46 protein-coding genes and 2 tRNA genes (2 of these 48 cut by a window edge) are annotated in these 57,671 nt (G+C 70.4%); 24 read left to right on the top strand and 24 right to left on the bottom strand.

Features of this window, described 5'->3' with window-relative positions:
- A protein-coding gene (locus BM342_RS02515; protein ID WP_092963945.1) for a DNA topoisomerase IB crosses the window boundary here: on the top strand, positions 1-542 show its 3' portion. It extends 424 nt beyond the left edge of the window; the window shows 542 of its 966 coding nt (coding positions 425-966); the start codon falls outside the window, past its left edge; it ends in the stop codon at positions 540-542.
- A gap of 5 nt (positions 543-547) precedes the next feature.
- Here BM342_RS02515 and BM342_RS02510 read toward each other — a convergent pair whose 3' ends face one another.
- Complete coding sequence (locus BM342_RS02510) at positions 548-3,064, bottom strand: ATP-dependent DNA ligase (RefSeq protein WP_092963944.1); 2,517 nt, start codon at positions 3,062-3,064, stop codon at positions 548-550.
- Between the two features lie 58 nt (positions 3,065-3,122).
- On the opposite strand from BM342_RS02510, the gene BM342_RS02505 reads away from it, so the two are divergent.
- The 4 genes from BM342_RS02505 (at position 3,123) to BM342_RS02495 (ending at position 8,679) form a co-directional block, all read left to right on the top strand.
- Positions 3,123-4,037, top strand: coding sequence for a non-homologous end joining protein Ku (locus BM342_RS02505; protein WP_092963943.1), 915 nt, complete (start codon positions 3,123-3,125; stop codon positions 4,035-4,037).
- Between the two features lie 13 nt (positions 4,038-4,050).
- A complete protein-coding gene (locus BM342_RS19750) occupies positions 4,051-4,212 on the top strand; it encodes a hypothetical protein (protein WP_177232024.1) in 162 nt (53 codons plus the stop codon).
- 112 nt (positions 4,213-4,324) lie between these two features.
- Positions 4,325-7,843 (top strand): carboxypeptidase regulatory-like domain-containing protein, encoded by a 3,519-nt coding sequence (locus BM342_RS02500; RefSeq protein WP_143109733.1) that lies wholly within the window; start codon positions 4,325-4,327, stop codon positions 7,841-7,843.
- Positions 7,844-7,929: 86 nt separating this feature from the next.
- Positions 7,930-8,679, top strand: a complete 750-nt coding sequence (locus BM342_RS02495; RefSeq protein WP_092963941.1) for an ABC transporter permease — start codon at positions 7,930-7,932, stop codon at positions 8,677-8,679.
- Positions 8,680-8,761: 82 nt separating this feature from the next.
- Here the strand turns inward: BM342_RS02495 and BM342_RS19745 are convergent, their stop codons facing one another.
- The 7 genes from BM342_RS19745 to serS form a co-directional block, all read right to left on the bottom strand.
- A complete protein-coding gene (locus BM342_RS19745) occupies positions 8,762-9,187 on the bottom strand; it encodes a hypothetical protein (RefSeq protein ID WP_092963940.1) in 426 nt (141 codons plus the stop codon).
- Positions 9,188-9,308: 121 nt separating this feature from the next.
- Positions 9,309-9,397, bottom strand: a tRNA-Ser gene (locus tag BM342_RS02485).
- A 131-nt stretch (positions 9,398-9,528) separates the two neighbouring features.
- The gene (locus tag BM342_RS02480) at positions 9,529-10,860 is read right to left on the bottom strand and encodes an LCP family protein (RefSeq protein ID WP_255368470.1); all 1,332 of its coding nucleotides are present in this window, start codon (positions 10,858-10,860) and stop codon (positions 9,529-9,531) included.
- Positions 10,861-10,932: 72 nt separating this feature from the next.
- Positions 10,933-11,017: transfer RNA gene (locus BM342_RS02475), tRNA-Ser, on the bottom strand.
- A gap of 118 nt (positions 11,018-11,135) precedes the next feature.
- A complete protein-coding gene (locus BM342_RS02470) occupies positions 11,136-12,479 on the bottom strand; it encodes an LCP family protein (RefSeq protein WP_255368469.1) in 1,344 nt (447 codons plus the stop codon).
- Positions 12,480-12,549: 70 nt separating this feature from the next.
- The gene (locus tag BM342_RS02465) at positions 12,550-13,446 is read right to left on the bottom strand and encodes an HAD family hydrolase (protein ID WP_255368468.1); all 897 of its coding nucleotides are present in this window, start codon (positions 13,444-13,446) and stop codon (positions 12,550-12,552) included.
- A complete protein-coding gene (gene serS, locus BM342_RS02460; protein ID WP_092963937.1) occupies positions 13,443-14,711 on the bottom strand; it encodes a serine--tRNA ligase in 1,269 nt (422 codons plus the stop codon). The genes BM342_RS02465 and serS overlap by 4 nt, the downstream gene beginning before the upstream one ends.
- A gap of 45 nt (positions 14,712-14,756) precedes the next feature.
- Between serS and BM342_RS02455 the strand changes: the two genes are divergently transcribed.
- Entirely contained in the window at positions 14,757-15,773 is a 1,017-nt protein-coding gene (locus tag BM342_RS02455) for a diacylglycerol/lipid kinase family protein (RefSeq protein ID WP_177232023.1), read from the top strand.
- A 301-nt stretch (positions 15,774-16,074) separates the two neighbouring features.
- Here the strand turns inward: BM342_RS02455 and BM342_RS19380 are convergent, their stop codons facing one another.
- Together BM342_RS19380 and pheA are read right to left on the bottom strand one after the other, a co-directional pair.
- On the bottom strand, positions 16,075-16,500 hold the full coding sequence (locus BM342_RS19380; protein WP_143109732.1) for a hypothetical protein: 426 nt from the start codon (positions 16,498-16,500) through the stop codon (positions 16,075-16,077).
- 360 nt (positions 16,501-16,860) lie between these two features.
- Complete coding sequence (gene pheA / locus BM342_RS02445) at positions 16,861-17,817, bottom strand: prephenate dehydratase (RefSeq protein ID WP_092963935.1); 957 nt, start codon at positions 17,815-17,817, stop codon at positions 16,861-16,863.
- 79 nt (positions 17,818-17,896) lie between these two features.
- Here pheA and BM342_RS02440 point away from each other — a divergent pair, with 79 nt between their 5' ends.
- Positions 17,897-19,183: a DUF445 domain-containing protein gene (locus BM342_RS02440; RefSeq protein WP_092963934.1), complete on the top strand. Its 1,287-nt coding sequence runs from the start codon at positions 17,897-17,899 to the stop codon at positions 19,181-19,183.
- A gap of 63 nt (positions 19,184-19,246) precedes the next feature.
- Complete coding sequence (pgm, locus tag BM342_RS02435) at positions 19,247-20,872, top strand: phosphoglucomutase (alpha-D-glucose-1,6-bisphosphate-dependent) (protein WP_092963933.1); 1,626 nt, start codon at positions 19,247-19,249, stop codon at positions 20,870-20,872.
- Between the two features lie 91 nt (positions 20,873-20,963).
- Here the strand turns inward: pgm and BM342_RS02430 are convergent, their stop codons facing one another.
- The 3 genes from BM342_RS02430 to BM342_RS02420 all read right to left on the bottom strand — a co-directional run bounded on the left by BM342_RS02430 (position 20,964) and on the right by BM342_RS02420 (position 24,911).
- The gene (locus tag BM342_RS02430; RefSeq protein WP_092963932.1) at positions 20,964-22,562 is read right to left on the bottom strand and encodes an amidase domain-containing protein; all 1,599 of its coding nucleotides are present in this window, start codon (positions 22,560-22,562) and stop codon (positions 20,964-20,966) included.
- Positions 22,563-22,660: 98 nt separating this feature from the next.
- The gene (locus BM342_RS02425; protein WP_092963931.1) at positions 22,661-23,998 is read right to left on the bottom strand and encodes an MFS transporter; all 1,338 of its coding nucleotides are present in this window, start codon (positions 23,996-23,998) and stop codon (positions 22,661-22,663) included.
- 82 nt (positions 23,999-24,080) lie between these two features.
- Positions 24,081-24,911: a M15 family metallopeptidase gene (locus BM342_RS02420; RefSeq protein WP_255368467.1), complete on the bottom strand. Its 831-nt coding sequence runs from the start codon at positions 24,909-24,911 to the stop codon at positions 24,081-24,083.
- Positions 24,912-25,129: 218 nt separating this feature from the next.
- Here BM342_RS02420 and BM342_RS02415 point away from each other — a divergent pair, with 218 nt between their 5' ends.
- The 5 genes from BM342_RS02415 to BM342_RS02395 all read left to right on the top strand — a co-directional run bounded on the left by BM342_RS02415 (position 25,130) and on the right by BM342_RS02395 (position 31,163).
- A complete protein-coding gene (locus BM342_RS02415) occupies positions 25,130-26,401 on the top strand; it encodes an ABC transporter substrate-binding protein (protein WP_177232022.1) in 1,272 nt (423 codons plus the stop codon).
- Between the two features lie 181 nt (positions 26,402-26,582).
- Positions 26,583-27,644 (top strand): carbohydrate ABC transporter permease, encoded by a 1,062-nt coding sequence (locus tag BM342_RS02410; protein ID WP_255368743.1) that lies wholly within the window; start codon positions 26,583-26,585, stop codon positions 27,642-27,644.
- Positions 27,641-28,573, top strand: a complete 933-nt coding sequence (locus BM342_RS02405; RefSeq protein ID WP_092963929.1) for a carbohydrate ABC transporter permease — start codon at positions 27,641-27,643, stop codon at positions 28,571-28,573. Before BM342_RS02410 ends, BM342_RS02405 begins: the two co-directional genes overlap by 4 nt.
- On the top strand, positions 28,570-30,042 hold the full coding sequence (locus BM342_RS02400; protein WP_092963928.1) for a GH1 family beta-glucosidase: 1,473 nt from the start codon (positions 28,570-28,572) through the stop codon (positions 30,040-30,042). Before BM342_RS02405 ends, BM342_RS02400 begins: the two co-directional genes overlap by 4 nt.
- Before the next feature lie 98 nt (positions 30,043-30,140).
- Positions 30,141-31,163, top strand: a complete 1,023-nt coding sequence (locus BM342_RS02395; RefSeq protein ID WP_092963927.1) for a LacI family DNA-binding transcriptional regulator — start codon at positions 30,141-30,143, stop codon at positions 31,161-31,163.
- A gap of 28 nt (positions 31,164-31,191) precedes the next feature.
- On the opposite strand, the gene BM342_RS02390 is transcribed toward BM342_RS02395, so the two are convergent.
- From BM342_RS02390 to BM342_RS02375, 4 genes are all read right to left on the bottom strand, one after another.
- On the bottom strand, positions 31,192-33,111 hold the full coding sequence (locus tag BM342_RS02390; protein WP_092966397.1) for an MDR family MFS transporter: 1,920 nt from the start codon (positions 33,109-33,111) through the stop codon (positions 31,192-31,194).
- 129 nt (positions 33,112-33,240) lie between these two features.
- Positions 33,241-34,140 carry a DNA-methyltransferase gene (locus tag BM342_RS02385; RefSeq protein WP_255368466.1) on the bottom strand — a complete coding sequence of 300 codons (900 nt, stop codon included), beginning with the start codon at positions 34,138-34,140 and terminating at the stop codon, positions 33,241-33,243.
- A 29-nt stretch (positions 34,141-34,169) separates the two neighbouring features.
- The gene (locus BM342_RS02380; protein ID WP_092963925.1) at positions 34,170-34,490 is read right to left on the bottom strand and encodes a hypothetical protein; all 321 of its coding nucleotides are present in this window, start codon (positions 34,488-34,490) and stop codon (positions 34,170-34,172) included.
- Between the two features lie 121 nt (positions 34,491-34,611).
- Positions 34,612-35,661: a lipoate--protein ligase family protein gene (locus tag BM342_RS02375; protein WP_092963924.1), complete on the bottom strand. Its 1,050-nt coding sequence runs from the start codon at positions 35,659-35,661 to the stop codon at positions 34,612-34,614.
- 43 nt (positions 35,662-35,704) lie between these two features.
- Here BM342_RS02375 and BM342_RS02370 point away from each other — a divergent pair, with 43 nt between their 5' ends.
- Positions 35,705-36,349, top strand: coding sequence for a histidine phosphatase family protein (locus BM342_RS02370; RefSeq protein ID WP_092963923.1), 645 nt, complete (start codon positions 35,705-35,707; stop codon positions 36,347-36,349).
- A gap of 4 nt (positions 36,350-36,353) precedes the next feature.
- Here the strand turns inward: BM342_RS02370 and BM342_RS02365 are convergent, their stop codons facing one another.
- The gene (locus BM342_RS02365; RefSeq protein WP_092963922.1) at positions 36,354-37,202 is read right to left on the bottom strand and encodes an alpha/beta fold hydrolase; all 849 of its coding nucleotides are present in this window, start codon (positions 37,200-37,202) and stop codon (positions 36,354-36,356) included.
- A 156-nt stretch (positions 37,203-37,358) separates the two neighbouring features.
- Here BM342_RS02365 and BM342_RS02360 point away from each other — a divergent pair, with 156 nt between their 5' ends.
- On the top strand, positions 37,359-41,162 hold the full coding sequence (locus BM342_RS02360) for an NPCBM/NEW2 domain-containing protein (protein WP_255368465.1): 3,804 nt from the start codon (positions 37,359-37,361) through the stop codon (positions 41,160-41,162).
- A gap of 57 nt (positions 41,163-41,219) precedes the next feature.
- Here the strand turns inward: BM342_RS02360 and BM342_RS02355 are convergent, their stop codons facing one another.
- The 3 genes from BM342_RS02355 to BM342_RS02345 are packed head-to-tail and all read right to left on the bottom strand — an operon-like array spanning position 41,220 to position 44,766.
- Positions 41,220-42,065: a transglutaminase family protein gene (locus BM342_RS02355; RefSeq protein ID WP_092963920.1), complete on the bottom strand. Its 846-nt coding sequence runs from the start codon at positions 42,063-42,065 to the stop codon at positions 41,220-41,222.
- Positions 42,062-42,991 (bottom strand): alpha-E domain-containing protein, encoded by a 930-nt coding sequence (locus BM342_RS02350; protein WP_092963919.1) that lies wholly within the window; start codon positions 42,989-42,991, stop codon positions 42,062-42,064. The genes BM342_RS02355 and BM342_RS02350 overlap by 4 nt, the downstream gene beginning before the upstream one ends.
- The gene (locus tag BM342_RS02345) at positions 42,985-44,766 is read right to left on the bottom strand and encodes a circularly permuted type 2 ATP-grasp protein (protein WP_092963918.1); all 1,782 of its coding nucleotides are present in this window, start codon (positions 44,764-44,766) and stop codon (positions 42,985-42,987) included. The genes BM342_RS02350 and BM342_RS02345 overlap by 7 nt, the downstream gene beginning before the upstream one ends.
- Before the next feature lie 115 nt (positions 44,767-44,881).
- Here BM342_RS02345 and BM342_RS02340 point away from each other — a divergent pair, with 115 nt between their 5' ends.
- Both BM342_RS02340 and BM342_RS02335 read left to right on the top strand, forming a co-directional pair.
- A complete protein-coding gene (locus BM342_RS02340; protein WP_092963917.1) occupies positions 44,882-45,307 on the top strand; it encodes a MarR family winged helix-turn-helix transcriptional regulator in 426 nt (141 codons plus the stop codon).
- 5 nt (positions 45,308-45,312) lie between these two features.
- Entirely contained in the window at positions 45,313-46,836 is a 1,524-nt protein-coding gene (locus tag BM342_RS02335; RefSeq protein ID WP_092963916.1) for an MFS transporter, read from the top strand.
- A 175-nt stretch (positions 46,837-47,011) separates the two neighbouring features.
- Here the strand turns inward: BM342_RS02335 and gdhA are convergent, their stop codons facing one another.
- The 3 genes from gdhA to BM342_RS02320 all read right to left on the bottom strand — a co-directional run bounded on the left by gdhA (position 47,012) and on the right by BM342_RS02320 (position 50,620).
- The gene (gene gdhA, locus BM342_RS02330; RefSeq protein ID WP_092966395.1) at positions 47,012-48,370 is read right to left on the bottom strand and encodes an NADP-specific glutamate dehydrogenase; all 1,359 of its coding nucleotides are present in this window, start codon (positions 48,368-48,370) and stop codon (positions 47,012-47,014) included.
- 160 nt (positions 48,371-48,530) lie between these two features.
- Entirely contained in the window at positions 48,531-49,550 is a 1,020-nt protein-coding gene (locus BM342_RS02325) for a LacI family DNA-binding transcriptional regulator (protein WP_092963915.1), read from the bottom strand.
- The gene (locus BM342_RS02320) at positions 49,547-50,620 is read right to left on the bottom strand and encodes a LacI family DNA-binding transcriptional regulator (RefSeq protein WP_092963914.1); all 1,074 of its coding nucleotides are present in this window, start codon (positions 50,618-50,620) and stop codon (positions 49,547-49,549) included. Before BM342_RS02320 ends, BM342_RS02325 begins: the two co-directional genes overlap by 4 nt.
- A gap of 234 nt (positions 50,621-50,854) precedes the next feature.
- Between BM342_RS02320 and BM342_RS02315 the strand changes: the two genes are divergently transcribed.
- The 7 genes from BM342_RS02315 to BM342_RS02285 form a co-directional block, all read left to right on the top strand.
- On the top strand, positions 50,855-52,384 hold the full coding sequence (locus tag BM342_RS02315) for a sugar ABC transporter ATP-binding protein (protein ID WP_092963913.1): 1,530 nt from the start codon (positions 50,855-50,857) through the stop codon (positions 52,382-52,384).
- On the top strand, positions 52,381-53,436 hold the full coding sequence (locus tag BM342_RS02310; protein WP_092963912.1) for an ABC transporter permease: 1,056 nt from the start codon (positions 52,381-52,383) through the stop codon (positions 53,434-53,436). Before BM342_RS02315 ends, BM342_RS02310 begins: the two co-directional genes overlap by 4 nt.
- On the top strand, positions 53,429-54,508 hold the full coding sequence (locus BM342_RS02305) for an ABC transporter permease (RefSeq protein ID WP_092963911.1): 1,080 nt from the start codon (positions 53,429-53,431) through the stop codon (positions 54,506-54,508). Before BM342_RS02310 ends, BM342_RS02305 begins: the two co-directional genes overlap by 8 nt.
- A gap of 66 nt (positions 54,509-54,574) precedes the next feature.
- On the top strand, positions 54,575-55,639 hold the full coding sequence (gene rhaS, locus BM342_RS02300) for a rhamnose ABC transporter substrate-binding protein (protein ID WP_092963910.1): 1,065 nt from the start codon (positions 54,575-54,577) through the stop codon (positions 55,637-55,639).
- Between the two features lie 150 nt (positions 55,640-55,789).
- Entirely contained in the window at positions 55,790-57,235 is a 1,446-nt protein-coding gene (locus BM342_RS02295) for an L-fucose/L-arabinose isomerase family protein (RefSeq protein WP_092963909.1), read from the top strand.
- 2 nt (positions 57,236-57,237) lie between these two features.
- Positions 57,238-57,558: a putative quinol monooxygenase gene (locus BM342_RS02290; RefSeq protein WP_092963908.1), complete on the top strand. Its 321-nt coding sequence runs from the start codon at positions 57,238-57,240 to the stop codon at positions 57,556-57,558.
- A 97-nt stretch (positions 57,559-57,655) separates the two neighbouring features.
- A protein-coding gene (locus BM342_RS02285; protein ID WP_092963907.1) for an L-rhamnose mutarotase crosses the window boundary here: on the top strand, positions 57,656-57,671 show its beginning. It continues 431 nt past the right edge of the window; only the first 16 of its 447 coding nucleotides appear in the window; the start codon lies at positions 57,656-57,658; its stop codon lies off the right edge, out of view.

Raw genomic sequence — 57,671 nt, 5'->3', positions numbered from 1 at the left:
AGTCGCTCGCGGGTTTCCGCAGCCGCGGCCTCACCACGCTGCTCGTACGCAACGCCACGGTCGACGACGACACCGTGCGGCTGCGGTTCCGGGCGAAGGGCGGAATCCGTCAGGACCTCCGCTTCGCGGATGCCGCCCTGGCCGGGTTCGTCGAACGTGCGCGAGAACGCTCGTCGGCCGGGCGCCTGTACGCGTGGATGGACGGCCGACGATTCCGGGCCGTCGGGCCCTCCGACGTGAACGAGCACATCCGGTCCCGGACGGGTGGGGACTTCACCGCGAAGGACTTCCGCACCCTGCGCGGCACCGTGACCGCTGCCGAACGGCTCGCCGAGCTCGGTCCGGCGAGCACGAGACGCGCCCGCGACGTCGCCGTGCGCGACGCGATCGAGCAGACGAGCCGCGTGCTCGGCAACACGCCGGCCATCGCGAAGGGCAGCTACGTCGACCCGCGCGTCATCGCGGCGTACGAGCTCGACCGGACGATCTCGCTGCGCGGATCGCGCGAGCGAGCGCTGCTCGACCTGCTCGGCGAGGGCTGAGCCGGTCAGACCTCTCGCACCACCTCGCCGGGTGACTTGTCGGCCCGGAGGCCCCGCCAGCGCGGATGCCGGGCGACCCCGGTGCTCGTCCACTCGGCGAGCTCGATCTCCCCGACGAGCAGCGGCTCGACCCAGACGGCGTCGGCGGCATCCGCCTCGGGCACGGCGACGAACGGCGACGTGGCGCGCACGGCCTCGTCGAGCCGCGACAGCAGCCGCTCGGACTCCAGCTCGCGCAGGCCGCTGCCGACCCGACCGGCGTACTCGAGGCCGTGCTCGACGCCGCTCGACCCCGGTATGCCGACGAGCAGCGAGCGGATGCGGCCCGTGCGGCTGCCGACGCCCCGACGGTAGCCGCCGATCACGACCTCCTGCGTGCGCGTGAGCTTGAGCTTCAGCCACTGCTCGGAGCGCGATCCGGGGTCGTACGCGGAGTCCGGATGCTTGGCCACGAGCCCCTCGAGCCCGAGCCGGCGCGCTTCGGCGAGCGCGTCGGCCGCCGAGCCCGCGGCGAGCGCCGGAACCTCGACGGGCACGCCCGAACCCGGCCGCACGAGGCGCTCGAGCCGTCGCCGACGCTCGTGGTACGGGGCTTCCGTCACGTCGTCGCCCGCGATCTCGAGCACGTCGAACAGCAGCAGCCGAACCGGGGCGGTGGTCGCGAGCCGCTGCACCTCGCGGGCCCGGGTGAGGTTCATGCGCGACTGCAGCAGCTCGAAGCTCGGTCGGCCGTCGTCGTCGAGGGCGACGAGCTCCCCGTCGACCAGGGCGTCGCCGCGGAGTGCCGACGGCAGTCCCGCCAGCTCGGGATAGCGCGCGGTCACGTCGTTGCCGTTCCGGCTGACCATGCGCAGCCCGCCGCCGTCGGTGCGCGCGAGCACGCGGATGCCGTCCCACTTGTACTCGAGCGCCCACTCCCCCGTCGAGACGAGCCCGAGGGTGCCGGGCGACGCGAGCATCGGCCGCACGGTGATCGGCTCGACGACGCCCGCTGACGCCTCGACGTGCCCGCCGGTCGGGATCGCGGATGCCGCGGGCGGCCCGTCGGCGGCCGCGAACCCCCCGCCACCGCCTTCCGACGTCGAAGGCACGGGCGCGGCATCCGTCGCCGACCGCTGGTCCTTCATGCGGTGCAGCAGCCACTGCGACTTCTCGCCCTCGCCCGACGTGCGGATGAGTGCCAGGCGCACCGTGCCGAGCGGGCCGCCCGGGCGCCCGGTGAGCGTGAAGATGACCTCGGCGTCGCGCCACTTCTCGGCCGTGTAGGTCCCGGTGTCCCAGACGGTCATGCTGCCTGCGCCGTACTGGCCTGCGGGAATCGTGCCCTCGAAGTCGAGGTACTCCATGGGGTGGTCCTCGGTCTGCACGGCGAGGTGGTTCACGCCCGTGTCGTCGGGTACGCCCTTCGGCACCGCCCAGCTCTTCAGCACCCCGTCGCGCTCGAGCCGCAGGTCGAAGTGCAGCCGGCGCGCGTGATGCTCGCCGATCACGAACCGCGTCGCCCCGACGACCGCCCCGCCCCCGGACGCGCCCCACGCCGAGGCGGGCATGGGCTCGGGCGTGGACCCGCTCGTGCGCATCGAGAGGTACGTCGCCAGCGGGCCGCTTCCGGCCGTGGCGCCCGCCGCGCCCGAGTCCGCGAGTGCCGCAGTCGGATCGATCCCGGATGCCACGCGCTCGAGCACCTCGTGCGCCTCGAGGTGTCGCAGGCCGGGGTCGTCGAGCTCCTCCCACGTGCGCGGCGCCGCGACCGTCGGGCGTGGCCGGCCGCGCAGCGAGTACGGCGCGATGGTCGTCTTCCTGCCGTTGTTCTGGCTCCAGTCGATGAGCACACGGCCAGAGCGCACGATCTTGCTCATGCTCGACACGATGAGGCCGGGGTGGTCGGCCTCGAGCGCACGCGCGAGCTCGCGCGCGACCTCGGACACCTGCTCGGAGGTCTGCCGTCCGTCGAGCGGTGCGTACAGGTGGATGCCCTTGCTCCCGCTCGTGACCGGCGTCGCCTCGAGCCCCATGCCGGCGACGAGCGCGCGCACGAGGCGGGCGACCTCGGCGCACTCGGCCAGGCCGACCCCCTCGCCCGGGTCGAGGTCGAACACGATGCGATCCGGGTTCGCCGGCTGCCCGTCGGGCGCGAACCGCCACTGCGGCACGTGCACCTCGAGCGAGGCCTGCTGGGCGAGCCACACGAGCGATGCCCGGTCGCCGGCGATCGGATACGGCTTGTCGCCGTCCGAGTGGCGGATCACCCCGCGCCGAAGCCACTCGGGCGCGTGCTCGTCGAGGGTCTTCTCGAAGAACGGCTTCTCGGGGGCATCCGCCGTCCCGACGCCGTGCACCCACCTGAGCCTCGTGACCGGGCGACCGGCGACGAGCGGCACCATGACGGGCGCAATCTCGGCGTAGTAGGCGATGACCTCGCCCTTCGTCATGCCCGTCTCGGGATACATGACCTTGTCGAGGTTCGTCAGCCGGAGCCTCCGGCCGTCGACCTCGACGAGTTGGCGCTCCCCCTCGGCCATGCCCCCATCCTGCCATCGGGGGTTCCACCTCGGCGGGAAGAGGTGTTCACTGGAAGGCATGCGAGCCGTCTGGAAAGGGGCGGTCACATTCGGCCTGGTCAATGTGCCCGTCAAGCTCTACAGCGCCACCGAGGACCACGACGTGTCCCTCCACCAGGTGCACGACGCCGATGGCGGACGCATCCGGTACCAGCGCATCTGCGAGATCGACGGGCAGGTCGTCGAGTACAAGAACATCGACAAGGCCTACGACGACGGTGAGCGCACGGTCGTGATCACCGACCAGGACCTCAAGTCGCTGCCCGCCGAGCGCAGTCGCGAGATCGAGGTCGTCGAGTTCGTGCCGACCGACCAGATCGACCCGATCATGTTCGACCGCAGCTACTACCTCGAGCCCGACTCGGCGTCGTCGAAGGCCTACGTGTTGCTGCGCGAGACCCTCGAGTCGACCGACCGCACGGCGATCGTGCGCATGGCCCTACGTCAGAAGACCCGGCTCGCGGCCCTGCGCGTGCACGGCAAGGTGCTCATGGTGCAGACCCTGCTCTGGAGCGACGAGGTGCGACAGGCCGCGTTCCCGGCGCTCGACGAGGCCGTCAAGGTCACCGCGAAGGAGCTCGAGCTCTCGAAGCAGCTCGTCGAGAGCCTGGTCGCCGAATTCAAGCCCGACGAGTACGTCGACGAGTACCAGCAGGAGCTCCGCACGCTCATCGCCGCCAAGCTCGAGCAGGGCGACGCCCTCGACACCGCGGCCACGTTCGGCGAGCAGCCCGAAGAGACGGGCGGCGAGGTCATCGACCTCATGGAGGCGCTGCGCCGCTCGATCGCCACCAAGCGCGGAGGGGCGGATGCCGCGGGCGGCGAGTCCGAGACATCCGGCGCCAAGTCGCCGAAGGGCGGGTCCGCCCCGAAGAAGCCGAAGACCGACAAGGCCAAGGCCGACAAGGCCAAGGCCCGCAAAGCCGCATCATGAGAGGAGCACACCCGTGACCGATTTCGTCGACCCGCTCGAAGAACCGCTCGACTCCGACCGCGACCCCCGCAACGGCGAGGACTGGGCGGCACAGGATGCCGCGGCCGCACGCTACGACGCCGAGCGCCGCGAGGCCGAGAACGCGGCCGCCGAGGCCGAAGAGGTCGAGGACTAGGCGCCGGTACTTCCGCAACTTCCCTTCCCTGTGGTGGAATCTTTCCACCCTCGTTCAGTGCCGTCCGCTGCGACCGCGGGTTCCTGCTTGACCCGAACCCGTGGAGACCCGATTGACCGGCATTGCCGCCTCACGCTGCGCACGCGCGCACTCCTTCGCTCGAGCTGCGCTCGCCCTCGTCATCGGGGCGATGCTCGCGTTCTCGACCGTGCAACCTGCCTCCGCAGAGGTGTCACCGTACGCGAGCATCACCGGCACGGTCAGGGGCCCCAGCGGTGAACCGCTGCCCGGCGCCACCGTCGAGCTCGTCGAGGAACTCCCCGCTGAATTGGGCGGGTCGAGCTCGCGGTTCGCCATGACCGACGCAACCGGGGTGTACACCCTGTCCACCGTCGACCCGGGCATCTACACCCTGAAGTTCTCCCAGTACGCCGCGGTCGCATCCGAATGGTGGGGCGGCCGATCCGATCTCACGACGGCCGAGAAGTTCGAAGTGAGTGCGGGGCAGGCGCTCACCGGAATGGATTTCCAGTTGCGGCCTGCCGCGACCGTCAGCGGCACGATCAGCGGAGAAGGCACCGAGGACGTCTCGAAGTTCGACGTCTACCTGTACGAGCTCATGGACGACGGATCGCATCGCTATCGCGGGCGATCCTTGGTCGCGCGTAACGGAACGTACAGTTTCGGGCAGCTGCTTGGGGGCAGGTACACCATCCGGGCGATCGTCCCCGATTCGTCGCTCTACGTCGCGGCATGGTGGGGTGGCGTCGGCCACGAACCCGATGCGCACCACTTCACCGTCGCGACGGGCGAAGCGGTGCGGGGCATCGATCTCCGCCTCCCGATCGGCGCGAAGATCTCGGGTTCGGTGAAAGACGAGCTCGGCAAGCCGTTCAGCTATCAATCGGTACGGGCCTATGAATTGACGCCTGCGGGGTACCGGGTGAAGGCGTACGCCTGGTCGTCGTCGAGCGGAGCGTACGAGTTCATCGGGCTGCCGAGCGGCACCTACAAGGTGTCGTTCACGCCGGAATCCGATCGGTACTTCGGCGAGTGGTGGCAGGACGCGCCGGACGAGGCCGCAGCCAGGCCGATCGATGTCGCGCAAGGCCAGGCCGTGCGCAACATCGATCTCGACCCGGCCCTGCGGTCGACGATCTCAGGGGTCGTGCGGGCACCTGACGGAACCGGTGTGGCAGGCGCCCGGGTCGAGGTCTTCTCGACCGCCGACTTGTCGAACGCCCTGAAGGTCCTCCGGTCCGATGCGAACGGCGCGTACTCCTTCGCTCCGCTGGATCCGGGTACCTACACGATCCGCATCGAACCGCCGTTTCCGTTCATCTCGCAGTGGTGGAGCGGTCAGCGCAGCTCGGCGACGGCGCGCACCATCCCACTCGGCGAGCGTGACCACGTGAATGCGGATGTCGAGCTCGAGTTGGGAGGCACGCTCTCCGGAATCGTGAGCAACCGGAACGGAGCGCCGCTCGAGGATGTGCGGGTCTTCGCGTTCGACGCTGGGAACAACTCCCAGACGATCGTCGGCGAAGGCCGGACCTCGTCCGACGGCACGTACACCGTTCGTGGTCTGGATCCCGGCCGCTACGTCCTGCGCTTCCTGCCGCCCGAGACGATGGGCGCCCGCGCGGAGTGGTGGGACGGCGCGACCGACCGCGCCTCCGCGAAACCCGTCGAGGTCTCCATCGGCGGTGTCGTATCCGGCCTCGATGCCAAGCTTGCGACCGGGGCAGCACTCAAGGGGACAGTGACCGGGGTCGACGGCAAGCCCCTGCTGAACACTTTGGTGACCGCGTACCGACTCGGCACGGACGGGTGGTACCGGCAATACCGCTACGCCTATGCCGATGCGCGAGGCGATTATTCGCTGGTCGGACTGCTCGCGGGTTCCTACGTCCTGGAGTTCGTCCCCCCGCCGCTCTCGGGCTACACCAAGGAGTTCTGGAACGACCAGACCCTCTCCGGCGATTCAGACCCGATCGAGTTGCTCGAGGACCAGTCCGTGTCGGGCTTGAACGCAGTCCTCACCCGAGGCGTGGCGCTCTCGGCTCCCACCGTCTCGGGCCGTGCGAACGTCGGCTCCACGCTCACGGTCACGGCGTCCTCCACCGATGCTGCCGTCGCCTTCGCCTATCGATGGCTGGCCGACGGCGCTCCCCTCGCGGGAGAGACCGAGCCGACCCTCGAGCTCACGGACGAGCACCTCGGCAAGCGCCTCAGCGCCGAGGTCACGGCCTCGAAGCCCGGGTACGAGATGACGACCCGGACGACCGATGAGACGACACCGGTCGCGCTCATCGAGCCTGCGCAGCTCTCGGCGCCGAGCATCAGCGGGATCGCGGCGGTCGGGAAGACGATGACGGCGCACGCGGCCTCGAGCACGCCCGGCGCCGCGTTCGCCTATGCATGGCTCGCCGACGGTGTCCCGATCGACGGCGCCACGCAGGCTGCGTTCACCCTCGGCGCGGCGCAACTCGGCACCCGCGTCTCGGTGAGGGTGTCGGTCACGGCATCGGGGTACGGACCCGGCACCAGCGAATCGGCCGCGACCGCAATGGTCGCCCCCGGAACGCCGACGGTCGGGACGCCCACGATCTCGGGAACCGCCGCGACCGGCTCGATCCTGACGGCGAAACCCGGAGGGTGGACCTCCGGAACCTCGTTCACCTATCAGTGGGACGCGGACGGCACCGCCATCGCGGGGGCGACTGCTGCCACGATCAGCCTGACCGACGAGGTTGCCGGCAAGGCGATCACGGTCCGGGTGACGGGGACCGCAGCCGGGTACGAGACCATCACCAAGACCTCTGCTGCCACATCGAAGGTGTTCCTCGCCCCGGTCCCCACGATCGCCGGCACGGCCTCGGTCGGCTCGACGCTCACGGCGGATCCAGGAACCTGGACCGCGGGCGCGACGCTCGCGTACCAGTGGTACGCATCCGGCACCGCGATCCCCGGTGCGACTGCCGCCACGCTCAAGCTCAGGCGTACGCAGACCGGCCGACAGGTCACCGTCCGCGTCACCGGCGCGCTCAGCGGATACCCGACCACAGCCAGGTCCTCGGCGCCCGGGCTGAAGGCCACGACGGCCGGCACGCCCACGATCACCGGCACAGCGGCGACCGGCTCGCTCCTGACCGCGAAACCCGGAGGGTGGACCCATGGAACCTCGTTCACCTACCAGTGGTACGCGGACGGCACCGCCATCGCCGGAGCGACCGCTGCCACGATCATGCTGACCGACGGACTGGCCGGCAAGGCGATCACGGTCCGGGTGACGGGGACCGCAGCCGGGTACGTGACCGTCAGCAAGACATCCACCGCGACACCCAAGGTGTCTCGGGCTGCACCGGCGGCCCCGAACACCGGGACACCCATCGGAGATCCGCGCCCTGCCACGACCTCGACGCCGCCGGCGACCCTCGTTCCCCCTGAGGCACCCATCGCCTCCGACAGGGCCGCGACCGGGTCGCTCCCCACCGCGGAACCTGACGCGCGACCATGGGGCACGACGAGCGGTGAACGTCCGCCGGTGGCTCCTCCACCGGTGTCGACGCCGGATACCGCAGACCCAGCAGAGATGTCGACAGGCGACGAGGCGACCGCGGAGGAGTAGCCGCGGGTCGGCGCTTCGACTCCAAAAGGCGGACGACCCACGGCGGCGCTCAACTGGGCGTCGTGCGTCGTCACTAGGCTCGGCCCATGACGTGGCCGGGCGAGCTCCTTCCGACGCTGGTCGGCGTGCTGGCGCTCATCGCGCTCACGACGCTCGTGCTCGCCGTCGCGCACGTGCCGCACCGGTGGGCGCCCGCGCTCGCGATCCTGCGCGGTACAGCTCAGCTCGCGGTGATCAGCGTGGTGCTCACGGGCGTGATCTCCGATCCGCTCTGGGTCGGCGCCGCCCTCGTGGTCATGTTCGGAGTGGCCGCCGCAACCGCGACCCGGCGCATCGGGTGGTCGGCCGCGCACGCGACGATGGTCGCGGGCGGCATGGCGATCGGCATCGTCGTGACGCTGACCATCGTCTTCGCGACGGGAGCGATCGAGTTCTCGGCCCGCTACGTGCTCGCGATGGGCGGCATCGTGATCGGCAACGCGATGACCATCGCGACGCTCGCGGGGCGACGCTTCACCGAGGGCACGATCGATCGGTGGGACGAGGTCGAGGCGTGGATGTCGCTCGGCGCGACACCCCGCCAGTCGACCGTCGACATCGTGCGCAACGCGATCTCGAACGCGCTCATCCCCGCGACCGACCAGACGAAGACGACCGGGCTCGTCACCTTGCCCGGCGCGTTCGTCGGCGCCATCTTCGGCGGGGTCTCGCCGCTCGAGGCGGGGCGGTTCCAGATCGTCGTGCTCGCGGCGATCATGGCCGCTGGCGCGATCACGGCAGTGCTCGTGGTGCGATGGCTGGCACCGGTCACGCGCAAGCCCCTCCCGCTCGGCTGAGCCGGCCGCCCCGGAATGCGCGAAGCGCGCGACATCCGTCGATCGGATGCCGCGCGCTCGCGTCGTGCGGTGGTGCGGGGTCCTACTTGCAGACCTCGGTGACGGTGACGGCTGCGGCCTGGATGTCGCCGGATGCCGTCGCCTGCGCGTCGGCGTCGGGGGTGAAGTCCTCGGTGGCCTCAGCCGGCAGCGTGGCGGCGTAGTCCTCGGCGGCGACGACCTTCTCCTGCACGCCCTCGATCGCCTTCGTGAGGTCGGCGTTGTCGGCGTTGTCGGCGGCGAGCTCGTCGAGGCGCTTCGAGTAGCCCTCGAGCGTCTCGGTCAGCGACTGGTCGGCCGCGGTCGCGATGGCGTTCTGCGCGCCGTTCGAGATGTCGCGCACGGCGACCCGGACGACCTCGCAGTTGTCGTCGCCGGATGCGCCGTCGGTCGTGCTCGTGGCGCAACCGGTGAACAGCAGTGCGCCGGCGAAGAGCAGCGCGGTGGTGGTGATGATCTTCTTCTGCATGGTGGCAGGGCTCCCAACGGATTGTGTAACCCCAAGAGCCTAGGGGCCCCGGCTGCAAGCTGCCACCCGGGCTATCCCTGAGTCGACGAAACCCCTCACGAGGAGGGGTTTCGTTCAGGTGCGGAGACGAGGGGATTTGAACCCCTGGTCCCCTTACGGGGACTCCACCTTAGCAGGGTGGTGCACTCGGCCGGACTATGCGACGTCTCCTCGCGGACGCTTTCGCGAACGCGACTGCCATCATAACCCGCGGACGCCGCGAAACACGATTCGGCGGCGCCCGCGGCCCTGACCGCTCACGGAATCACGCGCGTCCGCCTGCGGCGAGGAGCGTCGAAGGCCTACTGGTCGTCGAGCGTGCGGCCCGACGAGCAGCGCGTCTCGGCAGCGGTCTGACCCGAGACGTCGCTCGGCAGCGCTTCGGTCGAAGCGGGAACGGCCGGATCCGCCGGTGCTTCGACCGCGGTGTCGTCGGCGGGCACCTCTTCGGTGGCGGCATCGTCGGGAGCGGGCTCCGTCGTGTCTGCGGGATCGGCTGGGATCGCACTGGGATCGCCCGCCGACGCGAAGGCCGACTCCTGAGCGGCCGCGTCGAACGTCACCGGCATGTCGTTCTGCAGCGCGGTGTTGACGTACTCGGCGGAATCGGTCGGCGCGACGGCGCCCCCGCCCTCGACGTACGCGGTCGGGTACTGGATGAAGGCGATCTTGGCCAGATCGGTGTCCTTGAGGGCCTTGGCGATCGAGATCATGCGCGTCGGGTCCATGAGGCTGTCGGACAGCTGCATGTTCGCGAGGGCGGCCTTGGCGATGCCGTAGAGCTTCGCGGGATCGGTGAGGGTGCCGTTGGACTGCAGCGTGCGCGCGAGCGACGAGAGGAACACCTGCTGGTTCGAGATGCGGGCCAGGTCGCTGCCGTCGCCGACGCCGTGACGCGTGCGGAGGAACTGCAGCGCTGCGACGCCGGAGAGCGTGTGCATGCCGGCATCGAGGAACGTGCCGGTGTACTCGTCTTCGATAGGATCCGCGACGCAGACCTCGACGCCGCCGACCGCCTCGGACAGCCCTGCGACGCCCATGAACTGCACGATGCCGGCGAACGGGATGGTCACGCCGACGAGGCTCTCGACGGTCTTCACGACGCAGCCGAGGCCGCCGTACGAGAGCACCGTGTTGATCTTGACGCCGGACTGCTCGTACAGCGGATCGCCGTTCGGGTCTTCAGGGTCGGTGCACGCGGGGATGTCGACGAGCATGTCGCGGGGGAAGCTCACGACCGATGCGTTCGTGTGGTCTTCGGAGATGTGCAGCAGCATCGTGACGTCGTTCAGCACGGCCGTCTCTTCAGTCGGGTCGCCGAACGCCTCGCCCTGCCCCTGACGGCTGTCGCTGCCGACCACCAGGAGGTTGATGCCGCCTTCCATCGCTCCGACGTCTGGCACGCCCTCGAGCACGTCCTCGTTGCCGAGGGTCACGGTGGGTTGGGCGGTGCTCGCGAGATCCCACGCGGCGTAGGCTGCCACGGCCGATCCGGAGACGAGCGCGACCGCCGCGACGGACGCGACGACCTTTCCGATCGAACGCAACAGGCTGTGGCGCTTCAGACGCCCGTGGCGTGCAAAGGAGGGGTTCTTGGCGGCGTTGCGGGAGCTGTGCTGGCGATCGTCGGTCACGGTCACCTCTCTCGGTGGTCGGTCGCTCGGTCAAGCGGTTCGGGTCGGCTGGGGGACGGTACGACACGAGTGCGGAGGGCGTGGGATTCGAACCCACGAGACATTTCTGCCCACTGGTTTTCAAGACCAGCTCCATCGGCCGCTCGGACAGCCCTCCATGCCGCACCCGGGTTCGTCGGAACGCTCTCGGGACGGACAGGCCACGATTCTAGCCGACTCGTATCCCGACAACATTTCCAGCACACCCTGTGAACGTCCTGATGCGGAACCGGGAATCACCCTTCGTTCGCGGTCGAGCAGCGAACCTCGGCGGCGGTCTGCCCCGTGACGTCGGTGGGGAGGGCGCCGGTCGGCGGAGGCGTCTCGCCGGCTTCGCCGGTCTCGTCGGTGCCCTCGTCGGTGCCATCCTCGGGAGCTGGCGGGGCGGCGGTCGTGGGGTCGGCTCCGGTGCCGAACTCGGCGTCGGTCGTGGCGGCCGGGTCGAGCACGATCGGCTGGTCGGCCTGCAGCGCCGCGTTGACGAGGCCGGCGGATTCGGTGGGCTCGACGGCGCTCTGGTCGAAGGTATAGGCGGTCGGGTACTGCACGAACGCCACCTTCGACAGGTCGATGTCCTGCACGGCGCGGGCGATCGAGACGAGCACGGTCGGGTTCTGCATCGCACTCGAGAGGCTCATGTTCGCGAGGATCGCCTTCGCCATCGAGTAGAGCTTCACGGGGTCGCCCAGCGTGCCGTCGGCCTGGAGCTTGCGCATGAGGGCGGACATGAACACCTGCTGGTTCGAGATGCGCCCGAGGTCGCTGCCGTCGCCGACGCCGTGCCTGGTGCGGAGGAACTGCAGCGCCTGCATCCCGGTGAGCGACTGCATGCCGGCCGCGAGGTGGATGCCGGTGTAGTCGTCGTCGATCTGCTCCGCGACGCACACGTCGACGCCGCCCACCGCCTCGGCGAGCGCCGCGACGCCGTAGAACTCGACGATGCCGCCGACAGGGATCGTCACGCCGGTGAGCTGCCCGACGGTCGCGGCCACGCAGTTGAAGCCGCCGTACGAGAGCACGGTGTTGATCTTCACCGCCGACAGGGCCGAGAGCGGTTCGCCGTTCGGGTCGGCCGGGTCCGGGCACTCCGGCACCTCGACGAGCATGTCCCTCGGAAAGCTCACGACCTCGACGTGCGAGTGGTCCTGCGAGATGTGCACGAGCATCGTGACGTCGTTGAGGACCGCGGACTCCTCTTCGGGGTCGCCGAAGGCGCCGTCGGCCGGACGCTTGTCACTGCCCACGAGCAGGAAGTTCAGGCCGCCGTCCATGGCGCCGATGTCGGGCACGCCTTCGAGGATCTCCTCGTTCGCGAGGGTCAGCGTCGGCGCGGACACGGCGGTGGTGACGAGGTCGACGGCGGCGAATGCGGCGACCGCGATGCCGCTGATCGCGACGACGGCGACGACGGATGCCGCGAGCTTCGCTGCGGAGATCCAGCCGTTGCGGCGGGGCATGCGCCCGTGACGCGGCGGTTCCGGTGCCGTCGGTCCGGGCGCCGGCACCCCGTCGGCAGGCGCCATGGACTCGGGCTCGACCTCGTCGGCCGGTCCGGACTTCCCTCCGCGATCATCGCTCACGACGGCACTCCCCCCAGAATGCCGAGTGTAACCGGGTGGGCCGGGCCCGGCACGGGAGGCGGGACGCCTGCTAGGGCAGCGTGTCGAGCACCTCGGCGAGCCCGGCCTCGTCGATGCCGCCGGTGACCTCGGTCGCGGCCGCCTTGACCTCGTCGGGCGACTGGCCCATGGCGACCGCGCGACCGGCGGCGCCGGCCCAGGTGAACATCTCGATGTCGTTGCGGCCGTCGCCGACGGCGATGACGCGGTTCAGCTCGTGCCCCTGCCAGCCGCGCACGCGCTCGAGCGCGGTCGCCTTGCTGACGCCGTCGGGCGCGATGTCGAGCCAGGCGGTCCAGCCGATCGCGTAGCTGACCTGGTGCAGGCCCATGCCCGCGACGAGGTCCATGAACTCCTGCGTCTCGTGTTCGGGCGAGACCACGACAACTCGCGTCGCACTCGGCACGAACAGGCCCTCGAACTCGACCTGGCGGGCCGAGTCGAGATTCCAGGTGTCCATTCCCGCCGTGTAGAGCCGCTCGCCGTCGGGCAGCTCGACCATGAACCGCCCCTCCGGCAGGAACGACCGGATGCGCTCGAGCGCCTTCGTCGGGTCGAACGTCTCGACGTGCGATCGCACGTACCTGTCGGACGCAGCCCTGTCGGACGCCGCCTTGTCGGACGCCGCGTCGTCGAGCTTCATCGTCACGGCGCCGTTCGCGCAGACCACGTACTCGGGGCGGAGGCCGAGCGCGTCGAGCACGGTCGACGTGCCGGCCCACGAGCGGCCGGTCGCGATCGTGACGTCGTGCCCGCGATCCCGGGCGGATGCCACGGCCGAAGCCACCGCGGGATCGATGGTCTCGTCTTCGTGCATGATCGTGCCGTCGACGTCGAGCGCGACGAACCACGGGTCTTCAGTCGGGCGGATGGGCGCGTCGGCGTGATCCGGTGCCCGGAGGTCGGCCCGCGGCATCCGCTCGCTCATCGCGTGACGGGCTCGAGCACCTCGAGGCCGCCGAGGTAGCCCCGCAACGCCTCGGGCACGCGCACCGACCCGTCGGCCTGCTGGTGCGTCTCGAGGATCGCGACGATCCAGCGCGTGGTGGCGAGCGTGCCGTTGAGGGTGGCGACGGGCGCCGTCCTGCCCGATTCGGTGCGGTGACGGATGTCGAGGCGCCGCGCCTGGTACGTGGTGCAGTTCGAGGTCGACGTGAGCTCGCGGTACGCGCCCTGCGTGGGCACCCACGCCTCGACGTCGTACTTGCGGGCAGCGCTCGAACCCAGGTCGCCCGCGGCGGTGTCGATGACGCGGTACGTGAGCCCCAGGTCCTGCAGCATGCCCTCCTGCCACGCGAGCAGGCGGGCATGCTCGGCCTCGGCATCGGCCGGGTCGACGTAGCTGAACATCTCGAGCTTGTTGAACTGGTGCACGCGGATGATGCCGCGGGTGTCCTTGCCGCCCGAGCCCGCCTCGCGGCGGTAGCAGGTCGACCAGCCGGCGTAGCGGATCGGGCCGTTCGACACGTCGATGATCTCGTCGGCGTGGTAGCCCGCGAGCGCCACCTCGCTCGTGCCGGTCAGGTAGAGGTCGTCGGCCGGCAGGTGGTAGATCTCGTCGGCGTGCGCGCCGAGGAACCCGGTGCCCTGCATGATCTCAGGGCGTACGAGCGTCGGCGTGATGAGCGGGGTGAAGCCCGCGGCCAGGGCCCGGTCGAGTCCCATGGTCATGATCGCGAGCTCGAGACGGGCGCCGATGCCCTTGAGGTAGTGGAAGCGGGCGCCCGAGACCTTCGCGCCGCGCTGCATGTCGATCGCGTCGAGCAGCTCGCCGATCTCGAGGTGGTCGCGTGGCTCGAAGTCGAACGTCGGCACCTCGCCGACCGTCTTGATCAGCAGGAAGTCGTCTTCGCCGCCCGCGGGCACGCCGTCGATCACGACGTTGCCGATGCGGCGGACGGCCTCGGTGAAGGCGTCTTCGGCGACGGCGACGTCGGCGTTGGCCTGCTTGACCTTCGCCGCGAGCTCCTGCGCCTGCGCCACGAGTGCGGCCTTCTCGTCTTTCGGGGCCTGCGCGACCCGCTTGCCGAACGCGTTCTGCTCGGCGCGCAACGCCTCGAAGGCCGTGATGGCGTGACGACGTGCGGCGTCTGCGGCCACGGCGTCGTCGACGAGGTCGGGAGACTCGCCGCGGAGTTCCTGCGAATGCTTGATCAGGTCGGGGTTCTCGCGGAGCAGCACGGGGTCGATCACGCGTGCCAGTCTAGCCGCGGCATCCGAATGGAATATGTTTGCTCCGTGGTGCGGGGCGGCAAGCAGCAGGCGGCGGAGACCGCAGGCGATCAGCCGCGCGTCGCGGTGATCTTCAACCCGAGCAAGCAGGGCGTCGAGAACCTGCGCAAGGCGATCACCGAGGTCGCCGCGCTCCAGGGCTTCGCCGAGCCCCTGTGGATCGAGACGACGGTCGACGACCCGGGCAAGGGCATGGCCCACGAGGCGCGCGAGTCGAAGGTCGACCTCGTCATCGCAGCGGGCGGCGACGGCACGGTTCGCTCGGTCGCCGCCGGGCTCCGCGACAGCGGCCTGCCCATGGGCATCGTGCCGATCGGCACCGGCAACCTGTTCGCCCGGAACGTCGACATCCCCGTCAACGACATGCGCGACGCCGTCGTGCTCGCATTCTCCGGCCTCGACCGCGCGGTCGACGTGGTCGTCGCCGACATCACCCGCCCGAACGGCGACACCGAGACCCACACGTCGCTGGTCATGGCCGGCATCGGCATCGACGCCACCATGATCTCGAGCACGAACCCCGACCTGAAGAAGCGTGTGGGCTGGCTCGCCTACGTCGACGCCGGGCTCCGCGCGCTGCCCGCCTCGAAGCCGTATCGGGCCTACTACCGCACGGATGCCGGCCGCTTGCACCGGTCGAAGGTCTCGACCATCCTCGTGGCGAACCTCGGCTACCTGCCGGGCAACATCGAGCTGATCCCCGACGCCCAGCTCGACGACGGACGCCTCGACATGGCCGTGCTGCAGCCGCGCAACTTCCTCGAGTGGCTCTTCATCTGGCGCAAGGTCACATGGGAGAACCCGGTGCTGCGCAAGTCCGCCATCGGCCGGCAGATCATGGACCTCACCGGCGGCAGCCGTCGCCGCGAGATCGTCTACTCGCGCGGGCGCTCGGTCGACATCGAGATCGGCGAGGGAGCCGAGGAGTTCGAGATCGACGGCGACGAGTTCGGCACCGTCGTGTCGGCGCGGTTCACGGTCGATCCCGCCGCGCTCATCATCCGCGTGCCGTCGCTCGACTGACCTGCGGCCTTCGCAGCACGCGGCCAGAAGCACCACGCGAACACGAGGGCCAGGGCGGATGCGGCGGCGAACCCGCCGAGGACCGTCGCGGCCATGCCCGCGGCATTGATCCACGCGTACATCGCGTTCACCTCGACCTGCACCGCGGTCTGCTCCCCGACGGTGACGCTCTGCTGGAACGAGCTGATCGCCTGGTACCCGTCGGCCTGTGCGCGCGAGACCCACTGCAGCAACAGGACGGATCCGACGAGCAGCGCGATGAGCGCGATCACCGCGGGATTCCGGAATGCCGACCGACGGGTCACGATCGCCCGCGTCCCGTCTGCACGGCCCAAAGTCCGACGACGAGGACGACGCCGACGACCCCTGCCTGCATGAACCCGCTGCTCAACGAGTAGACCGCGCTCTGCAGCGCCTGCTCCTCGCTCGACAACGTCATCATCCCGCTCATCTGCATGAGGTTGATATTCCAGTAGAGAACCGCACCCGTCAGCACGAACCCGATGCTCGCGACGAGCGCAACCCAGTACCGCAGTGACGGATGCCGCACGAACGGCGACTCGCTTTCGGGCTCGGGTTCGACGACGAAGCGGGCGTCACCACGCTCGGAATGCATGCCGGGATCGGCATGCTCGCCGATGGCGCTCGGTGGAGGGCCGATGCGGGCTTGCTGCGGTGCGGAGCGCGCGTCGGAACGTGGCGCGAACATCGCCTCGTCGTCGGGCACGGGACGGGGGGCGTGGCCCGCCTCCGCCTGCGCCTCCGGAGCGAAGTACGCCAGCAGGGCAGCGGCATGGTCGGGCTCGGTGGCCCGGTCGGCCTCGAGGACGGCAGCCTCCTCGCGGTGCGACGCAGGTCGCTCGGCAACGGCGCCGACCTGGCGGGGCCCGTACAGCTCGGTCTCCACCGTGCTGGGCGGGGCCGTCGGCTCACGACGCGTGGACGCGCGGCGGTCCGCCGCGACATCCGGAACATACCCGCGTTGGAATCTGGGATCGAACCTCGGGTCGATGCCCCGCGCAGCCTCGTCGCTCATCGCGTTTCCTTCGGTCTCAGTGCCTGCGTGCCGGATGCTCGCGCTCGCCCGTCAGTCGGGCTCGCCGCTCAGCAGGCCGCGCAGCCAGTCGCGCGCCTCGATGAAGATCTCGTCATCGTACTTCGCGTGGTACTCGATCTCGCGCTGGTCGGCGCGGGGATACGAGCCGAGGAAGATCACGTTCGGGCTCGTGCGCCGGAGGCCGAGCAGGGCGTCGGCGACGCGCTCGTCGGCCACATGCCCATCGAGGTCGACCACGAAGCGGTAGCGCCCGAGGGCGTCGCCGATGGGGCGGGACTCGAGCAGCGAGAGGTTCACGCCTCGCGTCGAGAACTGCTCGAGCATCGCGAGCAGCGCGCCGGGTTCGTCGCTCGGCAGTTCGACGATGAGGCTCGTCTTGTCGGCGCCCGTGGGCTCGGGCAGCACGCGCGACCGCGAGACCAGCACGAACCGCGTCACCGCGTTCGGGTTGTCGCCGATGTCGCGGGCGAGCACGGTCACGTCGTGGTGGTCGGTGATGCCGGGCGGGGCGACCGCGGCGTCGGCCGTGTTGTCGGCGTCGAAGAGGGATGCCGCGGACTGCACGTTGCTCGAGGCGGGGATGTGGCCGTGCTCTGGCAGGTGCCGTTCGAGCCATCCGCGCGACTGGGCGTAGGCGACCGGGTGCGCGTTGACGGTGCGCACGTCGTCGAGCGTCGTGCCGTGGCGTGCGACGAGCACGAAGTTCACGGGCACCAGGTACTCGCCGACGATGCGCAGGCCCGGCACCGTCGCGAGCGCGTCCTGCGTGGCCGAGACCCCGCCCTCGATCGAGTTCTCGATCGCGATGACGGCGGCGATCGAGCGGCCGCTCGTGACATCCGCCAGTGCTTCGCCCACGTTGTTGACCGAGCGCCACGTCTTGCCTGCCGCCTCGGGCACCTGCTTCAGTGCGGCCTCGGTGAACGTGCCCGCCGGCCCCAGGTAGGAGTAGGTGTCCTCCGGGCGTGCAGGTGCGGCATCCGTCATGGAGCAAGCCTAGCCAGCGGTCGCAGGTCGAGGGGCTAGCGTCGGAACCGTCCGCAACGCGAATCGTGAGGAGATCGCGATGACCACGACCGTCGAACGCCCCACCCGGCCGCCCGTTCCGACCGAGGCCGAACGGCTGGCTGCGCTGCGGCGCATGAAGCGGCTCGCGACCTCGCTGCTCGTCGTCGCCGCGATCGTGTTCGCCGTCGCGTTCGCACTGCAGGACGAGATCCCCTGGATGGGCTACGTACGCGCCGCCGCCGAGGGCGCGATGGTCGGCGCGATCGCCGACTGGTTCGCGGTGACGGCGCTGTTCCGCCGGCCGCTCGGGCTGCCGATCCCCCACACCGCGATCATCCCGACGCGCAAGGACGAGATCGGCGCGACGCTCGGAGCCTTCGTGGAGGACGAGTTCCTCTCGGACGACGTCGTGCTCGGCAAGCTCCGCTCGATCGGCATCTCGCGCCGCCTGGGCGGGTGGCTCGCGATGCCGGCGAACGCCGAACGGCTCACCGCCGAGGCCACCGTCGCCGCACGCGGCGTGCTCGAACTGCTCGGCGACGACGACGTCGCCGACGTGATCGAACGGCTCGCCCGCAAGCACCTCTTCGAGCCCGAGTGGTCGCCCTCGATCGGCCGGGTCGGGGCGCGGCTCGTGGCGGCGGACCAGCAGCGGGCCGCGGTCGACGCCCTGCTCGTCAAGGCCGAGGACTGGCTCGTCGCCCATCCCGAGGCGTTCGGCAGCATGGTCTCCGACCGCCTGCCCCGCTGGATGCCCGGGTTCGTCGACCGGCTCGTCGACGACCGCGCGGCTCGCGAGGTGCTCGGGTTCGTGCGTGCCGTGCGCGCCGACCCGCGGCATCCGCTCCGCGAGGCGATCGACCGCTACCTCGCCGACCTCGCCGATGCGCTGCAGCACGACCCCGCGACGATCGCACGCGTCGAGGGCATCAAGCTGGACCTGCTCGAGAGCCCCCGCGTGCGGGAGTTCGCCGGCGAGGCCTGGACCGCCGTGAAGGCCGCGCTCGACGAATCGCTCGCCGACCCCTCGAGCGAGCTGCGGCAGAGCCTCGCCTCGGCGATCGCCGAGGTGGGATCCCGGCTCGTGGCCGACGAGGCGCTCGCGGCGAAGGTCGACACCTGGGTGACGGATGCCGCGGCCTACGTCGTGCGCACGTACCGGCACGAGATCGCGGGCGTCATCACCGAGACGGTCGAGCGGTGGGACCCGGCCGAGACCACCCGCAAGCTCGAGATCCAGGTCGGGCGCGACCTGCAGTTCATCCGCATCAACGGCACCGTCGTGGGCGCGCTCGCCGGCCTCGCGATCTACTCGGTCGCGACGGCCCTGCACGCGCTCGTCTGAGGTGCCGCGACCCGACGACCCGGCGGGGATGCGGCGGGCGGTCACTCGCGCCAGACTGGTCGCATGCACGCACGCGCGGGAACCCCGGCCACCGAGTCCGACCTCATCGACGTCGAAGCCCTCATCAGGGCGTATTACGAGCTGACACCGGATGTCTCGGTGCCCGAGCAGCGCGTCGCGTTCGGCACCTCGGGCCACCGGGGCTCGTCGTTCAACACGGGCTTCAACGAGCACCACATCCTCGCGATCACGCAGGCGATCGTCGAGTACCGCGCCACGCAGGGCATCACGGGACCCCTGTTCATCGGCTCCGACACGCACGCGCTCAGCGCCCCCGCCCAGACCACGGCGCTCGACGTGCTCGTCGCGAACGGCGTGCGCGTGCTCGTCGACCAGTACGACGACTACGTGCCGACGCCCGCGCTCTCGCACGCGATCCTCACGTGGAACAACGACCCGGCCAAGCGGGCAGAGGGCGAAGCCGACGGCATCGTCATCACGCCGAGCCACAACCCGCCGCAGGACGGCGGCTTCAAGTACAACCCGCCGCACGGCGGCCCCGCCGATTCCGACGCCACGAGCTGGATCGCGAATCGCGCCAACGAGCTCATCGCCGACGGGCTGCGCGACGTCAAGCAGGCCGAGCCGAGCGCCGTCGAGACCTACGACTTCCGCACCGCCTACGTCGCAGACCTCGCGAACATCATCGACATCGACGCGATCAAGCGCAGCGGCATCCGGATCGGCGCCGACCCGCTCGGCGGGGCCTCGGTCAACTACTGGGCCGCGATCCGCGACACGTACGGGCTCGACCTCACGGTCGTGAACGAACGCGTCGACCCGACCTGGTCGTTCATGACGCTCGACTGGGACGGCAAGATCCGCATGGACCCGTCGTCGCCGAGCGCCATGGCCTCGGTGCTCGAGCACGGCAGCGCCTTCGACATCCTCACGGGCAACGACGCCGACGCCGACCGACACGGCATCGTCACGCCAGACGGCGGACTGATGAACCCCAACCACTACCTCGCGGTCGCGATCGAGTACCTCTTCGCGCACCGGCCCCAATGGCGGGCGGATGCCGCGATCGGCAAGACGCTCGTGTCGAGCTCGATGATCGACCGGGTCGCGGCGGCCCTCGAGCGCAGGCTGTGGGAGGTGCCGGTCGGGTTCAAGTGGTTCGTGCCCGGCCTCGTCGACGGCTCGGTCGGCTTCGGCGGCGAAGAGAGCGCGGGCGCCTCGTTCCTGCGATTCGACGGCACGGTCTGGACCACCGACAAGGACGGCATCCTGCTCTGCCTACTCGCCTCCGAGATCCGCGCGGTCACCGGCAAGTCGCCGTCGGCGCTGTATGCCGAGCTGGTCGAGCGCTTCGGCGATCCGGCCTACGAGCGCAAGGACGCCGCGGCCACGCCCGCGCAGAAGGCCGCGCTCGGCAAGCTCACCGGCGACGCCATCGCAGCGACCGAACTCGCGGGGCAACCGATCACCGCGAAGCTCTCGCACGCGCCGGGCAACGACGCCGCGATCGGCGGCGTCAAGGTCGAGACGGCCGACGCCTGGTTCGCGGCACGCCCGAGCGGCACCGAAGACGTCTACAAGATCTACGCCGAGTCGTTCCTCGGCGCCGAGCACCTCGCGCAGGTGCAGGAGGAGGCCAAGCGGGTCGTCGACTCGGCGCTCGGCTGAACGCCCGCCTCAACGGCGAACGCCCGGTCGAGCGAGGCTCGACCGGGCGTTCTGCGCGTGGCGCGGCATCCGGATCAGCGGATCGGTCCGATCAGTGGATCGAGAAGTACGTGACGTACCCGCCGCCCGAGGCGAGCGCCTCGTCGACGTCCCAGTAGTCGGCGTCCTTCGTGTGGCCGCCGACCCAGATCTTCGTGCCGGCGTCGCTGTGCTCGACCCGCGTGACGACGGCCGTGTGGTCGCGGTCGCCCGAGCCGTCCCAGTCGAACTGGGCGATGTCGCCGACCTTGACCAGGCCGCGCTGCGAGTCGTCGAGGTAGGTCGCGCGCGCGGTCTGCGTCAGCAGGTAGTCGCGGAGCGCGGTCGAGCTCGCCCAGCTCGGCGACATGGCGCCGGTCGAGCCGTCGTAGTACCAGCCGCCGTCCATGGCGAAGCCGCGCGCCGCGAGCGACTGGCTCGCGAAGTTGGCGCAGTCGACGCCGTCGAGCACGGGGTACTGCGCGGTGTTGTAGTTGTTCCAGTGCGCGAGCACGTAGTTCAGCTGGGCGTCGATGCCGGGGTCGCTCGTGTACGTGAACGTGAGGTCGATCGGCTTGTCGACGGTCGCCTCGGCCTCGAGCGCCGCAGGCGCGAGCTGCGTCAGGAGCGACGCGGTCTGCGAGATCGGCGCGTCGGTGGTCACGGCCTCGATCGGCGTGCCCTCGGCGTCGGCGACGGTGATCGGCATGGCCGCACCCTGGTCGGCCTCGGCGACGGCGGGCACCTGGAAGGTGAGCTTCGTGTCCTCGGCGGCGACGATCGTCGCTGGCGTCGACCCGACGGTCACCGACGTGGCCTCGTCGAGGGAGTGGCCGGTCAGCGTGACCTCGGCGCCACCCGTGAACGGCGCACTCGCGGTCGAGAGCGCGCTCGTGATCTTCGGCGAGAGGTCGGGCTCGGCGACGGTGAGCGAGTCTCCGGCCGAGGCGCCGGGGCCTGCGCCCGCGTCGGGGTGGGTGTCGACCACGTCGTGCACGGCGGAGTCCGTCGCGGTGGTCGAGGGCTCGGCCTCGGCGGGAAGCAGCGCGCCGAACGCGCTGAGCCCCATGAACGCGGCGGCCGAGCCGAGAGCGGCCGACCGTTTGAACGCGGAGCCCTTCGCCGGCGCCTTCGTGCCTCGGCGGTTGCGGACGCGCTCGGCGCGGTGCCTCGGCTGGGCGGGTGCCGTGATCGAGGGCCTCGCGGCGTCGACGCCTGCCGACGCGGTATCGGTCGCACCGGTCGTCGCGGTGCCGTCCGTCTCGGGCAGGGCCCGGTCGTCGGTCTCGAGGGCCGTCAGGGTGATGTCGGTCTCGACGAGGCCCGTGGCGTCGGTCTCGACGATCGTCGCGGTGTCGTCGGTCGCGACCGAGGCCTCGGCATCGATCGCGTCGACCGCGGGCGTGGCCACGATCGCGGAGTCGGCGACCATCACGGAGTCGGCAACCATCACGGAGTCGGCAACGATCACGGAGTCGGCATCGATCGCGGTCGCGACGACCGGCTCGACGACCGGCTCGACAACCGTCTCGACGTCGGTCGACGCCGCTGCGGAGCGGCCCCGACGGCGCGCGCGCAGCTTGGACGAGGGAGCGTCCTTCGGTTCGGGCGCCGCGGTGGGGGCTTGGAACGTGGCGCGGCGGAGGACGGGAAGATCGGAGGGATTCAGCAAACCGGAGAGTTTCGTGTCGGCGTTAAGGGGGACTTCCAGCCCAACACGCCAAATTGTGAGGATCCCTCTCGAACGCTGGGAGACCTATGAGAGCGCGCTCACGCAGAAACGGCGCGGCTCGACAGCGCCAGGCGCAGCCCGACGACCGCGAGCGGCACCAGTACGAGCAATGCCACCATGTTCACACCCGCGAATCCGAAAGCGCCGAGCACCAGCCCGGAAAGGGCTGCGGATGCCGCGGCCGCGACGTTCATCGCAGCATCCGTCGCCCCTTGGAGCGGAACGCGCAACCGGGAGTCGACCGAGGTGGTGAGCAGCGTCGACCCGCCGATCATGCCCGCCGACCAGCCGAGGCCGAGCAGGCCGAGTGCGAGCGGCACGAGCAGCACGTCGTCACCGGGCGCGAGGATGCCGATCACGGCCGCCGAGACCAGGATCGCCGCGCCGAGCAGCACGACCCGCACCGAGCCGACCCGGTCGACGAGCCACCCCATGAGCGGGCTCGCACCGTACATGCCGAGGATGTGGATGCTGAGCACGAGGCCGACGAGGCTCAGCGACAGGCCGTGCTGGGTCATGTGGATGGGCGTCATGACCATGACGCCGACCATGACGGTGTGCGAGCAGACGATCGCGAGGATCGCGAAGAGGGAGCGCGGCGACCTGGCGGCCTCGCGCAGCGCGGAGAACGAGCCGATCGGGGCATCCGCGGCACCAACTGCCGGATCGTCGAGGCGGCTCGCCTCGCCCTCGGTCGTGTCGTTCGAGACCGCCCCACTCCCCGTCTGCACCGTGTCGGTCTCGAGCACGCCGGCACGGGGCATGCGAAGCAGCGTGGCCACCAGGAGCGTCGAGGTCGCGAACGCGACCGCCGAGAAGATGAACGGACCCACGAGCTGCGGGAGGCCCAGCCCCTCGCCGAACTCGTTGCCGAACTCGGAGAGCAGGGGGCCTGCGACCGAGCCGATCGTGGTGGCCCAGAGCACGACCGACATCGACCGCGCCTCGAACCCGGGCGCCGCGACCTCGGTCGCCGCGAACCTGGCCTGGAGCCCGGCGGCAGCGCCGGCCCCGAACGCCGCGAGGCCGAGGAACACGAGCGGCGCCCATCCGCTCGCCGCGGCGGCGACGACCAGCAGTGCACCCACGGCGGCGAGCCCGTAGCCGACGGCCAGCGCGACGTGCCGACCGGCGCGGATCGCGAGCCGGGCCAGCGGGATCGCGACGATCGCCGCCCCGAGCACGCTCGACGACTGCGCAAGGCCGCCCATGGCCACGACCCCCGTGAGGTCGGCGACAAGGATCGCCGCGAGCGCCATGCCGGTCGCGACGCCGATGCCCGCGAGCAGCTGGTTCGCGACGAGCACGCCGAGCGCGAGCCCGCGGCGCGGGCGACGTGGCGCAGCGGCGGCCGCCCGCGGCATCCGCTCGGTCATCGAGGCACGTTCGTCTGACCGGTCACGCCGTCATCGTATCGACGCCCGCCGACACCCGATCAGGTCGCGATCGCGCCCGGCGTCACTGGTCGAGCGGCACCGACGGCAGTCCGAAGAACTCCTCGAGGGTGGTGAAGCCCGTGTCGTGCATCTCGGTCGCGAGGTCGACGCCGATGTAGCGGTAGTGCCAGGCCTCGTGCGGGTAGCCGGTGACGTCGACCTTGTCGGCCGGGTACCGCAGCAGGAACCCGAACCGGTAGGCGTTGGCGCGCAGCCACTCGCCCTCGGGGCTGTCTTCGAGGCACTCGAACGTGCAGCCGTTCTCGGCGCCGATGTCGATCGCGAGGCCGGTCTGGTGCTCGCTCGCCCCCGGCGGGGCGGTCGTCGGGTCGCTGCCGTCGCCGTAGAGCTCGACCTGCGTCGAGTAGCTGCGGAAGGCGCTGTTCGACGCGAGGTACAGGTCGGCCTCGTCGGTCGCCGCCTGGAACATCGCGGCGGCGGCGTCGGAGGCCTCTTGACGCATCATCGGCTCCCACGTGTGGGCGACCGGGACATCGACGAGGTCGACGGGCTCGTAGTCCTGCGGGTTCAGCGGGCGGAGCTTGTTGACGACCACCCAGATGCTCGCCGGGTCGTCGATGGAGCCCGCCGTCTTGTCGAACGTGTCGACCGCCGCGGGAGCGATGGCCTCGCTCGGGGCGGGGCGCGGGGCGGCATCGGCCCCCGCCGACGTCGCGTCGCCGTTCGGGTTCGTGGTGGATGCGGCGCCGGATGCCGCCCCCTGCGGGGCCCCGGCGACGGCGCCGATGACGACGACGGCGATCGCGACGAGCACGAGGCTGAGCACGCCCGCAACGGTCAGCCGACGCCGCTGGACCTCTTCTGAGGGGTACTCGCGCTCGTCTGCTGACACCGTACGAGTCTACGACGAGCCACTTCGAACCCTCCGATCAGGAGACGCACAGGTCACGCTTCGATAACGAAGGCTCGGAATGAGAGCGCTCTCTTGACATTCGTGAGAGCGCTCTCGTAGAGTCATCGACGCATCGTGAGAGCGCTCTCACCCAGTGGGTCGGCGCGTCCTCACGTGACCATTCCGCAACCCCATCCCACGCACACAAAGGAGTGACCGTGAAGCTTTCACGACGCACCAGGGCGATCGCAGCCGTCGCAGGCGCAGCATCCATCGCCATCATCGCCGCAGGCTGCGCGCCCTCGTCCGACTCGGGCAGCGACGGCGGCACCGTCGAGCTGACGGTCGCCACCTTCAACGACTTCGGCTACACCGACGAACTCCTCCAGGAGTACATGGACGAGAACCCGAACGTGAAGGTCGTCCAGAACGTCGCCGCCACGTCGAACGACGCCCGCGCGAACTACTTCCAGAAGCTCGGCAAGAAGGGCCTCGCCGACGTCGAGGCCATCGAGGTCGACTGGCTGCCCGAGGTCATGCAGTACTCCGACCTGCTCGCTCCGGTCCCCGCCGACCTGAAGGACCGCTGGCTCGACTGGAAGACCGACGCCGCGACCGACGCCGACGGCAACCTCATCGGCTACGGCACCGACATCGGCCCCGAGGGCGTCTGCTACCGCTCCGACCTGTTCGCCGCTGCCGGCCTCCCGACCGACCGCGAAGAGGTCGCCAAGCTCCTCGAGGGCGACTGGGCCAAGTACTTCGAGGTCGGCGCCCAGTACACCAAGGCGACCGGCGCCGCGTTCTTCGACTCGGCCGGCGGCACCTACCAGGGCATGATCAACCAGGTCGAGGCCGCATACGAGGACCCCGACTCCGGCGACATCATCGCGACCGAGAACCCCGAGGTCGAGGACCTCTACAACCAGGTGCTCGACGCCAGCGCGACGCAGTCGGCCCACCTCGGCCAGTGGAGCGACGACTGGTTCGCAGGCCTCTCGAACGGCGCCTTCGCGACCATGCTCTGCCCGGGCTGGATGCTCGGCGTCATCTCGGGCAACGCCGAGGACGTCACCGGCTGGGACATCGCCAACACCTTCCCCAACGGCGGCGGCAACTGGGGCGGCTCGTACCTGACCGTCCCCGCCAACGGCGCGAACGTCGAAGAGGCGCAGAAGCTCGCCGACTGGCTGACCGCTCCCGAGCAGCAGGTCAAGGCGTTCGAGAACGCCGGCACCTTCCCGAGCCAGAACGAGGCCCTGACCTCCGACACGCTCCTCGGCTCGACCAACGAGTACTTCAACAACGCCCCGGTCGGCCAGATCCTCACGGACCGCGCCAACGCCGTCACCGTCGCCCCCTTCAAGGGCCAGTTCTACTTCCAGGTGAACGACGCGATGCAGCAGGCGCTGACCCGTGTCGAGGACGGCACGCAGGACAAGAAGGCTTCGTGGGACCAGTGGGTCTCCGAAGTCGAGGCGATCGGCTGACCTGAGCTGACGCACCACGTGGCGGGTCGGGACATGTCCCGGCCCGCCACGCCCCTCGCACCGAACCGGAACCACTGAAGGAACGACCGTGACCTCGACAGAAACGGCGACGCCGTCCGCCCCGAGCCCCGAGCAGGCACGGCCCGACCGCACCGAACGCACCGAGCGCTCCCCCCGCCGCATCGCCTTCGGGCACCGGCTGAGCCGCTGGGACCTCAAGCTCTCGCCCTACCTCTACATCTCCCCGTTCTTCATCCTCTTCGTGATCACCGGGCTCTTCCCCATCGCGTACACCGCGGTCATCTCCTTCATGGACTGGGACCTGGTGCGCAACAGCGGCACCTTCATCGGCTTCGACCAGTACGTCTACGTGCTCACCCAGCCGAAGTTCTGGATCGCCCTCCGCAACACCTTCAGCATCTTCCTGCTGTCGAGCGTGCCCCAACTGATCCTCGCGGTCTTCATCGCGACCATGCTCGACCAGAACATCCGCGCCAAGACCTTCTGGCGCATGGGCGTGCTGCTCCCCTACGTCATGGCCCCCGTCGCCGTGGCCCTCATCTTCAGCAACATGTTCGGCGACAAGTACGGCCTCATCAACACGCTGCTCGGCAACATCGGCCTTCCCCCGGTCATGTGGCACAGCAACGCGTTCGCGAGCCACATCGCCATCGCGACCATGGTCAACTTCCGCTGGACCGGCTACAACACCCTGATCCTGCTCGCGGCCATGCAGGCCATCCCGCGCGACTACTACGAGGCCGCGGCCATCGACGGCGCGAACCGCTTCCGCCAGTTCACCGCGATCACCCTTCCGAGCCTGCGCCCGACCCTGATCTTCGTGATCATCACGTCGACCATCGGCGGCCTGCAGATCTTCGACGAGCCCCGCATGTACGACCAGTTCGGCACCGGCGGCGCCAACTCGCAGTGGCTGACGATCTCGCTCTACCTCTACGACATCGGCTGGGGGCAGTGGAACTTCGGTCGCGCGGCCGCGCTCGCCTGGATCCTGTTCCTCATCATCCTCGCGATCGGCGTGATCAACATGCTGGTCACCAACCGCCTCGTCCGCGACGAGGGCTCCCGCGACGGCCTCAGTCGCCGCAACCGTCGGGCCGCGGCCATCGCCGCCCGCAACGACCTGGAGCACCGCGTCGGCAGCACCGTGCGCGACGGCAGGGCCGAGGCCGGCGCCGCGGCATCCGATTCGAACGAACAGACCACGGAGGTGGCACGATGACCGCCACGGAACCCACGACCCAGGCCACCACGAACCTGAACACCGTCGCCTCGGTGACCGTGAACGCGGCCGACCCGAAGCGTCGCCTCCGCTCGCGCCCCGTGCGCGGCTCGCGACCCGGCTGGTTCGTGTACACGGCCCTCGCGATCGTGCTCGGCTCGGCGCTGTTCCCGTATTACTGGTCGCTCCTCATCGGATCGGGCGATGCCGGCACCATCCGCGACCAGAACATGTCGTGGCTGCCCGGCGGCAACTTCATCGAGAACGCCCTGACCGTCGTCAACGACCCCGCCGTGAACTTCTGGCGCGCACTCTGGAACTCGATCTACAGCTCGGCGCTCATCGCCCTGTCGGTGGTCTTCTTCTCGACGCTCGCGGGCTGGGCGTTCGCGAAGCTCAAGTTCAAGGGCGGCAAGGTGCTGCTCGTCTTCGTCGTCGCGACCATGGCCGTGCCCATGCAGCTCGGCGTCGTGCCGCTCTACATCCTCTTCGCGGACCTCGGCTGGACCGGTAACATCGGCGCGATCATCATCCCCGCACTCGTGACGGCGTTCGGCGTGTTCTGGATGACGCAGTACATCCAGCAGTCGGTGCCCGACGAGCTGCTCGAGGCGGCCCGCGTCGACGGCGCCAACTCGTTCCGCACGTTCCTCACGGTCGGCCTGCCGGCAGCCCGCCCCGCCGCGGCGATGCTCGGCCTGTTCACCTTCGTCACCGCGTGGAACAACTTCTTCTGGCCGTTCATCGTGCTGGACCGCAGCGACCCGACGCTGCCCGTCGCGCTCTCGCTCCTGCAGTCGAACCACTTCGTCGACTACTCGATCGTGCTCGCCGGCGTGCTGCTGTCGACCATCCCCCTGCTCATCCTCTTCGTGTTCGCGGGCAAGCAGCTCGTGAGCGGAATCATGGCGGGAGCCGTGAAGGGATGACCATCGAACTCCGAAAGGACACCAGCGCTGTGAACTTCGCTGCAGCCGCGAACCGCCCGTTCCCCACCGACTTCCTGTTCGGTGCGGCGACCGCCGCCTACCAGATCGAGGGCGCAGCCCACGAGGGCGGCCGCAAGGACTCCATCTGGGACGCCTTCAGCCGCGTGCCGGGTGCCGTCATCAACGCCGACAACGGCGACGTCGCCTGCGACCACTACCACCGCTACGCCGACGACGTCGCGCTCATGAAGCGCATCGGACTGCAGACCTACCGCTTCTCGACCTCGTGGGCGCGCATCCGCCCCGACGGCGGCCCGGTCAACCCCGAGGGCATCGACTTCTACTCGCGCCTGGTCGACGAACTGCTCGGCGCCGGCATCAAGCCGTGGCTCACGCTCTACCACTGGGACCTCCCGCAGGCCCTCGAGGAGAGGGGCGGCTGGGCCAACCGCGACACGGCCGAGCTCTTCCGCGACTACGCGCTCTCGGTGCACGACGCGCTCGGCGACCGGGTCGACGTGTGGACCACGCTCAACGAGCCCTGGTGCTCGTCGTTCCTGAGCTACACCGGCGGCGCGCACGCACCCGGCCGCCAGAGCGTGCCCGACGGCATCGCGGCGGGCCACCACCTCATGCTCGCCCACGGCCTCGCCGTGCAGGCGCTGCGCGAGCGCGACCCGAAGCTCGAGCTCGGCATCACGCTGAACCTCGCGCCCGTGCACGCCGTGAACCCCCAGGACCCCGCCGACGTCGACGCAGCGCGTCGCATCGACGGCCAGTTCAACCGGTTCTTCCTCGACCCGATCTTCCGAGGCGAGTACTCGGCGGACCTCGTCGAGGACCTCGGCCCGCTCGGGCTCGACGCGGTCATGAAGCCCGGCGACCTCGAGATCATCTCGACGCCCATCGACACGCTCGGCGTGAACTACTACCACGGCGAGTACGTGAGCGGTCACGCTCCGGCGGAGGTCCGGGTCGGCGCCGCGCCGACCGACCGCACGACGCGATCGCCCTTCCCCGCTGCCGAGAACGTGCACTGGCACCCTCAGGACCTGCCGATCACCGCCATGGACTGGGAGGTCGAGCCCGACGGTCTGCGCGACCTGCTGGTTCGCGTGCACCGCGAATATGCGGATGCCGCGGGCGTGCGCCTGTTCGTCACCGAGAACGGCGCCGCGTACGACGACGTCGTCGAGGCCGACGGCGCGGTGCACGACGCCGGGCGCGCCGAGTTCCTGCGCGGCCACCTCGGCGCGATCCTCGACGCGGTCGACGAGGGCGTGCCCGTGCACGGCTACTTCTACTGGTCGCTCATGGACAACTACGAGTGGGCATGGGGCTACGACAAGCGTTTCGGCCTCGTGCGCGTCGACTACGGCACGCAGGAGCGCACCATCAAGGACAGCGGGCTGTCGTACTCGGCGATCATCGCTTCGCGGTCGCTGCCGGCGGCGCCGCAGGCGAGCTGAGCCGCCAACGGGATCCGGCCGCCCAGCGGCATCCGTCGACGGCTCCACACCGGTGATCACCGATCGTGGAGCCGTCGACGCGCACATAGACTGACCGAATGCAGGGGGGTGACGACATCAAGACACGACCGACCGCACCGACCCTCGAAGAGGTCGCTCGCGAGGCGAACGTGTCGCGCGCGACCGTGAGCCGCGTCGTGAACGGCTCGCCCAAGGTGCGCCCCGACGTGGTGACCGCGGTGAACGCCGCGATCGCCAAGCTGAACTACGTGCCGAACCGGGCCGCCAGATCGCTGGCGAGCCGCACCTCTGGCGCGATCGCGCTGATCGTGCCCGAAGACACCGCGTTCTTCTTCGGCGACCCCTACTTCGCGGCGATCGTGCAGGGCATCACCCGCCGGCTCGAAGAGAGCGACTACCTGCTCAACCTGCTCGTCGCCTCCACCGACCCGGGCCACAAGACCGCGCGCTACCTGCGTTCCGGCGTCGTCGACGGCGCGCTCGTCGTCTCGCACCACGAGGGCGACGACCTGCAGCACGAGGCCGGCATGATGCTGCCGCTCGTCTACGGCGGCCGTCCGTCGCAGCCGGGCGACCACTTCTTCGTCGACGTCGACAACGTCGAGGGCGGGGCCATCGGCACCCAGCACCTCATCGACGTCGGGCGCCACCGCATCGGCACGGTCACCGGGCCCCTCGACATGCCCGCGAGCGTCGACCGGCTCGACGGCTACCGCCGCGCCATGGGCGCGGCCTCCCTGCCCGACGACGCCGTCGAGACGGCGGACTTCACGGCGGCAGGCGCCGTCGCAGCCACCCGCCGCCTGCTCGACCGCGTTCCCGACCTCGACGGCATCTTCGTCGCGAGCGACATCATGGCCACCGGCGCGCTCTCGGTGCTGCGCGAGCGCGGCCGGTCGGTGCCCGGCGACGTCGCGGTCGTCGGATTCGACGACAGCCCCGCGGCCACGTCGTCGGCGATCCCCCTCACGACCGTGCACCAGCCCTCCGAGCAGATGGGCTTCGAGATGGCCGACCTGCTGCTGCGCCACCTCGCCGGCGAAGACGTCCCGCGCCGCAGCATCATGCCGACGCACCTCGTGCGCCGCGCCTCGGCCTAGCGCATCGCACGCGGCACGTCGCGCACGGTCAGTGCCGAGGGCCGCTCGGCGGCTCGTCGTCGTCGATCGCGTGCAGCGATCCCGTGGTGGGTTCGAGCAGCGCTCCCGAGAGCCGCGCCGCATGGTGCGCGACCTCGTCGATCTCGGGCTCGTCGTCTCCCGGCACGACGCCGGCGACCACACGGCGACGGTGCGCGGCATCCGTCGTCCGCCCGTCAGACTTCGCGTGGGCGGGTTGCTGCTCGGCGACGTCCGCATCGGTGAGCGTCTCGGCCTCGTCGAGCCCCTGAGCCACGAGCTCGGCGGCCGCTGCGAGGTCGACGGCGTTCGCGTCGGCCTCCTCCTGCATGGCGGAGACCTGCCTCAGCGGCAGCGCGGGCACGAACCACGCGACGACGAACGCCAGCACCGAGATGACGAACCCCAGCCAGTACACCGAGACCGTCGCGTCGTTGAAGCCCACGAGGAACGGCTCGGCCAGCCGCGGGTCGGCGCCGACGAGGAACGAGCTGTCGGTGTCGAGCGCATCGCCGATCTGCGCCGGGTCCTGCGTGCTCAGCAACGCCAGGATGTCAGCGTTCGCCGGATCGGCCTGCACGGCCGGGTCCTGCGCCGCCTCGGTGAGCGGCCCGATGATGTCCGGATCGCTGAACGCCGCAGTGAGCGTCTCGGCGAGCCGCGAGAACAGCAGCGAGAAGAACACCGCCGTACCGAGCGTGCCGCCGATCTGGCGGAAGAACGTCGAGGCGCTCGTCGCAACCCCCATGTCCCGAGCGGTGACGGCGTTCTGGCTCGCGATCGTGAGGGTCTGCATGAGCTGACCGAGGCCGAGGCCGATGATCGCCATGCCGGTCATGATGAACCAGATGCCCTGATCAGCGGTGAGGTTTGTGAGCCACAGGTACCCGAGCGCGAGGAACGCCGTACCGAGGATCGGGAATATGCGGTACCGGCCCGTGCGCGCGATGATCTGGCCACTCCCGATCGACGAGACCATCAGCCCGAGGATCATCGGCAGCATGAGCAGGCCGCTCTCGGCCGGCGTCGCGCCCTGCACGAGCTGCAAGTAGAGCGGGATCGTCATCATCGCGCCGAACATGGCGAAGCCGACGAGCAGGCCGAGCCCCGCGATCACCGAGAACGTCGGGATGCGGAACAGCTTCATGGGCAGGAGGGCGTCCTGCTTCATCCGGATCTCGGTCAGGATGAACGCGACGATGCCGATCGCGCCGACGACGTAGCAGCCGATCGCCCACGCGGAATCCCAGCCCCATTCGGTGCCCTGCTCGGCCACGATGAGCAGCGGCACGAGCGCGACGACCACGAACGTCGCGCCCCACCAGTCGATGCGCACCTTCTCGGCCGTGCGGAACCGCGGCACGTGCAGGAAGCGCACGACCATGAACAGCGCGACGATGCCGACCGGGATGTTCACGAGGAACACCCACCGCCACCCTGCGACGAAGAGGATCTCCTCGGTGCCCGAGAGCAGGCCGCCGATGAGCGGCCCGATGACGCTCGAGATGCCGAACACCGCGAGGAAGTATCCCTGGTACTTCGCGCGTTCGCGCGGCGCGAGGATGTCGCCCATGATCGCGAGCGGCAGCGCCATGAGCCCGCCGGCGCCGATGCCCTGCAGGGCGCGGAAGGCCGCCAACTGGTACATCGTCTGCGACATGCCCGAGAGCAGCGAGCCGAGCAGGAAGATGCCGATCGCGAACAGGAACAGCGGGCGTCGGCCGAACAGGTCGCTCAGCTTGCCGTAGATCGGCGTCGTGATGGTCGCGGTGATGAGGTACGCGGTCGTCACCCACGCCTGCAGGTCGAGGCCGCCGAGGTCGTCGGCGATCGTGCGCATCGACGTGCCGACGATCGTCTGGTCGAGCGCCGAGAGGAACATGGCGGACATCAGTCCGAAGATCACCAGCAGGATCTGCCGGTGCGTCATGAGCGGGGCGGATGCGCCGCCCGGCGCGTTCGCCGCATTCGAGTCGTTCGGTGCTGAGGCCGTCACCCGCCCGACGCTACTCCCGCTGAGGGGGTTACGAGAAGGGCGGCGCGCCCATGGGTAACCGGCTCAGCCCGGCTCGACGCCCTCGAACTCGACGCCCTCGATGCTCGCGAACCTCGCGCGCATGACGGCGATCGCCTCGGGGTTCTCGTCGACGAGCACGAACCGTCGGCCGAGGGTCGCGGCCACGGCACCGGTCGTGCCCGATCCGGCGAAGAAGTCGAGCACCCAGTCGCCCTCGCGGGTCGACGCCTGCACGATGCGCCGCAGGATGCCCTCGGGCTTCTGCGTCGGATACCCGGTCTTCTCACGGCCGGTCGGCGACACGATCGTGTGCCACCAGACATCCGTCGGCAGCTTGCCGAGCTCCGCCTTCTCGGGCGTCACGAGCCCGGGCGCCATGTACGGCTCGCGGTCGACCGTCGTCGAGTCGAACCAGTACGCCGCCGGGTTCTTCACGTACACGAGGATCGTGTCGTGCTTGGTCGGCCACTTGCGCTTGGCCTTCGCGCCGTAGTCGTAGGCCCAGATCAGCTCGTTGAGGAAGCACTCGCGCCCGAACAGCGCATCGAGCAGCACCTTCGCGTAGTGCGCCTCGCGATAGTCGAGGTGCAGGTACAGGGTGCCGTCGTCGGCGAGCAGCCGCCATGCCTCGACGAGGCGCGGCTCGAGGAACCCCCAGTAGTCGTCGAAGCGGTCGTCGTAGCGCAGCAGGTCGCCCCTGATGCGTTCGTAGCGGCGGCCCGCGAATCCGGTGATGGTTCCGGCCGCGCCCTTGGAGCCGGGCGGTGGCGTCGCGTCATCCGTCGCCTCGACCCTGATGTGGCTGGTCGCCCGACGGGTCTGTGCGCGCCCCGTGTTGAACGGCGGATCGAGGTAGATGAGCGTGAAGCGCCCGTCGGGGAGCGTGGGGAGCACGGCGAGGTTGTCCGCGTGGATGATGCGGTCGGGCTCGTCGTGGGTCACGCGCTCCAGTCTGGCAGTGACCGGGTCGGTCAGCGCTCGACGTCGAGACGGATGCTGCCCTTGAAGCGATTGGGAGCACCGGCTTCAGCGTCGGCCGCAGCGTACGAGATGCCCTTGTCGGGGTCGCCCGCGAGCGGTGCGGGCGTGGGGAGCCGCGCCTGGCGCTCCTGCTCGATCTGCGCCTCGTACTTGCGCGGGGCGAAGACCTCGTCGCCGATCATCATGACGGCACTGCCGCTCGGCTTGCCCTTGCGGGTCTTGTCGGAGAGGTCGACCCACCCCCGGCGCACCGAAAGGGTCAGCGCGGCGACGATGAGCACACCGAGGCCGAGCCAGATCCACCACTCCATCCGGCGATTGTACCTGCGCCGGATGAGCGTTCCTCACACGGGCTTCGAGCCGAGCGGATGCCTCGCGCAGCCGCTGCGACGACACCGCTGCCGCTGCGACTGCCGCTGCGGCTTCGGGCGGTCACGGCACGCGGTAGAGCCACTCCTCGCTCGCGAACTTCGACTCGGCGAGCGCCTCGGCCTCGGCGAGCTCGTCGGGAGCGACCGTGCCACGGGTCGCGCCGTGCAGCGACACGAAGGTCTGGATGAGCGCCTCGATGATCGCCGCGCGGCTGAGCCCGGTCTGCGAACGCAGCGGGTCGACGCGCTTGGCCGCAGAGGCGATGCCCTTGTCGCTGATCTTCTCGCGGCCGATGCGCAGCACCTCGAGCATCTTCTCGTTGTCGAGGTCGTACGCCATGGTCACGTGGTGCAGCACGCCGCCGGATCCGAGGCGCTTCTGCGCGGCCCCGCCGATCTTGCCCAGGGGCGAGGCGATGTCGTTCAGCGGCTGGTACGTCGCCTCGATGCCGAGGCCGCGCAGGCCCTGCAGCACCCAGTCGTCGAGGAACGCGTAGGAGTCGGCGAAGCTCATGCCCTGCACGAGTTCGGCCGGCACGTACAGCGAGTAGGTGACGACGTTGCCGCGCTCCATCATCATCGCGCCGCCGCCCGAGATGCGGCGCACGACGTCGAAGCCGTTGCGCTCGGCGCCCTCGGGGTCGACCTCGTTCTTCACCGACTGGAAGCTGCCGATCACGACGGCCGACTCGTCCCACTCCCAGAAGCGCAGGGTCGGCTTGCGACGACCGTCGCCCACGCGCGTGGCGAGCACCTCGTCGAGCGCGAGGTGCACGCGCGGCGACACGGCCGGGTCGTGCACGACCTCCCACTCGTAGTTCGACCAGCTCGTGGCATCCGTCAGCGCACGCCGCACCGCGACCGCGACGGCCTCGGGCGAGAAGCCGAGCAGCACCGCGTCGGGTCGGAGCGCCGCGGCGACGGCGGCCGCGATGGTCTTGGCATCGGCCGCCGCGGCGAGCCCGTCGAGCGCCCCGTCGATGTCGGCGAGCGCCTCGTCGGGCTCGAGGAAGAAGTCGCCTGCGACCCTGGGCGAGCGGATGACCCCGTCGACGACGTCGAAGTCGACGACCACGAGCTTGCCACCGGGAACCTTGTACTCACCGTGCATGAGGGACAGCCTACGATCGAATCGTGGACCTGAGGGGGCTGCGATGACGACGTTCTTCCTGGCACGGCACGGCGAGACCGTCTGGCACGCCGACCATCGGTACGCCGGCAACTCGGATGTCGCGCTCACGCGCCACGGACTCGGTCAGGCGGCCGCGCTCGGCGCCTGGGCGGTCGACGCCGAGCTCGACGCGATCGTGGCCTCGCCGCTGAGCCGCGCGCGACGTTCGGCGGCGCCCTCGGTCGAGACCACGGGCCTGCCGCTGCGCGTCGACGACCGGCTCGTCGAGATCGACTTCGGCGACGCCGAGGGCCTCACTCCCGACGAGCTCGTGGAGCGGTTCCCCGACGAGTGGGCGGCCTTCTGCCGGGCCCCGGCGAGCAACCCGTTCCCGGGCGGCGAGACCGGTCGCGCCGGCATCGCCAGGGCCATTCCGGTGTTCGACGAGCTCGTCGAGGAGTTCCCCGACGGGCGCGTGCTCATCGTGGCGCACGCGACGCTGATCCGGCTGCTGTTCTGCGAGCTGGCCGGCATGGATCCCGACGGCTACCGCGACCTGCTGCCCGTGCTCGGCAACTGCCACGTCACGACGATCGTCTACCCGTGGGCGACGGAGTCCGACGCATCGCACCACCCGCGCATCCGCCTGCTCGGCTACGACGTGCCGCCCTGGCACGCGAAGATGTAGCCGGTCAGTCGACCGCGAAGCGCTCGTCGAGCCAGGTGATGAGGTCGCTGCGCACCTCTTCGCGGTTCGTCTCGTTGAAGACCTCGTGGCGGGCGTCGTCGTAGACCACGAGGGTCACGTCGACCAGGCCCGAGCGACGCGTGTACGCCTTGGCGAGCTTCACGGCGCTCTGCTCGCCGCCGAGCGTGTCGTCGGAGCCGACCATGATGAGCAGCGGCAGCTCGGGCGGCAGGTGCTTCGCGGGCCGGCCGAGCAGGCGCATGGCGTCGAGCGTGCCGAACAGCTTCCGCAGCGGCACCTCGGTCGTGTAGGGGTCGGCCATGAACGCGGGCGCCACCGCAGGGTCGCGGCTCAGCCACTCCACCGGCGTCGGCCCGAGGTGCTTGTGGCGGGCGTTCAGGTCGCCGCCGTTCATGTCGAACAGCGTGCGGTACGCGGTGCCCGTGAGCACGACGGCGTCGTAGTCCCGCGGATGCCGGTTGACGATGATCTGCGCCATCAGCGAGCCCCACGAGTGACCGAGCAGCACGAGCGGCACGTCGGCACCCTCGGTCTCGCGGATCACGCCCGTGAACTGGTGCACGGCATCGATCGTGGCGCGCAGGCCGCCAGGCCCGAGGCGGCCGATGCGGTCGAGGTCGCCGCCGTGCTGCTCGAAGCCGGTCTGGCCGTGGCCGCGATGATCGTCGGCCCACACGGAGTAGCCCGCCTCGTTCAGCGCGGCGACGAGTTCGCCGTAGCGTCCGATGTGCTCGCCGACGCCGTGCGCGAGCTGCACCACCGCGGTCGGCTCGGGCACCCGCCACGCCTGGTAGTGGATGTGGACCCCGTGCGCATCGGTGAACGTCGGCATGCGCACATCATGGCAGGCGCGGCATCCGCTCGACAGGTGCGACCTTCGCGTCGATCGTGCGTGTCCCCTTGACGGGGGTGATCTTAAAGTGATCTGATTTGAGCGTTTGGCCGCTCTAAACGTCACAAACTATCAATCTGAAGAATGCGAGCAACGATGCAGCAGTCTCGAACACCCGCCGTCGGCAGAGCCCGGCGCACCACCGCACTGGGCCTCGCGACCCTCGTCGCGATCACCGGCCTCAGCGCGATCACCTTCACGATCGGCACCGCCCAACCGGCCTCGGCCGCGGCGAGCGCGCCCACGCCGATCACGCCGAAGCCGGTGAGTCCCGAAGTCCCCGTGGACGACGCCGGCAAGACCCTGGGCGCCATCACCGGCGTCGAACGCGACGGATCGACGGTCACGCTCGAGGCCGAGCGCGGCGCCTACCGGGTCACGTTCCTCGACGCCGAGACCCTGCGGCTCGAGGCCTCGCCGACCGGCGAGTTCACCGACCCCGCGAACACGCCGGAAGGCGACCCCGCACGCACCGCGGACATCGTGGTCGGCACCGACGACTTCACGCATGCCTCGGTCAAGGTGAGCGAGCGCCGGGGCAAGCCCATCACCATCTCCACCTCGAAGGTGAAGCTCGAGGTCGATCCCGCCAGCGGCAGCACCACGCTCAAGCGCGACGGCGGCGACGTCGTCTGGTCGGAGTCCGCACCGCTGAGCTTCGGCGACCGCTCGACCACCCAGCACCTCGCGGGCGTCGAGGGCGAGCAGTTCCTCGGAGGCGGCATGCAGAACGGCCGCTCGATCCACACGGGCGCGACCATCAACGTGGCCAAGAACTTCGACTGGGACGACGACGGATACCCCAACGCGGTGCCGTACTACATGTCCTCGAACGGCTACGGCGTGCTGCGGAACACCTTCGCCGCCGGCAGCTACGACTTCGCGGCGCACACGACGACCCACGCCGAGCAGCGCTTCGACGCCTACTACTTCGTGGGCGACTACGCCCACGCGCTCGACTCGTACACCAAGCTCACGGGCCGCCCGATGATGCCGCCGGTGTACGCCCTCGAGTACGGCGACGCCGACTGCTACAACCGGTCGAGCCCCACCTACTCCGGCTCGCGCGACCCGGCGAAGCTGAAGACGCCGCAGGCGCTCGAGATCGCGAAGGACTTCGTCGAGAACGACATGCCGGCGGGCTGGATGCTCGTGAACGACGGCTACGGCTGCGAGTACCAGGACCTGCCGCAGACCGTCGACGCCATCGCCGCCGAGACCGGCCTGAAGACGGGACTCTGGACCCAGCGATCGCTGACCGAGCAGGAGTCGGAGGTCGGCGACGCGGGCATCCGCCTGCGCAAGCTCGACGTGGCCTGGGTCGGGTCGGGCTACCGACTCGCGCTGACCGGCTGCGAGGCCGCGCACGCGGGCATCGAGCAGTACTCCGACGCCCGCGGCACCTCGCTCATGGTCGAGGGATGGGCAGGCTCGCAGCGCTGCGGCATGCAGTGGACGGGCGACCACAGCGGCAACCTCGACGCCGTGCGCTGGCAGGTCTCGGCGCTCACGGGCGCGGGCAACTCCGGCCTGCCGTTCACGACGGGCGATGTCGACGGCATCTTCGGCGGGTCGGCCGAGAGCTACGTGCGCGACCTGCAGTGGAAGGCGTTCGCCCCTGCGCTCTACTCGATGAGCGGGTGGGCGTCGACCGACAAGCGCCCGTGGCTCTACGGCGACGAGGCGACCGCGATCAACCGCTCGTACCTGCAGCTGCGCCAGCAGCTCATGCCGTACATCTACTCGCTCGCGGCCGAATCGCACCGCAGCGGCCTGCCGATGATGCGCTCGGTGGCGCTCGAGTACCCCCACGACCCCGGCGCGTACAGCGTCGAGGCCAACAACGAGTTCCTCCTCGGCGGCGACTACCTCGTGGCCCCCGTCTTCACGAAGACCACCGTTCGCAACGGCATCTACCTGCCCGCGGGCGATCAGTGGGTCGACTACTGGACGGGTCGCGTGCACGAGGGCGGACAGGTGCTCAACGGGCACCCGGCGCCGCTCGACCGGCTGCCGATCTTCGTGCGCGCAGGGGCCGTGGTGCCGCAGGGCGTCGTCGCCCGCAACGCGTCGCTCGTGCCCGAGGACTCGCCCATCACGCTCTCGGTCTACCCGCAGGGCGACAGCGGCTTCGCGCTGTACGAGGACGACAAGGTGACCCGGGCCTACGCCGACGGAGACTCGAGCACGCAGGCGTTCTCGGTCGACGCGCCGAAGGCCGGCAAGAAGGGCACGGTGCGCATCGAGATCGGCGAGCGCGACGGCGACTACGCGGGCATGGCCGAGGCGCGACCCTATCGCGTCGAGGCGCACACCGGCTCGGCGCCGAAGCAGGTCAAGCTCGGCAACCGCGCCCTGCCCCGCGTCGACGACGTCGTCGCGCTCGACGCCGCGCCCGGTTGGACCTACCTCGCCGATCGGGCGGGCGGGGTCGTCGTGATCTCGACCGGCGCGGTCGACGCCGACGACTCGGTCCGCCTCACGCTCACCGACACGAGCGGCGTGGGCGGCCAGGACGCGGAGGTCGCCGCGGCATCCGTCGCCGTCGACCTCGCGGAGCGCGTGTTCCAGGGCGAGCAGACCACGGTGACGGCCACCTTCGCGAACACCGGCGGCAAGGCCAAGGACGCGGTCGTGCTGACGCCCGTCGCCCCCGAGGGCTGGACCCTCGTCTCGTCGAACGGCGGCGAGCCCGGCACCGTGAAGCAGGGCGGCACCGCGAAGGCCGAGTTCGTCTTCGAGATCACGGATGCCGCAGCGGCCGACCTGCAGACGGTCGCCGTCGAGGCGTCGTACACCTCCAAGGGCACGGCGAACACCGTGTCGGGGGCGAACCAGCTCTACGTGGCGTACGGGTCGCTCGCCGGTGCGTACAACGCGGACTCGGTCACCGAGCTCTCGACGGCGAAGGCCGGCGACTTCGACGGCGGCGGCGCGAGCTTCTCGGCCGAGGCGCTCGCCAGGGCCGGCGTCACGCCCGGGTCGACGGTGACCGTCGGCACGGGAGACGCCGCGATCGGGTACACGTGGCCGGCCCCGGACGGTGCCGCCGACTCGGTCTCGCCGGCCGGCCAGACCGTCGCGCTCTCGGGTCAGGGCACGCACCTCGCCGTGCTCGCCTCCGCCGCCACGGGCGGCGGAGTGAGCCCCGAGCTCGAGCTGCACTACACCGACGGCACGGTCGCGAAGCAGGGCGTCTACTTCCCGAACTGGCTGCTGCAGGCCTCGGGGCTCGGCGGTTCGAGCGTCGCGATCACGTCGCTCGGGCGCAACAGCGCGACGAACCCCGCGGTGTACGAGTACCCGACGGGCAAGTACCAGGTGTACTCGAACCTCGTTCGGCTGAACCCGGCGAAGGAGCTCGAGTACGTGGTGCTGCCGACCGAGTCGCGGATGCGCATCTTCGACTGGAAGGTCGTCGACCAGCCCATGCCCGCGACCCCGAGCGGCACCGCGTGGGCCTCCGACGTGCCGTGGCAGAGCGCCACGAACGGGTGGGGCGTCATCGGCAAGGACGTGGCGAACAAGGATGCCGCGGACTCGCCCGACGTGCCGCTCGCGGTGAACTACACCGATCCCGCGACGGGCGAGCAGCCGACGTACGCCAAGGGCCTCGGCGTGCACGCCGCCTCGAAGATCACCTACTACGTGGGCGGGGCGTGCAGCGCCTTCACCTCGGCGGTCGGGTTGGAGGCGGGCTTCGCCGGCAACGTGATCTTCCAGGTCGACGTCGACGGCGTGAACCGCTACCAGTCGCGCACGTTCACGCCCGGGTTCGCGCCCGAGCAGGTGGAGGTCGATCTCACCGGCGTGCAGTACGTCGACCTGATCGTGCAGGCGCCCGGAAGCATCAACGGCGCTCACGGCGTCTGGGGGGACGCGCGGTTCACCTGCGAGTGAGCCGACCGTGAGACCGACGGGGCCCGTGCGACCGAGTCGCGCGGGCCCCGTCGTGCGTCACGCCACGCGCGTGATCTCGACCGAGACGAACAGCTCCGACGCGCCGGGGCCCGCGTAGACCCCGCGCAGGGGCGGCACGTCGCCGTAGTCCCGTCCGCGGCCGACGAGCACGTGGCGGTCGCCGACCTCGACGAGGTTGGTCGGGTCGTAGCCGCGCCACTCCCCCGCGTACCATTCCACCCAGGCGTGCGACTCGCCCACGACGGTCTGGCCGACGGATGCCTCGGGGTCGGGGTGCAGGTAGCCCGACACGTAGCGCGCGGGAATGCCGACCGAGCGCAGCGCGCCGAGCGCGACGTGCGTGATGTCCTGGCAGACGCCCTTGCGCTCGGCCCAGGCCTCGGCGGCGGTCGAGTGCACGCCGGTGACCCCGCGCATGTACTCCATCGACGAGCCGACGGCCCGGCAGATCTCGAGCGCGGTCTCGCCGACGCCGCCGCCCTCGGCGCGGATCTCCGCGGCGAGCGCCCGCACCTCCTCGGGCGGGTCGGTCTGCCGCGAGAGCCCGCTCGACTCGACGAGCGTCACGGTCGACGCGGCCGCGACCGCGAGCTCGTCCCAGCCGAGCTCGCTGCGCGGCGCGGGCGCGGCGTGCACCTCGACGAGGCTCGTCGCGGTGACGGAGAGCTCCTGGTGCGGGGTCAGCACCTCGAAGGTCGACACGCGCGTGCCCCAGTAGTCGAGGTACGCGTGCTGGCTCGCGCCAGGGCGGATGTCGAGGCCCGACTGCAGCACGAACTGGTGCCCGTCGGAGTGCGGCAGCATGCGCGCCTCGTTGTACGAGGCCGTCGCCGGCTCCGCGTAGGTGAAGCCCGTGCGGTGCACGATGCGCATGCGGCTCATGAGACCTCCCCGATCCAGACCGGAACCACGCTCGTCGGGAAGTAGCGCGCCCTGATCGCCTCGCTCGTGGCCGACGTGACGGCCTGCAACTGCTCCATGTGCCCGGTGAGGTCGACGAGGATGTCGGCGATCGGCCGGTACTCGAGCTCCGACCTGATCTGGCCGAGCAGGCGCCTGGCCTGGTCAGTCACGCCGACGCGGCCCGCCCTGGGGTCGATCTCGCGGAGCGACTCCTCTGCGCGGATCACGCTCGAGATGATCGACCGCGGGAACAGGCGGTCGAGCAGCAGGAACTCCGCCGCCGACTCGGTCGAGGGCACGCCACGGTAGCTGCGCAGGTACGCCTCGTAGCCGCCGCAGCTGCGGAGGATCGTGGTCCAGCTCGGGCCGCTCGCCTCGGTGAGCGATCGGGTCGCGAGCAGTCGCGCCGTCATGTCGGCGCGTTCGATCGCCCGCCCGAGGGCGAAGAAGTGCCAGGCCTCGTCGCGGCTGGTCGCCGAGTCGACGACGCCGATCGCGAGCGCCGAGCGGTCGCGCACCCAGCGGAAGAACTCGTGCGTCTTGTCGCTCGCGACCCGGTGCGGCATGCGCGCGTTCGTGTGGTTCAGCGCCTCCCACAGCTCGGTCGAGACGATCTCGCGCGCCCGTCTCGCGTTCTCGCGCGCCGCGGCGACCGAGTGCGCGATCGACGCCGGATGCTTGCGGTCCACCGCGAGCAGGGCGATCACGTCGTCGCGACCGAGCCGATCGTCGGACTCGACCTCGCTGCCCATGACGCTCAGCAGGGATCGGCACGCGGTGTCCTCGTCGATCCACGGATCCTCGAGCAGCAGCTGGAGGTGCACGTCGAGGATGCGCGCGGTGCCGTCGCTGCGTTCGATGTAGCGGCCGATCCAGAACAGCGACTCGGCGATGCGGCTCAGCATGATGTGCCCTCCCTGCCTTCGACGAGCGGATGCCGCGGCATCCGCTGCTGCTGTTGCTGCTGCTGTTGCTGCTGGCGCACCGGGGCGTCCGCGTCCTGCGGGGATGCGGTCACGGGCGACGCCGTGCGCGTCTCGCCCGAGCCGGTTCGGGTCTCGCCGACGACGGCGTGGGTGCCGTGCAGCCCGGTCGCGGCAGGCGTGTTCGGCGAGGCCTGGTCGGCCACGAGCGCCCCGACCGAGCGGTGCGTCGTGTCGGCGAGCCCAGGCATCACCGGGAACCCGCCGGTGTCGACCAGCGGGGCCACGCGCGTCTCGAGCACCCAGGTGTCCTTCGAGCCGCCGCCCTGGCTGGAGTTCACGACGAGCCGGCCCTCGGGCAGGGCCACGCGGGTGAGGCCGCCGGGCAGCACCCACACCTCGTCGCCGTCGTTGACGGCGAAGGGGCGGAGGTCGGCGTGACGGGGGCGCAGGCCGTCCTCGACGAGCGTCGGGATCGTCGAGAGCTGCACGACGGGCTGCGCGATCCAGCCGCGCGGGTCGGCGAGCAGTCGCATGCGCAGCTCGTCGAGTTCGCCCTTCGAGGCATCCGGACCGATGACGAGGCCCTTGCCGCCCGACCCGTCGACGGGTTTCACGACGAGCTCGTCGAGCCGGTCGAGCACCTCGGCGAGCGCCTCGGGCTCCTCGAGGCGCCAGGTGTCGACGTTCGGGAGCACGGGCTCCTCACCCAGGTAGTAGCGGATGAGGTCGGGCACGTAGGTGTAGACGAGCTTGTCGTCGGCGACGCCGTTGCCCACGGCGTTCGCGATGGTGACATGGCCGAGGCGCGCCGCGAGCATGAGCCCGGGCGCGCCGAGCACCGAGTCGGGCCGGAACTGCTGCGGGTCGAGGAACTCGTCGTCGACGCGGCGGTAGATGACGTCGACGCGGGTCGGGCCGGCGGTCGTGTGCATCCAGATGCGGCCGCCCGAGCTGAACAGGTCGCGACCCTCGACGAGCTCGACCCCCATGAGCCGGGCGAGCAGCGTGTGCTCGTAGTACGCCGAGTTGTGCACGCCGGGCGTGAGCACGACGACCGTCGGGTCCTCGATGCCCTCGGGCGCGCTCGCCCGAAGGGCCTGCAGCAGCCGGTTCGGGTACTCCCCCACCGGCCGCACGCGCATGGAGGTGAACAGCTCGGGCAGGGTCTGCGCCATCACGCGTCGGTTGGAGATGACGTAGCTCACTCCGCTCGGCACGCGCACGTTGTCTTCGAGCACCCGCCAGTCGCCGAGCTCGTCGCGGATCAGGTCGATGCCCGCCACGTGGATGCGCACCCCGTTCGCGCTCACGATGCCCGCGGCCTGGCGGTGGTAGTGCGTCGACGAACTGATGAGGGCTGCAGGGATCACGCCGTCGGCGACGGCCCGTTGCGGCCCGTACACGTCGGCGAGGAAGGCCTCGAGCGCCCGCACGCGCTGGGCGACGCCAGTCTCTGCGCGCTCCCAGTCGGACGCGGCGATCACGCGCGGCACGGCGTCGAGGGGGAACGGGCGCTCCTCGCCCGCGAAGTCGAACGTCACGCCCTGCGCGAGGTACGAGCTCGCGAGCGCGTCGGTGCGGCCGCGCAGTTCGTCCTGCGACATGCGGGCGAGCGCCCGGTAGAGCTCTCGGTACGGCTCGCGCGCGCCGGCCTCGCCGTCGGGGAACATCTCATCCCACGGGCGCCCGGCGCGCCGCCTTCGCCCGGCCCGGTTCGTGCCCGCGGTGGCATATCCGTCGAAGAGTGTCGCCATGACGAGAGCATTCCAACCCGCCGTTTCGGGGCTGTTTCCATCGTGCGTCGCGCCCGCGGCATCCGTCCCGGCTCTGCATTTCTTTAGCAACGCTAATGAGCTATGCTAACCATCTATGACCGACGTCCAGGACCAGGCCGCCTCGCAGGTGCGACTCGCGGCCGTGCGCCTCTCACGCCGCCTGCGCGCGCAGAAGTCCGACGACCGCGTCACCGACAGTCAGATGACCGTGCTCATGCACCTGTCGAAGCACGGGTCGATGACCCTCTCCGAACTCGCCGAGGCCGAGCGCATCAGCGCACCCTCGATGAACCGCACGGTCGACTGCCTCGAGACCGAAGGGCACGTCGTGCGCACGCCCGACGCCGTCGACCGCCGCAAGACGAACATCACGGCCACCGACTCCGGCCGCGAGATCGTCGCCGCGACCCTGCACAAGCGCAACGCCTGGCTCGCCGAGCGCATGCACGAACTCACCGAGGCGGAACGCACGACGCTCATCGCGGCATCCGAGATCATGGATCGGATCGCCACCAGGTGAGCGCGATGTTCCGATCGCTCGCGGGCCGCAACTACCGGTTGTGGTTCATCGGCGCGATCGTCTCGAACGTGGGCGGGTGGATGCAGTCCACCACCCAGGACTGGGTCGTGCTCACCGAGATGACCGACAACAACGCCGCCGCGGTCGGCACCACCATGGCGCTGCAGTTCGGCCCGCAGTTGCTGCTCGTGCCGATCACCGGCGCCGTCATCGACCGGTTCGACCGCCGCAAGGTGCTCCTGGTCACGCAGACCGTGCTCATGCTGCTCGCGTTCGGCCTCGGCCTGCTGCTGCTCGCAGGGCACGCCGAGCTCTGGCACCTCTACGCCTTCGCGCTCGCGTTCGGCATCACGTCGGCCTTCGACGCACCCGCGCGCCAGACCTTCGTCTCCGACCTCGTGAGCGGCCCGAACGCCTCGAACGCGGTCGCCCTGAACGCGGCCTCCTTCAACGTCGCACGCCTCATCGGCCCGGCCGTGGCGGGCGGGCTCATCGTGCTCGTGGGCTCCGGCTGGGTGTTCCTCATCAACGGGGTGACGTTCCTCGCCCTCATCGGGGCCCTGCTCGCCATGCGCGAGCGCGAGCTGATCCGGCACCCGCGCCGACCCCGCGAGGGCAACGCGCTCGTGCAGGGGTTCCGGTACGTCGCCGGGCGTTCCGACCTCGTCGTGGTCATGACGATCGTGTTCCTCGTCGGCGCGTTCGCCATGAACTTCCCGATCTTCTCGTCGACCATGGCGGTCATGTTCGGCGAGGGCGCGGGCGAGTACGGCATCCTCTCGTCGATCCTCGCGATCGGGTCGCTCACCGCCGCCCTGCTCGCCGCCCGCCGTTCTCGGGCGCGGCTGCGGGTCGTCGTCATCAGCGTCGGCGCGCTCGGCGTCGCGATGGTCGTCGCCTCGCTCATGCCGACCTACGCGACGTTCGCCGCCTCGACCGTGTTCATCGGCTTCTGCACGGTCACCCTCCTCACCACCGCCAACGGATACGTGCAGACCACGACCGACGCCTCGGTGCGCGGCCGGGTCATGGCGCTCTACACCGCCGTGCTCATGGGCTCGACCCTCGTGGGCGCGCCCATCGTCGGGTGGGTCGCGGATGCCGCGGGCCCCCGTTGGGCGCTCGGCGCCGGCGCTCTCGCGTCGTTCGTGTCGCTCGGCATCGGCGTCGGGTGGCTCGTCGTCGCGCGCGGGCTGCGCATCACGCGCGTGCCGCAGCGGCCCTGGCGTTTCGGCGTGGCCTGGGCCGCGGCCACCGACGCCATCGCCGACGGCGACCGCGTCGCACTGCCGACCGGCGCGGTGGCCGTCGTGGAGGCCGGCCCCGAGGACTTCTCCGACGAGGTCGCGATGACCTCGCCCATCCCCCTGCCGAAGCTCCCGGTCAGCCGGACGGATGCCGCGGGGCGGGCGTCCGAGAACTCCGGGCGGGCGTCCTGGGCAGCTGGGCAGAACGCAGCCGAGGTCGCCGACCGCGCAGAGGCGGCAGACCGGACGCCCGACACCGCAGACTCGCGATCACGCCGCTGACGGCCGCCCGCGGCATCCGTCCGCTGCCGTGCGAACGCGGACCGGCCCTCGTCCGTCACGGCATGCCCACGTGATCCGTCGATCTTCGCCCCCGCCCCGGTGACGAAGGGCGAACATCGACGGATCAAGGCCGGCCGAGCGTCGCGTCCGCCGGACGGCCGTCGCCGCCGACGCGTCAGATGACGCCGAGCGCGAGCATCGCGTCGGCCACGCGCGTGAACCCGGCGATGTTCGCGCCGACCACGTAGTCGCCGGGAACGCCGTACTCGTCGGCGGTCGCGGCCGTGCGCTCGTGGATGCCGGCCATGATCTCGGCCAGGCGCTCCTCGGTGTGCTCGAAGCCCCACGAGTCGCGCGAGGCGTTCTGCTGCATCTCGAGGGCCGAGGTCGCGACGCCGCCGGCGTTGGCCGCCTTGCCGGGCGCGAAGAGCACGCCGGCCTCGCGCAGCACGCGGATCGCACCGGGCGTCGTGGGCATATTCGCGCCCTCGGCGACCGCGACGACCCCCGCGGCGACCAGCTTCGCGGCGTGGGCCTCGGTCAGTTCGTTCTGCGTGGCGCAGGGCAGCGCGACGTCGATGCGCTCGTCGCTCTCGATGTCCCAGACGGATGCCCCGGGCAGGAACCGCGCCCGCCCGCCGCGCTCGTCGGCGTAGACCGAGATGCGTTCGCGGCGGCGCTCCTTGAGGTCGCGGAGCAGGTCGAGGTCGATGCCGTCGGGGTCGTGGATCGCGCCGGAGGAGTCGGACGCGCCGATGACCACGCCGCCGAGCGCGTGCACCTTCTCGATCGCGTAGACGGCCACGTTGCCCGAGCCCGACACGAGCACCCGGGCGCCGTCGAACGACCGGCCGCGCGTCGCGAGCATGTGCTCGGTGAAGAACACCGCGCCGTAGCCGGTCGCCTCGGTGCGCACGAGCGATCCGCCCCACGTGACGCCCTTGCCCGTGAGCACGCCCGACTCGTAGCGGTTCGTGATGCGCTTGTACTGGCCGAACAGGTAGCCGATCTCGCGTGCACCGACGCCGATGTCGCCGGCCGGGACATCCGTGTACTCGCCGATGTGCCGCGAGGCCTCGGTCATGAACGACTGGCAGAACCGCATGATCTCGCCGTCGGAGCGGCCCTTGGGGTCGAAGTCGCTGCCGCCCTTGCCGCCGCCGATCGGCATGCCCGTGAGCGCGTTCTTGAAGACCTGCTCGAACCCGAGGAACTTCACGGTCCCGAGCAGCACGCTCGGGTGGAACCGCAGGCCGCCCTTGTACGGGCCGAGGGCCGAGTTGAACTGCACGCGGAAGCCGCGGTTGATCTGCACGCGGCCGCGGTCGTCGACCCACGGCACCCGGAAGATGATCTGCCGCTCGGGCTCGCAGATGCGCTCGAGGATCGAGGCCTGCACGTACTGCGGGTGCTTGTCGAGCACGCGCCCGAGCGAGTCGAAGACCTCGCGCACGGCCTGGTGGAACTCCACCTCGCCGGGGTTGCGCAGCAGCGTCGCCGCGTAGACGTCTTCAATGGCGGTGCGGTTCTGCAACGCGCGCCCCTTCTGTCGAACGGATGCCACGTGGTGCCTGTCGCGCGCAGCACTTCCACCCTAGCCAGCGAACGGCAGCCGCTCTCCCGTGTGACGCGGGCGCCGGCCCGGCACGCGGACAGCGCGGCGCCCGGCCCCGGCACCGGCCCCCGCACCGGAGTCAGGCGCGCGTCGACTCCCGCACGACGAGCTCGGGCTGGAACACCACGTGCTCGCGCTCGAACGACTCGGAATCCGAGGCCGCGGCCGCGGCCTCCTTGAGCAGCAGGTCGACCGCGGTGTGGCCGATGAGGGTCGCCGGCTGGCGGATCGACGAGAGCGGAACGACGGCGGCCGAGGCGAAGTCGATGTCGTCGTAGCCGATGAGCGCGATGTCGCCGGGCACTCGAAGCCCGCCCTGCATCGTGAGCGCCTGGAGCACGCCCATGGCGAGCAGGTCGTTCGCGGCGAAGACGGCGTCGGGTCGTTCGCCGGCGCCGCGCTCGCGCACGATCTCGCCGGCCGCGCGCCCCTGCAGCACCGTGAGCGAGTCGGTCGCGATGACCTCGAGCGTGGCATCGGGCTCGGACGCGACCGCACGGCGAGCGCCCTCGAGTCGGTCGGCCACCTGCTGGAGCCCGGCGGGACCGCCGACGAACGCGATGCGGCGACGGCCGATCGACAGGAGGTGCCGCACGGCGAGCTCGCCGCCGACCACGTCGTCGACCGCGACCGACGAGAAGGCGCGATCGGCGGACTCGCGGTCGACGAGCACGACGGGCGTGCCCCGATCCCGCAGCCTCGCCAGCCGAGGCAGGTCGTCGCTCAGGGGCGAGATGAGCACGCCGTGCACGCGCTGCTCCTCGAAGAGGTCGAGGTAGGCGCCCTCGCGCGACGCGTTCTCGTCGCTGTTGCCGAGGAGGATCGTCATGCCGTCTTCGGCCGCTCGATCTTCGGCGCCGCGCGCGATGTCGGTGAAGAACGGGTTGCGCACGTCGAGCACGACGAGCCCGATGCTGCGGCTGCGCCCGGCCCGCAGCTGCCGGGCGGCGTCGTTGCGCACGAACCCGAGCCGCTCGATCGCGGCCTGCACGCGCTCCACCGTCGCCGGCGCGACGATGTCGGGTCGGTTGAGCACGTTCGAGACGGTTCCGACGGAGACGGATGCCGCGGCCGCGACGTCCTTCACGCTGACGGTCATTCGCGCTCCTGTCGCGTCGGTTCGGGGAGGCCCCCTCGCGGCGGGCGATGCTCGGCCGTCGCGGGAGCCGAGTCCCTCACGACGAGTTCGGGGCTGAGCTGGACCGCCCGGTGGACGTGCCGCTCACCCTCGTGGATCTCGGCGAACACGCACCGCACCGCTTCGACTCCCATATGGTGCGTCGGCTGCGCGACCGATGTCAACGGCACCGGGCCGTCGAGCGCGAGCGACTGGTCGCCGTAGCCGACGACGATCGCCTGGCCCGGCACGTCGACGCCGCCGTCGCGCAGACCCGCGATGACGCCGACCGCCAGCTGGTCGTTGGCGCAGAAGATCGCCCGCGGAACCGCGGAGCCGGCGATCTCGAGGCCGACCCGGCGACCGGCGTCGACGGACATCGAGTCGACGACGATCTCGGTGAGCGCCTCGGCCCCGAACCGGCGCTCGGCGAGGGCCTGCACGGCGCCCGAATGCCGGTCGGCGCACTGCTGGATCGAATGCCGCCCGTTGACGAGGGTCACCTCGGTCGCCCCCGAGTCGAGCAGGTGCCGCACGGCGAGACGCCCGCCGAGCACGTCGTCGATGCCAACCGAGCACCCGTCGGCGCTCGACGCCATGCGGTCGAGCAGCACGAGTCTCGCCCCGATGCGCCGGAGCTGCGAGAGGCGGGGTGCATCGGCCGTGATGGGCACGACGATCGCCGCGGCGGCCCGCTGCTCGGCGAGCGAGTTCGCGAAGGCGACCTCGCGCTCGGGGTCGTCGTGGGTGACGCACAATCCGATCGTGAAGTCGTGCGCCGCGGCCTCGTCGGCCACGGCACCCACGATCTCGGAGTAGAACGGGTTCGCGACCTCTGGCACGAACAGGGCGATCAGCGGATTGACGCCGCGGCGCAGTGTCGCGGCCGCTCGGTTCGGCACGAAATCGAGCTCGCGGATCGCGTCGAGCACGCGCGCGGTCGTCTGCGGGGAGACGATCTCGGGCCGGTTGAGCACGTTCGAGACCGTCGCCGTCGAGACGCCCGCGGCGCGTGCGACCTCGGCGAGCCCGATGCCCTGCCCGCGACCCATGAACCCACCCCGTTTCGTTCAAACGTTCTGATGAACGAGATGGTATCCCACCGGTTCGAGCGGACGAGGTTTGGCATGATCCCCTCGAATCCGGGGATCTCGGAGACCGTTGAAACGTCACAGTTGATTTAATCGATTAAATCCGAAACGATGATCCCGCAGGTCTTGACGGCTCGGCTCCACGGTTCTATCGTCATCCCTGAATCGATTCAATGACGAGGAGACGAAGCAACGATGCTCGAAGAGACACGCGGAACGGACTCGCCCCCGCCGGCGCTCTCGCTCCGCGGGGCGGTCAAGACCTTCGGTCCCGTCGTCGCACTGGCCGACGGCACCGTCGAGATCCGCCCCGGTGAGATCCACGCCCTCGTGGGCGAGAACGGCGCGGGCAAGTCGACCCTGGTGAAGATCCTCGCCGGCCTGTACCACCCCGACGCCGGCCAGTTCGAGGTCGACGGCCAGGCGGTCGCGTTCCGCACCGTGGCCGACAGCAAGGCCGTCGGCATCTCGGTGATCTACCAGGAGCCGACCCTCTTCCCCGACCTCACCGTCGCCGAGAACATCTTCATCGGCCGCCAGCCCCGCGGTCGCCTCGGCCTCATCAGCCGAAGCGAGATGCGTGCACGCGCCACGCGGCTCTTCGAGCAGCTCGGCGTGCCGATCGACCCCGACCGCGTCGCCGAGGGCCTGTCGATCGCCGACCAGCAGATCATCGAGATCGCCAAGGCCATCTCGCTCGACGCGAAGATCCTCATCATGGACGAGCCGACCGCCGCACTGTCGGGCGTCGAGGTCGACCGGCTGTTCGCCGTGGCGCGGAGCCTCCGCGACCGCGGCGCCGGCATCTTGTTCATCTCGCACCGGTTCGACGAGATCTTCGCGCTCACCGACCGCATCACCGTCATGCGCGACGGCCGGTACATCGCCACGCACGAGACGGCGAGCGTCACGACGCCCGACATCGTGCGCGAGATGGTCGGCCGCGACATCGACCAGCTGTTCCCCAAGGAGGTCGCCGAGATCGGCGACGTCGTGCTGAAGGTGAGCGGGCTCACCCGCATCGGCGTGTTCGCCGACATCGACCTCGAGGTGCGGGCCGGAGAGATCGTCGCACTCGCCGGGCTCGTCGGCGCGGGCCGTACCGAGGTCGCACGCGCGATCTTCGGCATCGACGCCTACGACCGGGGCACCGTCGAGCTGCTCGGCTCGCCCGTGAAGGCGCACACGCCGCAGGCCGCCATCGACGCAGGCATGGGCTTCGTGCCCGAAGACCGTCGCAAGCAGGGCCTCGTCATGGACCTGTCGGTCACGCGCAACGTCTCGCTCACGCTCCGCAACTCGCTGGCCCGCTTCGGCCTCATCAACGGCGCGCAGGAGCGACGCGAGGCGGCCGAGTGGTCGAAGCGCCTCCAGGTCAAGACCGGCTCGCCCGACTATGCGGTCTCGACGCTCTCCGGCGGCAACCAGCAGAAGGTCGTGCTCGCCAAGTGGCTCGCGACCGAGCCGAAGTTCCTCATCGTCGACGAGCCGACCCGCGGCATCGACGTCGGCACCAAGTCCGAGGTGCACCGACTGCTCTCCGACCTCGCCGGCCGGGGCATCGCGATCCTCATGATCTCGTCCGAACTGCCCGAAGTGCTCGGCATGGCCGATCGGGTGCTGGTGATGCACGAGGGGCGCATCACCGCACACCTCGACCGAGCGGATGCCACGCCCGAAGCCGTGATGCACGCGGCGACCGCCTCCTTGGAGCACAGCGCATGACCCAGACCGCACCCCCCAGCCCGTCGCCGCAGCCGGCGGCACCGCCGACCGCGGCGAGGAAGCAGAGCCGGTTCGCGAACCTGATGCGACTGCGCGAACTGCCCGTCGCCTTCGCCCTGGTCGTGCTCGTCGTCGTCACGTACGCCGCGAACCCGCTGTTCCTGTCGCCCCAGGGCACCAAGGACCTGCTGCTGAACTCGACGATCATGATCATCCTGGCCGTCGGCCAGGCGATCGTGATCATCACGCGCAACGTCGACCTCTCGGTCGGTTCGATCCTCGGCCTCGTGGCCTTCGGCACCGGAACGCTGTTCGCCAACGTGCCCGGCATCCCGATCCCGGTGGTCTTCGTGATCGGCCTGCTCTTCGGCACGGTGCTCGGTGCGGTCAACGGCCTGCTGGTCACCCTCGCGAAGGTGCCGGCCCTGGTGATCACGCTCGGCACCCTCTACATCTACCGCGGGCTGAACAACGCGTGGGCCGGAGGCACCCAGTACTTCGCCGACGACCGGCCCGACGCGTTCGGTGCGCTCTCGGTCGACACGTTCCTCGGGTTCCCGGTCATCACGCTCCTCGCCCTCGTCGTGGTCGTCATCGTGGCGATCGTGATGGCGGCCACCCGCGGCGGCCGCGACCTCTACGCGATCGGCTCCGACCCCGATGCGGCGAAGCTGTTCGGCATCCCGGTCGGACGACGGGTCTTCACCGCCTTCGCCGTGAACGGGCTGCTGGCCGGGCTCGCGGGCGTGCTCTACGCGTCGCGGTTCAACTCGGTCGGCGCGACCACCGGCACCGGCCTCGAGCTCGACGTCGTCGCCGCCGCCGTCGTCGGCGGGGTCGCGATCTTCGGCGGCAGCGGCTCGGTCGTCGGCGCCGCGATCGGCGCGGTCCTGCTGACGACCATCACGAGTGCGCTGACGGCCCTGCGGGTCGACAAGTTCTGGCAGCAGGCGATCGTGGGCGTGCTCATCCTCGCCGCGATCATCATCGACCGCGTCGCGAGCCTCCGCACGGCCCGCCGACTCCGAATGAGCGAGGCACGTGATGTCTGAGACCGACACCAGGGAATCGACCGCGACCTCGGTCATCAGCGCCGACACCACGAAGACCCTGCGCGACGAGCCGCGCGGGCGCACCGGGTGGAGCCGGATCCTGCTCGGGCGCGACGCCATCATGATCTACGCGCTCCTCGCGACGATCGTCGTGGCCATGGTCTCGATCCCGAGGTTCGCCTCCCCCGTGACGACCGGGTTCCTGCTGCTCGACGTGATCCCGGTGCTGCTCATCGCGATGCCGATGACGCTCATCATCATCACGGGTGAGATCGACCTCTCGGTCGCCTCGATCGCCGGGCTCACGAGCGCCCTCATCGGCGTGCTCTGGCAGGCCGGTCTCGACATCGGCCTCGTGCTGTTCCTCGGCATCGTGATCGGCATCGTCGCCGGCGCCTTCAACGGCTTCCTCGTCGCGGTCGTCGGGCTGCCCTCCCTCGCGGTGACGATCGGCACGCTCGCGCTGTTCCGCGGGCTCGCGCTGGTCGTCATCGGCGACAACGCCGTGGCGAACTTCCCGCCCGAGCTCACGTCGTTCTTCACGTCGAAGCTCGGCGCCACCGGCATCCCGACCGTCATGATCGGCGTGGTGCTCGTCGTGCTCGCGTTCGGGGTCGTGCTGCACTTCACGCCGTTCGGGCGTGGGCTCTACGCGCTCGGCTTCAGCCCCGAGGCGGCCCGGTTCGTCGGCATCGACGTGGCGCGCTCGAAGTTCTGGCTCTACGTGGCATCCGGCGGCGTCTCCGCCCTCGCGGGCGTCTACTGGACGCTGCGCTACTCGAGCGCCCGTTCCGACAATGCCAGCGGCCTCGAACTCGCGGTGATCGCGGCGGTGCTCCTCGGCGGCGTCTCGATCTTCGGCGGCAAGGGCTCGATCCCCGGCGTCGTGGCCGGCGTGCTGCTCATCGGCACGATCAACTACGCATTGCGCCTCGGCCGCGTCTCCGACGTGGTGCTCATCATCGTGACCGGCACGCTGCTGATCGCCTCGGTCGTCACCCCGAGCATCGTCGACGCCGTCAAGCGCCGACGACACGACCAGCGCCTCAGGCGCTCGCTTCCTCAGGCCTAGCCGAACGGCCCGGACTCAGGACCACCCCAGCGCCACGCACCCGGCGCCCAATGAAAGGAAAGAACAATGGAGTTGTTCCGCAACCGCGGCACGGGCACCCGTGCTCGCCGCATCGCCTCGCTCGCCGCAACCGCGGCGGTCGTCGCACTCATCGCCACGGGTTGCGCCGCGGGCGATTCGGGGTCGGGCTCCGACGGCGGCTCCGGCGCCGACGGCGAGCAGACGATCACGTTCATCCCCAAGCAGCTCAACAACCCGTACACCGACGTCGTGCTCGGCGGCGGCGAGGAGGGCGCGACCGCAGCCGGCTTCGCGTCGAGCCAGGTCGTCGGCCCGCTCGACGCGAGCGCCTCGAGCCAGGTCTCGTTCATCAACGCCGAGACCCAGGCGGGCACGAACGTCATCGTGATCGCCGCGAACGACCCCGATGCGGTCTGCTCCGCACTCGACGAGGCACGCAGCGGCGGCGCGAAGATCGTGGCGTTCGACTCGGACACCAACCCCGACTGCCGCGACGTGTTCATCAGCCAGGTCGTCGCGAAGGACGTCGCACTGATCCAGACGAAGCTCATCTCGGAGCAGATCGGCGGCAAGGGCCAGATCGCGATCCTCTCGGCGACCGCCAACGCCACGAACCAGAACGAGTGGATCAAGTACATGGAGGAGGACCTCGCGGCCAACTACCCCGACATCGAACTGGTCGCGAAGGTCTACGGCGACGACGACGACACCAAGTCGTTCCAGGAGGCGCAGGGCCTGATGCAGGCCTACCCCGACCTCAAGGGCATCATCTCGCCCACGACCGTCGGCATCGCGGCGACCGCGCGCTACCTCTCGACCTCGGAGTACAAGGGCAAGGTCGCGCTGACCGGCCTCGGCCTTCCGAACGAGATGCGCCCGTTCGTCAAGGACGGCACGGTCACCGAGTTCGCGCTGTGGGACCCGGCCCAGCTCGGCTACGTCGCGGCGTTCGCCGGCAAGGCGCTCGCCGACGGCACGATCACCGGCGCGGTCGGCGACAAGTTCGACGCGGGCGACCTCGGTGAGAAGGAGGTCATCGACGGCGGCATCGTGATCGTCGGCCCGCCGACGGTCTTCAACAAGGACAACATCGACGACTACGACTTCTAGTCGGCATCCGGGGGCGGATGTCGCGGCGCGCGCCGTCGGCATCCGCCCCTCCCGTTCCGCCTGCTCGTCGTTTCACCTGCTGCGCCCACCCGACGGGACGCGTCGCAGCCGGGGAATCCGCTCGCAGCCCCTGATCTCGAAGGACCTGACATGACCGAACACCACCAGCCAGACGTGAGCGCACTGCTGCCGCCGAAGGTGCGCCGGAAGCCCCGCATCGGCCTCGTCGCCGGCGGCCTCGGCACCTACTGGCCGCAGTTCCCCGACCTGCTCCCCCAGTTGGAGGAGTCGGCCCGCTACGTCTCGTCGCGGTTCCGCGAGATGGATGCCGAGGTCACGGACGTCGGCTTCATCTCGGATGCGCCCGAGGGCGTGATCGCGGCCGAGCGGCTGCGCCAGGCGGACTGCGACCTCATCGTGCTCTTCCTCACCACGTACCTGACCTCGTCGATGGTGCTCCCGATCGCGCAGCGCTCGAATACCCCGGTGCTCGTGATCGACCTGCAACCGACCGAGAAGATGGACCACGCGAACTTCGACACCGGGGCGTGGCTCGCGTACTGCGGCCAGTGCCCGGTGCCCGAGGTCGGCAACGTGTTCCGCCGCGCCGGCATCCCGTTCCGCTCGGTCTCGGGGTGGCTGCGCCAGGAGTCGGCGTGGGCGCGCATCGAGCAGTGGATCAACGCCGCCCACGTGCGAGCCGCGCTGCGCCACGCGCGCCACGGGCTCATGGGCCACCTCTACCCGGGCATGCTCGACGTGTCGACCGACCTCACGCTGCTGCCGACCACGTTCGGCTCGCACGTGGAGGTGCTCGAGTTCGACGACCTGCGGGTGCGGGTCGAGGAGGTCACCGACGAGCAGACGCGCGAGCGCATGGCGCTCGCGCGGCAGGTGTTCACGCTCGACGGCTCGGTGAAGGACGAGGACTTCGAGTGGGGCGCGCGCGTCTCGGTGGGCCTCGATCGACTGGTCGAGGACTTCGACCTCGACTCGCTGGCCTACTACCACCGCGGCCTGGCCGGCGAGCAGCACGAACGCCTCGGCGCGGGCATGATCCTCGGCGCCTCGCTGCTGACGGGCCGCGGCATCCCGACCACGGGCGAGTACGAGCTCCGCACGACCGTCGCGCAGCTGGCGACGCAGGTCGTCGGCGCCGGCGGCTCGTTCTGCGAGATCCAGGCGCTCAACTTCGAGGACGACGTCGTCGAGATGGGCCATGACGGCCCGGCCCACCTCGCGGTCTCGAGCCGGGATCCGCTGCTGCGCGGCCTCGGCGTCTACCACGGCAAGCGCGGCTGGGGCGTCTCGGTCGAGTTCGACGTGCAGGCCGGACCGGTGACGCTGCTCGGCCTCGGGCAGGACCGCGACGGCTCGCTCTCGTTCGTGGCCTCGCAGGGCACCGTCGTGCCCGGGCCGCTGCTCGCGATCGGCAACACGACGAGCCGGGTCGACTTCGGGCGCGACCCCGGCGAATGGGTCGACGAGTGGTCGGCGACGGGCATCGGCCATCACTGGTCCCTCTCGATCGGGCATCGGGCCGGGGACTACCGCGCCGCGGCATCGCTGCTCGGCATCGACTTCAGGCAGGTGTGACGATGACTGCCGTGAGCGTCGTCGCCGTGCTGCAGGCGAAGCCCGGCCTCGGGCCGCAGGTGGTCGAGTCGTTCAGGGAGGTCTCGCCGCTCGTGCATGCCGAGCCGGGGTGCGAGCTCTACGCGGCGCACCTCGAACGCGACGGCGACACGGTCGTGATGGTCGAACGCTGGACGACGCGGGCCGACCTCGATGCGCACGCGAGCGGGGCACCCCTCGAGCGACTGAACGAGCTCAACGCAGGCCTGCTCGTGAAGCCCTACGACGTGTGGTTCCTCGACGCGGTGCCGCTCGGCGACCCCATCAGAGGGGTCGTGGGCTGATCCCGCCGGAGTAGCCCGCGGAACGCGTTCTCCGCTTGCGACATCGGGATCGCGAAGCTATCGTTGAAACGATTCATAAACGAGAGGGAGCTCGAAGATGAGCCATGACGCAG

The organism is Agromyces sp. CF514 (genome assembly GCF_900113185.1).
Classification (GTDB): Bacteria; Actinomycetota; Actinomycetes; order Actinomycetales; family Microbacteriaceae; genus Agromyces.
Note: the sequence above shows the minus strand (reverse complement) of the source record. Positions and strands in the feature narration are given on the sequence as shown.

Bases quoted from the DNA above. Each gene is read 5' to 3' on its own strand.
- BM342_RS02510 (WP_092963944.1), bottom strand. From the start codon at position 3,064: ATGGCCGAGGGGGAGCGCCAACTCGTCGAGGTCGACGGCCGGAGGCTC.
- BM342_RS02505 (WP_092963943.1), top strand. From the start codon at position 3,123: ATGCGAGCCGTCTGGAAAGGGGCGGTCACATTCGGCCTGGTCAATGTG.
- BM342_RS02495 (WP_092963941.1), top strand. From the start codon at position 7,930: ATGACGTGGCCGGGCGAGCTCCTTCCGACGCTGGTCGGCGTGCTGGCG.
- BM342_RS19745 (WP_092963940.1), bottom strand. From the start codon at position 9,187: ATGCAGAAGAAGATCATCACCACCACCGCGCTGCTCTTCGCCGGCGCA.
- BM342_RS02465 (WP_255368468.1), bottom strand. From the start codon at position 13,446: ATGAGCGAGCGGATGCCGCGGGCCGACCTCCGGGCACCGGATCACGCC.
- pheA (WP_092963935.1), bottom strand. From the start codon at position 17,817: ATGACGGATGCCGCACCTGCACGCCCGGAGGACACCTACTCCTACCTG.
- BM342_RS02440 (WP_092963934.1), top strand. From the start codon at position 17,897: ATGACCACGACCGTCGAACGCCCCACCCGGCCGCCCGTTCCGACCGAG.
- pgm (WP_092963933.1), top strand. From the start codon at position 19,247: ATGCACGCACGCGCGGGAACCCCGGCCACCGAGTCCGACCTCATCGAC.
- BM342_RS02425 (WP_092963931.1), bottom strand. From the start codon at position 23,998: ATGACCGAGCGGATGCCGCGGGCGGCCGCCGCTGCGCCACGTCGCCCG.
- BM342_RS02405 (WP_092963929.1), top strand. From the start codon at position 27,641: ATGACCGCCACGGAACCCACGACCCAGGCCACCACGAACCTGAACACC.
- BM342_RS02400 (WP_092963928.1), top strand. From the start codon at position 28,570: ATGACCATCGAACTCCGAAAGGACACCAGCGCTGTGAACTTCGCTGCA.
- BM342_RS02395 (WP_092963927.1), top strand. From the start codon at position 30,141: ATGCAGGGGGGTGACGACATCAAGACACGACCGACCGCACCGACCCTC.
- BM342_RS02390 (WP_092966397.1), bottom strand. From the start codon at position 33,111: ATGACGCACCGGCAGATCCTGCTGGTGATCTTCGGACTGATGTCCGCC.
- BM342_RS02380 (WP_092963925.1), bottom strand. From the start codon at position 34,490: ATGGAGTGGTGGATCTGGCTCGGCCTCGGTGTGCTCATCGTCGCCGCG.
- BM342_RS02375 (WP_092963924.1), bottom strand. From the start codon at position 35,661: ATGCACGGTGAGTACAAGGTTCCCGGTGGCAAGCTCGTGGTCGTCGAC.
- BM342_RS02370 (WP_092963923.1), top strand. From the start codon at position 35,705: ATGACGACGTTCTTCCTGGCACGGCACGGCGAGACCGTCTGGCACGCC.
- BM342_RS02365 (WP_092963922.1), bottom strand. From the start codon at position 37,202: ATGCCGACGTTCACCGATGCGCACGGGGTCCACATCCACTACCAGGCG.
- BM342_RS02360 (WP_255368465.1), top strand. From the start codon at position 37,359: ATGCAGCAGTCTCGAACACCCGCCGTCGGCAGAGCCCGGCGCACCACC.
- BM342_RS02355 (WP_092963920.1), bottom strand. From the start codon at position 42,065: ATGAGCCGCATGCGCATCGTGCACCGCACGGGCTTCACCTACGCGGAG.
- BM342_RS02350 (WP_092963919.1), bottom strand. From the start codon at position 42,991: ATGCTGAGCCGCATCGCCGAGTCGCTGTTCTGGATCGGCCGCTACATC.
- BM342_RS02345 (WP_092963918.1), bottom strand. From the start codon at position 44,766: ATGGCGACACTCTTCGACGGATATGCCACCGCGGGCACGAACCGGGCC.
- BM342_RS02340 (WP_092963917.1), top strand. From the start codon at position 44,882: ATGACCGACGTCCAGGACCAGGCCGCCTCGCAGGTGCGACTCGCGGCC.
- BM342_RS02335 (WP_092963916.1), top strand. From the start codon at position 45,313: ATGTTCCGATCGCTCGCGGGCCGCAACTACCGGTTGTGGTTCATCGGC.
- BM342_RS02325 (WP_092963915.1), bottom strand. From the start codon at position 49,550: ATGACCGTCAGCGTGAAGGACGTCGCGGCCGCGGCATCCGTCTCCGTC.
- BM342_RS02320 (WP_092963914.1), bottom strand. From the start codon at position 50,620: ATGGGTCGCGGGCAGGGCATCGGGCTCGCCGAGGTCGCACGCGCCGCG.
- BM342_RS02315 (WP_092963913.1), top strand. From the start codon at position 50,855: ATGCTCGAAGAGACACGCGGAACGGACTCGCCCCCGCCGGCGCTCTCG.
- BM342_RS02310 (WP_092963912.1), top strand. From the start codon at position 52,381: ATGACCCAGACCGCACCCCCCAGCCCGTCGCCGCAGCCGGCGGCACCG.
- BM342_RS02305 (WP_092963911.1), top strand. From the start codon at position 53,429: ATGTCTGAGACCGACACCAGGGAATCGACCGCGACCTCGGTCATCAGC.
- rhaS (WP_092963910.1), top strand. From the start codon at position 54,575: ATGGAGTTGTTCCGCAACCGCGGCACGGGCACCCGTGCTCGCCGCATC.
- BM342_RS02295 (WP_092963909.1), top strand. From the start codon at position 55,790: ATGACCGAACACCACCAGCCAGACGTGAGCGCACTGCTGCCGCCGAAG.
- BM342_RS02290 (WP_092963908.1), top strand. From the start codon at position 57,238: ATGACTGCCGTGAGCGTCGTCGCCGTGCTGCAGGCGAAGCCCGGCCTC.